Consider the following 57,671-nt stretch of genomic DNA (forward strand, 5'->3'; position numbering starts at 1 on the left):
CACAGGGCGTGCATCTGTGAAAGTGTTATGGAAAGGATGGCTTAAGTTACAAGCCATCCTGGAAGGCTACGATTTAGCAAAATCTCTTGAGTCAGACTTGTGATCAAGAGACAGCTATAAGTGCCTGATCTGGGTGATAGAGAATTCGCCTACTGGCATCGACCACATAAATATATGTTCCACCCTCATAATAATGCTGCTCTAATAAGCTATTTAAAATATTACGCTCCTTTAGATAAAGAGAGCCACCAATATAACCAAGGTAATCTCCACTTTGATCAAACAAAGGATGAGAAATAAAAACAATAAAGTTCCCAGCAGCCGACACATAAGGCGCGCTGATTAATGGTCTTTTTTCTTGTAGCGCTTGTACAGCGCCGGGTGAGTGGATTGATTCACCAATAAGTTGTGGAAATTTAGGAGAGGTTGCGACAACAACACTATGCTTATTAATTACAACCGAGTTAAAGCTATTCGTTTGTAAGTGTAAGCGGGTCGCTTCTTGGTTTAATAAATCTTCATCATCAACTCTTTGCTCTATTTTTTTAGCTGAATAGGCCAGTTGTTGCATTGCGGATTCTAAAAAATTATTTGTTGCGGATGCCAGTTTATTGGCATAAGCATAGTTACTTTTTAGCGTGTAAGCTGTTAACTGCTCTTTTTGTACTTGGTAGGTAGAATAAAAGCTACTTACTAAAGTACTAATAGAAGCCGTAATCGCTAAAAGCAAAATAAGAAATCGAAGATTTAAGGCCGTTAATAATTTTTTTCGCAAACGTATGCCATCCTAAGTACAGGTATTCAGTACCCGAACCTATAATTGTATATAAAGCCCGCAATTATACCCTCTTGAAAATTTATTACCTAATATTAACAAAGCCACAAAAAATATAACTAAATATAACTTTTCGCTAGTTGCAAGATTATGAATTTTCTTTAACTTTTACAATACGTTATTGGTTCCTCTGCAAAAAATCCTTCTTTTGCAGTTACCTCAAAAAGTAGTTAAGCTGCTTACACTTATCTACTTTTTAGCTTTGGAGTGTGTTTTGCTAAATAAGTGTATTGTATCGTCTATCGTTTTTTTATCTGGGTGCTTAATGCCATTACAATCCTCGCTTGCTAAACCCGTGCTTTCTCTTGAACAACAACTTGGGCAAAAGCTAATACTCGACTTTCGTTACTTCTGCCAGCAAGGAGTAAGTAATAAATGCCGAACTCCAATGACCGAGTTACCTAATGAACTCGCTACCGCTATTGCAAAATACGATATTGGTGGGGTAATTTTATTTTCTGAAAACACTCAATCGATAGAGCAAACAATTGCGCTTAATAGCCAATTGCAAACAGCTGCAAGTAAATCCAGTAGTAAGCTGCCGCTATTTATATCAATAGATCAAGAAGGCGGACGTGTAGCACGTTTACCACGCGACGTTGCTACATCATTTACTGGTAATATGTCGATTGGTGCAACGTACAAAAAACACGGTACAAGCTTTGCGACAAAAACAGCAACAGTAATAGCTAAAGAGCTAAGTTCGCTGGGTATAAATGTAAACTACGCGCCCACAGTTGATGTAAACATGAACCCCGACAACCCTGTTATTAACGTACGCTCATTTGGTGAAAACCCAGCATTAGTGAGTAAATTGGGCGCCGCACAGGTTGCAGGATTTGAAAGCAATGGCGTGATTACCTCGTTAAAGCACTTTCCGGGTCACGGCGATACAAACGTAGATAGCCATACAGGCTTGCCTAAAGTAAACCATGCAAAAGAAGTTATTTACGAGCAAGACCTAGCACCGTTTAAACACATTATCGCCAAGCAAAACCCAGGTATGATAATGACGGCGCATATTCAATATCCCGCGCTCGATAGCACAACGTTTATAAGTGTTAATGGCAAAACGATGATAAAACCGGCAACAATGTCGCGCGCAATCATTACTGACATTTTACGTGGCGAGCTTAATTACCAAGGAGTTGTAGTAACTGATGCGCTTGATATGGCTGGTATTAGTAACTTCTTCACGCCAACTCAAGCGGTAATAAATACATTTGCCGCTGGAGCTGACATTGCCCTAATGCCTATTGAAATTAGAACACCAGATGATTTAAATAAACTCGATGATCTTATTAAAGATCTTGTTGCAGCGGTTAAATCAAATCAACTTGATGAGCAAGAAATAGCACAATCGGCACAGCGTATAATTACACTTAAAAATAAATTTAGATTAAGCACTAATTTTGAACCTATTACCGCGCTCATAAATGCAAAGCAAACAATTGGCAGTGCAGCACATCGCGAAATAGAAGCGCAGCTTGCTGTAGAGGCAATAACGCAGGTTAAAAATAATAACAGTACTTTGCCGCTTAATTTAAAAGCAGGAAGTAATATTCATATTATTATGCCCGACACGCGTAAATGTATGGCAATGCAGCAAGCAATTGAAGCTACCAGCCAGCAGAAACTTAACTATAGCTGTAGTAGTTTACAAGGGTTTAATCCAGCACATGCAAAAGCACAAATACAGGCTGCTGATGTAGTTATCGCCGGTAATGCAACGCCTAATCAAAGTGCGGTAGAAATTGGCGGTATGGATGATTTAATAGATGATTCAAATTTTGCACTTAATAATGCAGAGCAGCCAAAAGCACTTGAGTCATTATTAGATATGGCAAAAGATGAAAATAAAAAAACTGTTTTTATAAGCTTAAGAGCCCCTTACGATATTGCTAAATTTGGCGATTATGCAAATGCTATACTTGCATCTTACGCATATAATATTGATGTAGATAAAAACGATATTGTATCTGGGCCTGCTTTTACCGCCCTTGCAAAAGTGTTACTTGGTGAAGCACCTGCTAACGGCGTACTGCCTGTCACAATAAAACCGCAAAAGGCGCACTAATATGAAACTTAATTGTGATTTAGGCGAAAGCTTTGGCGCGTGGAAAATGGGGCTAGACGATGATGTAATGCCACATGTTGATATGGCTAATATTGCCTGTGGGTTCCATGCTGGTGATGCTGATGTAATGGCAAGCACGCTCACTCTTGCCAAGCAACATAACATACAAATTGGTGCTCACCCAAGCTACCCAGACAAGCAGGGCTTTGGTAGACGCTCAATGGTACTTAGCGAAAAAGAGCTTACAAATTGCCTGCACTATCAAATAGCCGCTATTGAGGGGATGGCAAAAGTACAAGGTTTAACACTTAGCTATGTAAAACCCCACGGCGCACTTTATAACGACATGATGGCAAATGATCAAATATTACAAACCGTTATAAATGCAATCGCCAGCTACCCAATAGATTTAAAGCTAATGATTTTAGCGACTAAAAATGCCAATAAGCACATTCAAATAGCTAAAGATTCAGGAGTCGATCTAATACTTGAGGCATTTGCCGATAGGCAGTACACCGACGACGGGCATTTAGTGTCACGAACACTTGAGGGTAGCGTTCACAACAAAGCTGCATTACTAAAACAAGTAACTCAGCTTTTATCCGATGGCAGCGTGACAACACAAACTGGAAAAAAACTAACGCTCAACGCCCATAGCTTATGCGTACATGGCGACAACGCTGATGGCATAGCGCTTATAAAAGACATAAAAGCCCTGTGTAACTCAGCTAACTAAACACTTTTACACAACCACAAATAGAAGCTGTAAACCCCCTTTACAGCTTTAACTCATAGATTTAAATAAGAGCTTCATCGCATCCTACTGTTAATTTAATAATCCCTAACATATAACTACTTAGCAAATTAAAAAAAGTAACAACAGGGATAAAAATGAAAAAGCTTTTAACACTTAGCCTCATTTTAGGCTGTAGCAATTTAGCCTACGCTGAAACAAATACACTACAACTGCAAGAGGTGTTTAATTTAGAATATGCTAATCAAATAGATATAACCGAAGACGGTAAAACTGTTTATTTTGTGCGTAACCGAATGGATATAAAAACAGATCGCAAAGTTGGTAATATTTGGTCTGTTGATTACAAAACCAAACAAATGCAGCCGCTAACCTCTGGCGTACATATGGATTATTCGCCAGTACTCTCTCCTGATGGTCAACGCCTTGCGTTTATATCAACCCGCGATGGCAGCAGCCAAATATATATTAAATGGCTTAAAACAGGTGCTATGGCAAAAATTAGTAACTTAACGAGTAGTCCACGTTCGATTACATGGAGCCCTGATTCTAACCAATTAATATTTAGCATGTTTGTCCCAAGCGCTAATTCATCGCCAGTGAGCTTAATAGGTAAACCAAAAGGCGCAACCTGGGCAAAGCCCGCCAAATTTATTGATGATGTGTATTACCGTTCAGATGGTGGCGGTTACACAAAAAAAGGTTTTAGCCAATTATTTTCCATAGATGCTAACGGAGGTAATGCTAAACAACTCACTGATGATGAATTTGATAACGCGGGCGATGTAAGTTTTAGTAAAGACGGTAAATCACTTTATTTTTCTGCGAACAGGCACACAAACAACCAGCTAAAACCCACAAATAGTGAAATTTATAAACTCGATTTGGCCTCGCAAAATATAACTGAAATTACTGATCGAAATGGTCCTGATGAGCAGCCTAAAGTATCGCCCGATGGTCGTTACTTAGCGTACACAGGTTACGATGATAAACGCACTAACTACGAAAATGCTCAACTTTACATTCGTGATTTAAAAACAGGTAACACAACTAGCTTAACGTCAAATTTAGATAGAAGCGTAGGTCAAATAAAATGGAGTGCCAATTCAAAAGGTGTGTACTTTAGTTACGCCGATAAAGGTCAAACCGCCCTCGCCTATCAACCACGCAGTGGCAAGCGTAAAATAATAACAACCCAAATTGGCAGCGTTGCCTTTGGACGCCCTTATTCTGGTGGCGACTTTGATGTAAGCGAAGATGGCGAAGTAGCCTTTACCCTTGCCGATACTCAGCGCCCTGCTGATATAGCAACAATTAAACGCGGTAAAGCGCAGCGTTTAACTACCCTTAATGCAGATGCACTGGGCGACAAAGCTTTGGCTAAAGTGGAAGAAATTTGGGTTAAATCAAGTCACGATGAGTTACCTATTCAAGGTTGGGTTGCTTACCCACCTGAATTTGATAGCAGTAAAAAATATCCGCTAATACTAGAAATACACGGCGGCCCTGTCGCTAATTATGGCCCACATTTTAGCGCTGAAATTCAACTTTTTGCAGCCAAAGGCAATGTCGTTTTATACATGAACCCACGTGGTAGTGATTCATACGGTAAAGAGTTTGCACAAACTATTCATCACAATTACCCAAGTAACGATTTTGACGACTTAATGACAGGTGTTGATGCGCTAATAGCGAAAGGCTTTATTGACGAGTCTAAATTGTTTGTAACCGGTGGCTCTGGTGGCGGTGTATTAACTGCATGGATTGTGGGTCATACAGATCGCTTTGCTGCGGCTGTAGTTGCCAAACCGGTTATTAATTGGATCAGTTTTGTACTAACTGCCGATTTTTACCCGTTTTTTGCTGATTATTGGTTCCCAGGTAAACCATGGGATCACATTGAGCATTACATGAAACGCTCGCCTATTAGCTATGTTGGAAACGTCAAAACTCCTACTATGTTGCTCACTGGGGAATCTGACTACCGTACACCAATTTCAGAAACTGAACAGTTTTATCAAGCATTAAAACTACAAGGCGTTGATACTGCAATGGTGCGAATTCCTGATGCATCGCATGGTATTACAGCTCGCCCATCAAACTTAATGACCAAAGTTGCTTATATTCAATGGTGGTTTGATAAACACACTAAATAACCTAAAATTAGTATAATATTTATAGCTCAAATAAAAGCCACTTTAAATAAGTGGCTTTTGTATTTATCGCCGTAGTATTCAAACTGTAAACCCCCTTTACACTTCTGTGACAGTTAAATATCGGACTTAGCTAAAACTTCAGTTAGTAAAATTTCGGTTTATAGCATTTTTTGCAACTTGAGTTGGTAAAAAATCGGTTTGAGTCACTGTTTATAGCCTATCAGTTAGTAAAATTTTGTTTTATCGCACGGAGAAGTTAGTAAAAAATCGGTTTATAAAATCGCTAAGTTTGTCTATTAAAGCAAAAATCAGTTACTTACCTGCCTTTTAAAGTTGTTGTAAACGCTTTTTACAGCAAAATCACCCCAAATATGCCCTTTTATGAAAGGTTAGTTAAACTCTGATCTGTAAATTCACTCAGGTAGTTAAATAGTGATCCAACATGATTTGGCAAGGCCGTGTTGAACTTTGGTTGGTGAATTTGCAGCAGTATGTTTGGTTTTTAGGCAAGGCGGAGCTTATGTAGTGTGGTTATTCCCCATGAATAGGCGATAACGTAGTATAAATACCAAACATGCGCTGCCCTTTGGGTTCTTTCTAGGGACGATAAACTCTTTGTTGCTCGGTTTTTACTTAGCCCACTAGGTTACAAACCTCGCGCCGCGATTTAATCGCCCCTAGATTGAACAAATTTCAATCCACAAAGATCAACACGCCCTAGTTAAAGTCTGATCTGTAATTGTGCTTCAATGTTTAAACTTTGTTTAAAACAATAAAAAAGGGCCTATTGGCCCTTGAGTAACACTATCTAGTTAGGAATTAAAACTGGTTCATGGTGTTGTCTTCACCACCGGCTTTTAGCGCGTTATCACCAGAGAAGTATTCTTTGTGTGTATCGCCCATGTTAGACCCTGCTAGGTCTTGGTGCTTAACAGAAGCTTGCTCGCGGCGAATTTCTTGGCGTTGTACATCACGTACATAAGCCAGCATACCCATATCGCCAAAGTAACCTTCTGATAAAATATCAGTGCTTAGCGCAGCTGTATGGTACGTAGGCAGAGTAATTAAGTGATGGAAAATACCTGCTTCACGTGCGCCATCGCGCTGGAAGTTTTGCACTAGTAAATCGGCTGCTTGTGCAAGCTCTGTTGCATCCATTTCTGGTGCCATAAGGCCTTTATTATCGCCAAGGCTTGGGTAAGCACTAAGGTCACGGCCTGCTTCTTCCCACTCTTGATACACTTGCTCACGAAACTTAAGCGTCCAGTTAAATGAAGGCGAGTTGTTGTATACCAGTTTTGCATTTGGCACGTGTTCTTTTACACGATTTACCAGTTCTGCAATTTGCTTAACATGAGGTTTTTCTGTTTCAATCCACAGTAAATCAGCGCCCGACTGCAAGCTCGTAATACAATCTAGTACTACGCGGTCTTTTTCAGTGCCTTCGCGGAATTGAAATAAACCGTTATCTAGGCGAGTTGGTTTACATAACTGGCCATTAATTTTCATTGCTGTGTCGCCTTCATTTAAGTCATCAACACCGTTAATTGGCGTCGTTTCTAAAAATGCATTGTATTGGCTTGCTAAGTCACCTGGTGTTTGCGACACAGGTACTTTTTGAGTAAGGCTTGCACCTAATGAATCTGTACGTGCCACAATAATACCGTTATCAATACCAAGTTCTAAAAAGGCGTAACGTACTGCGTTAATCTTTGCTAAAAAGTCTTCGTGTGGAACGGTCACTTTACCCGCTTGGTGACCACATTGTTTGGCGTCAGATACTTGGTTTTCTATTTGAATGGCACACGCACCGGCTTCAATCATTTTTTTAGCCAGTAAGTAAGTTGCTTCTTCGTTACCAAAACCTGCGTCAATATCAGCAATAATTGGCACAACATGAGTTTCAAAGTTGTCTATTTTATCAATAACAGCTTGAACATCGCCGCCGTTCGCTTTTGCTTCATCTAGGTCGTTAAACAAGTGATCTAGTTCACGTGCATCAGCTTGCTTTAAAAATGTGTAAATTTCTTCAATTAATGCAGGTACCGATGTTTTTTCGTGCATGCTTTGATCTGGCAGCGGACCAAATGCAGAGCGAAGTGCTGCAACCATCCAGCCACTTAAGTATACATAGCTGCGTTTAGTTGTTTTTTGATGGCGCTTAATAGCCATCATCATTTGTTGGGCAGTAAAGCCATGCCAACACCCTAAAGATTGGGTGTACAGGCTTGTGTCGGCGTCATATGCAGCCATATCTTCACGCATAACGTCTGCTGTGTATTGCGCAATTTCAATCCCTGTACGAAAACGGTTTTGTAAACGCATACGGCTTGCGTATTCAGGGTTAATAGCTTTCCATGCGCTGCCTTGTGATTGGCAAAGAGTAGAGAGTGTGTCTGTTTCGCGTTGATATGTTGTCATAATAAAATCCTTCGAACGAGTGTGTAAATTATTTTAATGTTGTGAGAGTGGCTAGGAGTGTGTTCCGTAGCGCTTAATTCAACATTAGGCTCCTTTTCTAGATTTAGTAAATTTATAGTTGTTATTGTGGCTATACATTTTGTGAATGGCTAAAAAGCACTCAACATTGCCTTTTTGAGTTATTGTTGCCTTAACGCACAAGCACACAACAACATCGCGACCGTTTAAAGGAAGGCAACTATGTCCCACACTCTCACACATTCAGGACTCAGCGTAGACACACAACTCGCTGATTTTGTTAAAAATCAATTACTACCAGGCACTCACTTAAGTGAGCATCAATTTTGGCAAAGCTTTGCACATATCGTTCAAACACTTACCCCTATTAATAAGGCACTGCTTGAAAAGCGAGAATTGCTTCAACAGCAAATAGATGACTACCATCTTGCTAATAAAACGTGGGATAGCGTTAAGTACCATGCCTTTTTGCAAGATATTGGCTATTTAGTTAAAGAGCCTACCAACTTTGAAATTGAAACCCAAAATGTAGAACCCGAAGTAGCCCTTACAGCAGGCCCTCAGTTGGTTGTGCCTGTCAGTAACGCACGCTTTGCACTTAATGCCGCTAACGCACGTTGGGGTTCGTTATACGACGCTTTATACGGTACAGATGTGTTAAGCGAAGACGATGGAGCCGAAAAAGGTAATACCTACAACCCTGTTCGTGGTTTTAAGGTAATGGCCTACGCTCGCCAGTTTTTAGATAAAGCATTGCCGCTGACCAATGGCTCCCATATAGAAAGCACGAATTACTCAGTAGTAGATGGCGCACTTTTAATTACCTTGCGTGACAGCTCTCAAACCACATTAGCTAACCCATCTCAGCTTATTGGTTATCAAGGAGAAGCACAAAACCCAACTGTAGTGTTATTAAAAAACAATGACCTACATATAGAGTTACATATCGATCACCACCACATTATTGGCCAAGCAGATAAAGCAGGCTTAAAAGATGTAGTGCTAGAGGCCGCGCTTACCACCATTATGGATTGTGAAGATTCAGTAGCTGCGGTAGATGCAGAAGACAAAGTACAAGTTTATAAAAATTGGCTTGGGTTGATGCAAGGTAACTTAGTTGAATCGTTTAAAAAAGGCGATAAAACTGTTGAGCGTACCCTGCAAAGTGATAAAACATACACCGCACTTGACGGCGGCACCGTTACTTTAAAAGGCCGAAGCATGATGTTTGTAAGAAACGTTGGCCATTTAATGACGAACCCTGCTATTACCGATGTGTTTAATCAACCGGTATTTGAAGGCATTATGGATGCGATGTTTACAGCCACCGCTGCCCTGCACGACCTAAATAAAAAAACAGGTATAAAAAACTCAAGCGCGCAAAGTATTAATATAGTAAAACCAAAAATGCATGGCCCTGAAGAGGTGGCGTTTACTAACACTTTATTTAGCTTAGTAGAGGAAGCGTTAAGCTTACCTAAAAACACCCTTAAAATGGGGATTATGGATGAGGAACGCCGTACTTCTGTAAACCTAAAAGCCTGTATTTATGCAGCTAAAGAGCGTGTTGTATTTATAAATACTGGGTTTTTAGACCGCACAGGCGATGAAATTCATACCTCTATGCAAGCGGGTGTTGTGCTTCCAAAAGCACAGATTAAACAGCAACCGTGGATACAAGCTTATGAGGATCGCAATGTCGATATTGGCCTTGCTTGTGGCTTAAGCCATAAGGCCCAAATAGGTAAAGGCATGTGGCCAATGCCAGATAAAATGGCATTAATGATGGAGCAAAAACAAGCTCACCCTAAATCAGGCGCTAATACAGCATGGGTGCCCTCCCCTACAGCCGCTACCCTGCATGCAATGCATTATCACGATATATACGTATTTACTGAGCAGCAAAGTATTGCCAAACGTACTATTGCTAGCCTTAATGATCTGCTTACACCGCCGCTAATGACAGACCCTAAAACGCTTTCAAAAGAAGATATTCAAAGTGAGCTAGAAAATAACGCACAAGGTATTTTAGGTTACGTTGTACGTTGGATTGATCAAGGCGTAGGCTGCTCAAAAGTACCCGACATTAACCATATCGGTTTAATGGAAGACAGAGCCACACTGCGTATTTCAAGCCAGCATATGGCTAATTGGTTGCTAAATGGCGTGTGCTCACAAGCGCAAATAAAATCAACAATGGCTAAAATGGCCAAAGTGGTTGATGGACAAAACGAGCATGACACTGCGTATACACCCATGGCAACAAGCGAAGAAACCCTTAATAACAGCATTGCCTATCAAGCTGCACTTGCACTGGTTTTAGAGGGCGTAACGCAACCTAGTGGTTACACTGAACCACTACTACATAGCTACCGTATAAAATATAAAGCACAAAAGTCGAATACGCTTTAACCTGCTTAATCAAAGTTAAAATTAAGTACTAAACCAGCTTTTAAGCTGGTTTTTTTATCGCCTAAAATTAGAATAACAGCACTTTTAAGGCATTTTAAAAATATATATTCAAATAAGCATAATACACATGAATATCTAACATTTATTCAAACGTAAAAAAGCGTGTTTTGCATACACAAAACACGCTTTTTAAAGCTTTTAACCGTTTACATTTAATTTTTTACAATGGCATTGTGATAAATATTTTGTACATCGTCACAATCTTCAAGCATATTTATAAACTTATCAAAGTTAGCAATAACTTCTTCGTCTTCAATTTCAATATTAACTTGAGGAATAAACGTAATTTCATCTACTTCAAAGTTAATGCCTTCAAATGCGTCTTCAAGGGCAGTTTTAGCTTTAAAGTATTCTGTTGGCGGTGCAAATACTGATATTTTACCGTCCTCGGCTTCAACATCGCTTACATCAACATCAGCCATCATTAATGCTTCTAATACGACTTCATCGTCATCGCCTGCAAAGCCAAGTACCGCATAATGATCAAACATATGCGCTACACAGCCAGGAGTACCAATTTTTGAGTCTGTTTTAGTAAATGGTAAACGTACATCTTTGATAGTACGGTTTGGATTATCAGTTAAACAGTCAACAATAACCATGCAGTTACCAGGGCCATAGCCTTCATAACGGGCAACAGAGTAATCTTCTCCTGTGCCACCGGCTGCTTTTTCAATTGCTTTTTCGATAACGTGTGCGGGTACTTGGTCTTTTTTAGCTTTTTCGATTAGACGGCGAAGTGTTTGGTTTACTTCGGGATCGGGATCACCACTTTTTGCTGCAACGTAAATCTCTTTGCCGTACTTTGAGTTTACTTTTGTTTTTGCATTGGCTGTTTTGATCATAGAACTTTGACGAACTACAAATGCTCTGCCCATTTTGTGCCCCTAATGAATACGTTACGTTTTGCGGTATTTTACCAATTCAAAACGTATTGGGCTAGCTCCGCAATGGGCAAAACTTGATTAATAAAAACTTTTATAACTACATACTCATTTCAGAATAAATCAAATGGTATGCTATTTAACATAACTCTATTTTTTCAGAATAACTCTCAACTAATGTCACTAAGTCAGCAAAGTCATGTAAAACGTAATCGGCCTGATCGGCGTAAGCTGGCGTTAACTCTGGAGCGTATAAACATGCACGCATATTTGCATTGTGCGCAGCTTGAATGTCGTAAAGGTAATCGCCTACATAAAGTAAATTTCTGGCGTTAATGTTCCAAAGTGTAGCAATGGCATTTAAAGCGCTGGGATCTGGCTTTGCTGGGGCATCGCTTCGCGTTAAAACTGTGCTGATAGGGAGTGGATTATTTTGTAATTTCATTGCCGCTGCTTTATCAAAATTGCGAGTAACAATTGCCATCGGTATATTTTTAGACTTTAAAGCATTAATAGCTTCACTCACCCCAGGTAAAATACTGGCATGTTGTGCGTCTATTAATTCGTGTTGGTGAACTATATTCATTGCCTCTTCACGCATATACGGTGAGGGCAACTGAGCAATGTAATCAAGTAAGTCTTGCTCGCAAGGGCAACCTATTTGGGCTTTAATTAATGTAAAATCTAGTTCGGATGAAACTAATGTTCCATCTAAATCAAAAATTACTCCAAAAATAGCCTCAACCTGAGTAGTCATATCATTCCCTGAATTTAGTTATTACTAAATAAAATTTAAACATAAAATTCTCTACTGCTTATGCCCAAGCCAGTTATAGCTAAAGGGATAAATGAAACTAACTATATTTAAATTATTTATTTGCACTGCTATCAATCTATTGATAATACAGTAAATATAATTGGTAGTTGTAGCATGCGCAAAAAATGGTAAATATACAAATTGAACTACCAATTTTTACGTAAATTTACATATACCAGATCAAAAATGAACGCAGTTTAAACGTATAAAGAAAACGCGCACATTAACTGCAGTGCGCGTTGGTTGGGGAAGTTTTAACTGTTAATTTTGCTCAAAGCGGGCTTCGAGCCAAGTATCATCTTGTGCAAAGTTTAAAGTTTTAATCTTACCTTTGCCCTCAACGTTTACCATATTTACCTGAGATGGCCATAAATCACGAAGCGCGCCATTGCTCATTTTAATTCCTTCAATGTTTTCAGGAATTGGTGCTTCTTGGTAAACCCAAAAAAACTTACCATCAACTTGTGCTCCCACAAAGTTAAGTGGTAAAGGTTCACCACTTAACGTTTGTAGAGCAACATGCGATTCAACATACTTAGCAAAACGTTGCTGATCGGCTTTATTACTAATAATATCGATTTTGCCTTCAAATAATGTTCCTACGGCGTGTTCGGTATCATGTAAATAAAAGCGATGCATTAATTCAACATTATGCGTTCGTTTATTAAAAAGCACGGTTGTAACTGACGATTTTAGTTGATGCGCCATACTCGGCGCAGCAACTAAAAGGCAAACAATAATAAGCAAAAAGCGCATTATTGCGGCTCCTCACCGTTATCTTTTTCGTCTTTCTTCTCATCAGTTTTAAGCTCAGTTTTAATATCTTGCATGATATCGCGACTTACTTTAGCTTTACTCTTTTCCTTTTTAAACACTTCAATACGTGAAGGAATAATGCGACGAGGGTAGTTATTATTTTCAATATCTACATCCGCAGTTTCCCAATTAGGATCTACAGTAACTGATACAAGCGGTTTGTTTTTATCGGTAACAATTAGCTTTTGAACATTTTTATAATTACGACGCCAAATTTCAGCAGGAATATAACGCTCTTCGGTTGTGCCATCTTCATATGTTAGCTCAAGTAATATAGGCATTACCAAACCACCAAGGTTTGAAAATTCCATAACGTAGTAGTTTTTATCTTCTTCTAAAGCACGTTCAAGCGTTTTACGCTCCCACGGCTCTAAGCCTTTTAAAAACTTGTTGTACGAGTTACGTTCTTTATTGGTTACAGTAAAGCGGTCATTTTCGTCATAAAAATCGGTAACATCAGGGTTTTGCTCAACCCATGTTTTTTTACCTTCGGCGCGGTTACGCTCAACAAATAATGACGTAGGCTTGTCTGCTTCAATATCACGTAAACGGCTGTAATCAATATCAGGGTTTTTAGTGTCTAAACGTAGTTGATATACTTTATCTAAAGAGATATCAACATGGTCTGTGGTGTAAAACCAGCCACGCCAAAACCAATCTAAATCAACACCAGAGGCTTCTTCCATTGTACGGAAAAAATCAGCTGGGGTAGGGCGCTTGTATTTCCAGCGCTGAGCATACTCTTTAAATGCAAAGTCGAATAAGTCACGGCCTAAAATTACTTCACGTAAAATATTAAGGGCTGCGGCAGGTTTAGTATAAGCATTAGGGCCTAAACGTAATACACTGTCTGACTGAGTCATAACAGGTACTTGGTTTTCAGACTTCATGTAGCTCACTATATCGCGAGGCTCAACACCCCAAGGAATTGTAGGATCCCATTCACGACCAGCAACACCATCTAAAAAGCTGTTTAAGCCTTCATCCATCCACGTCCATTGGCGCTCATCTGAATTCACAATCATCGGAAAGTAAATATGACCAACTTCATGAATAACTACGCCAAGTAAAAAGCGCTTTTCAGCCTGAGAATAAGTACGAGTACCGTCATCTTGTAACTTAGTACGCGGACCGTTAAAGGTGATCATTGGGTATTCCATACCACCAACGGGGCCATTAACCGACTGTGCAGTTGGGTACGGGTAATCAAAAGAATACTTAGAGTACACTTCCATTGTGTGTACTACCGCTTCAGTTGAGTACTTTTTCCATAAGTCACCACCTTCTTTAGGGAAGAACGACATTGCCATAACTAAAGGTTGAACGTCACCACCTTGTTGATAACCTTTTGCATCCCACATAAACTTACGAGACGACGCCCAAGCAAAGTCACGAACATTCTGCGCTTTAAAGTGCCACGTTTTAGTTTTGTCGGTGCCTTCTTTTTCGTTTTCTAGCGCTTCTTCTGCGTTAACAATAAACACAGGACGCTTAGATGTTTCAGCTTGTTTTAAACGTTTGCGCTGAGTACTTGTAAGTACTTTACTCGCGTTATCAAGCTTACCTGTTGCCGATACAATGTGATCCGCAGGAACAGTAATCTCAACATCGTAATCACCAAACTCAAGCGTAAACTCACCAGAACCTAAAAATGGCTTGTTTGTCCATGCTTCGTAATCGGTATAAGCCGCTAAGCGAGGGAACCACTGAGCAATTAAGAATATGTCGTTGCCATCTTCTTCAAAGTGCTCGTAACCAGAACGTGCACCTACAGCATCTTCTTCAACAATGTTGAAGGCAAAGTTCATGCTAAATTCTACTTCTTTACCTGGTTTTAATGGCTCGTTTAAATCAATGCGCATTAAAGTATCAACTACAGTTACGCGGAGCTCTTTACCATCGTCATCCTTTACGCCACTGATTGTATAACCCAGTTCGTTGTCGCTCATAAATTGCTGACGGCGTAAGTCACCTAAACTTAATTTAGCAGGCTTTTGAGCTGGTAGGCTTTCTAAAGTGCTTTTAAACGTTTTAGTTGTTTCGGCAATAGAATCACTTTTAAAAATATTTTGATCTAACTGTAACCATAAATATTTAAGTGTATGCGGAGAGTTATTTTTATATTCAATGCTTTGGCTACCGGTAATACGGTGCTTTTTTTCATCTAGCTTTACATCAATATCGTAGTTTACACGTTGCTGCCAGTATTTTTCACCTGGTTCGCCAGCGGCACTACGATAAACGTTGGGTGTAGGAAGCGCTTCGTCTAATTGACGAAATTTATCAACAAAAGTACCTTTTGTTTGCTCAACCGAAGACGCCATAACCGCACTAGATATTGCCAAAGGCAATACAAAAGCACTTAGCGTAAGACCTATTTTTTTCATTGTTAGTCCTAATATAATTTTGTGAGCATACTTTGACAAATATACCAGTTAGCTTCAATAAATTAGCGACCAAGTACCGTATTTTTAGGGTGATGTTCACTTAGTTTATTAGATTGAAAAGTACAATTATTTTGTAACAAAATACGAATAAATAAAAACTGTAAAGGGGCTTTACAAAAGTGGGTTTTAATAATGGTTTTGAGCTGTTAAATACAAGTTTTAGAGCTTGAAAAAAGCACATTAATTTTACCTACTTTGCTAAAAAAGTATTGCTTTAACATTATCAGGTAAACCAATAATCCTATGTATAAGTGTCTCAAATTTCCAACAAGTAAAATGAGCTAAAAGCCCACTCTACTGAACAAAAATACAGTGAAAACAGCTGAATTATTGGCTCAAATATTGCCGAACTTCCTTAATGTTCGCTATTTTTACGATAAATGATAAATAGTGCAATTTTAGGTTGATCTTTAGTGCAGTTTATATTTAAAATCGCCAACCTTTTTATTTGAGGCAAATAAATTCGTCACATTTATCCTCAAATTAATATCGATTACTAGCAAGAAATGCGGTGGGCTTATGGATTTTTACATCCTAAAAAAACAACAAGAACTAATTGCGATTCCAGCAAGTGAGAATAACTGTAAGCAGTATCTCGATTCGGGTTATTTTTATATCGATAAAGTAGCAGCGTGCAACGAAACTAATGCATTAAAGGCGCTACACGCAAAACAAACTAAAACGTTAAAAATTCCATTATTAATGGCACTTTTAGCATTACCGGTTGTTTTTTCAGCTTGGTACAGTTTAACCTAAGGTAATACACGGCTTAGGCTTGCATCTTTAACTGCCTTGGGTATATTGGCGCTCTTACGGTTTAATTAAGAGCGCGACATGAAAGTCCTCCACACCTCAGATTGGCACCTTGGCCAACAATTCTACGAACACGACCGCCGTGTTGAGCATCAAGCCTTTTTTACATGGTTATTAGCCACTCTTGTTGAACAACAAATAGACTTACTTTTAGTTGCTGGCGATATTTATCATACCGCGACTCCAAGCGCTAGCGCCGAAAATCAGCTTTACCAATTTATTAAAGACGCCAAAAAGGCATGCCCACAATTACACGTAGTAATTATTGCGGGTAACCACGACTCTGCAAATCGTATTTTGGCAGCTCAGCCATTACTAGCGCAATTTGATACACACGTAGTAGGGCGCTTTGATGTCGCGACACCCGATGAAACTGTTATTACCATAGATACCAATGGTAAACGCGCTGTAATCGTCGCTATGCCATTTTTACGTGCAAGCGATGTAAGTTTACTTAGCCAAACTGAAAACGGCCCTAGTTACGCTCAAGGCGTTGCAAAAGCTTATGAACTTGCACTAGAGCAAGCTACTAATATAAACGAGCAAAACTCACCACTAATAGTTATGGGGCATTTACACGCAAAAGGCGGGGATATCTCAAGTGATTCTGAGCGTAACTTAGTAATAGGTGGTGAAGAGTCTATTTCTGCTAATGTATTTGGTAAACAAGCCAACTACGTTGCCCTTGGGCATTTACACAAAGCGCAACAAGTCGCTAAAAGTAATGTTATTCGCTACAGCGGCACACCTATCCCTATGTCGTTTTCAGAACGTAACTACACGCACCAAGTAAATGTTGTTGAGTTTATTACTGATGAAAAACAACATATTAGTACAACTGTAAACCCCCTTTACATTCCGCGCTCTGCCGATGTAATTATTTTACCAAAAGGGGAGTGTGTACCATTAAGCGAACTATGCGAGCAAATTAAAGCGCTCGACACTGCACAAAATACAATAGCGCCTTATTTACGTGTAAAGCTTAAATCAAGCGATACCGACACCACCTTCAGAGAACAAATAGAACAAGCACTTGAAGGCAAGCATATTAAATTTTGTGGTATTGAACGTGTACGTGAGCAATCAGCGCAAAATGACGACAACACCGTATTTGAAGATTTAAGCGAAGTTGAAATGCTCAACCCGCTTAACTTATTAGAACAAGCATTTGCAAACGATAAAGACATGGCTGGGCAAAGTGTACCCGATGAGCTAAAAGCACTTTTAAGTGACGTGATAAACGAGCTAACGGAGCAAGAACAACTATGAAAATAACCGCAGTTCGTATTCATAATTTAGCTTCAATAGTTGATGCTGAAATAGACTTTACTCAAGCCCCATTAAAAGATGCAGGCTTATTTGCGATAACAGGCGATACCGGCGCTGGTAAAAGTACTTTTTTAGATGCGATATGTTTAGCCCTTTATACAAAAACAGCGAGGCTACGCGGCGATAAAGGTAACTTAATTGAGTTTAATGGCGACAGCATTAAGCTTAATGATGCGCGGAACCTACTTCGCCGAGGTACATGGGAAGGCTACGCCGAGGTTGACTTTTTAGGGCAAGATAAACAGCTTTACCGCGCGCGTTATACAGTTTCACGCACTCATAAAAAGGTAACTGGCAAACTTAAAGTAGCAGAGCACACCTTAGTAACCCTGCCAGACGAAACCTTAATAGCTGACAAAAGCCACACAATAAAAGAAGTTGAGAGTAAAATAGGGCTTAACTTTGAGCAGTTCTCCCGTGCCGTACTTTTAGCGCAACATGAGTTTGCTGCATTTTTAAAAGCCACTGGCGATGAGCGAGCGCAACTTTTGGAGTGCTTAACAGGCACCGATAAATTTAGCCGTATTGGTGTGCGTATTTTTGAGCGCCATAAAGAGCAAGTGGCAAAGCTTGAAGCGCTCAAAGCAGGCCTTCAAAGCTATACCTTATTAACGACCGATGAACTTGAGTTACAACAAACCAAGTTAACCGATTTAAAAGCGCAAACCGAACACACTAAAAAAGAGCTAACCAAAACCGAAAAAGCACTTAACTGGTATCAGCAAGCTACAGTGCTTGAGCAAAGCTTACTGCAGGCACAGCAAACCCAGCAACAAGCAAGCTCAGCGCTTGAAAGTATCGTTGATCAAAGCGAGCAAGCAAAACAAGCCAAGCAGGCGCTTGAAATAAAAGATAACCGCAGCCGTTTTACTCAATTAACCGATCAAAATACGGCGTTAGATCAGCAAATAACATCACTTAAAAGTGTTGATCATTTAGCGGTAATTAACGAGCGTAACACCGCGCTTGCTAAGCATACTGAGCTACTTAATAACGCCAATGAGCAAAAACAAAATGCAGCGCCCGTTATAGCAAAAGCGAGAGAGCTCGACAGCAGCATTGCTTTGCAAACTCAAGCTGTAAAAGGCACAGAGTCGCAAATAACCAAAGAGCAAACTCAACTTGATGAGCTCACACAGCAGCTTAAACAAAGCAATAACGAGCTAGAGCTCGCTAATACCGACTCAACTAAAAGCCAGCAATGGCTTAATGAGCATGCACAGCTGCACGTTTTAGCAAAAGACTGGAGCTACTATCAGCAAAGCTTTAATACTTACTTAAATGCACAGCAGCAATTAACTGCAAACCTTGCACAAAGCCAAACTCTTAATACCGAGCTTGCAGGTCAGAGCGAGCGATTAAATACACAAAATAATAAAGTGCAGCAGTGCGAGGCGTTACTTACGAGCGAGCAGTCAGCTTTGCAGGTTTTAAATACTCAGCTTAATGAATTTAATGCAGAGCACTGCGACGCGCAGCTAAAAAGTATTGATTACTTAAAAGAGCAGCGAGAGCGCTATAAGCAATTTAACGCAGAGCTAAAACAAAGCACTCAACGCCAGCAAGTGCTCAATCAGCAGCTAAATGAAAGCCAGCAAGCCCATGCTTTACTTAATCAGCATTTAATAACCAGCGAGCAAGCACTTAAAGGCAGCGAGTACGCACTTAACCAAGCGCGCTTAAGAGCCAGCGAAAACGTAGAGCATTTACGCACTGAGCTTCGCCCTAATGAGCCTTGTTTAGTGTGCGGCGCAACGGAGCATCCGTATGCGGTAAATCAAAATCAGCAATTAAATAACTTAATTACTGATTTTGAAAATGCTTTTAATACCGCTAAAAAGCAATTTGACCATGCACAAAGCGAGCTGCATAAACATCAAACTCAACATGCTGTATTAACTGCTGAACACGGACAACTTGAGCAAATAATACAAACAGCAAAAGCCAAACAGCTCGACATTAAAAATACCATGCAAGGTGCACGTAGTGAGCTTAACGACTTAACGCCTGATCAGCTTGAAGTAACTTATAAGCAATTAACGCAGCAAAAAGCGCAATACTTTGAGCAACAAAAACGTCAACGTACATTGCAAACCAAAGTAAACGAGCTACAAGCAGCACTTAAAGCAGAGCAGCAAGTACAGCAGCAACTGAGTAATAAACACCTTGAGCTTACACACCAGCAAAACCAGTTAACGAGTAAGCATAGCGAGCTTAGTGCACAAATTAACGAGCTGGGTACAACACTCAATAATCAATTTGAAAACAATGATTTTTGGCAGCAACTACAAGCCAATACGCTTGAACTTACCGAGCTGAACAAGCAGGTTACACAGTATCAGCAAACTCAAACGCAACTTGAGCAAAGCCAAAAGCGCCAAGACACAGCTAATGAGCAAATAAAGCAGCTTACCCCGCTTGTTAGTAAAAGCGAGCAATCGTTAAAAGCACTTAATGAAGAGTTTGTAAAAGCAAAAGAGCTATTAGACGCTGTACAAAGTGAGCGCTCAGCTTTATTTAATAACGAGCAAATAAGCGCAGACGACTACCAAGCAAAACTCACAAGTGAGCAAGAGCAAAAACAATCGCAGGTTCAAGCGAGCCAAAAAGCCTATGACGACGCGATAAAACAACGAGATGAGCACGCTATAACGCTTAAAAATGTGGAGCAACGCTTACTTGAAAACAGCCAAGAACTAGCAACACTTGAGGCACGTTACAACCAGTGGTTTGCTGACTTTAAAGCGCAATACAGCGACGTAACGCACGAACAGATCAAAATTTTACTAACGCTAAGTAGCGAGACTATTAAAGCGCATTTAAATCAACACGAGCAGTTAACTCAAGCGTTAACAGATGCAAATGCCGCATTAAAACAGCAGCAACTTACGCTTGAAAAACACAACAGTAGCGATAAGCCAACACAAAGTGCAGAGGCTTTAAGTACGCAATTAAGCAGCTTAAATGAGCAACAAACGCAGCTGCAAAATTCATTACTAGCAACTAATACCGCTATAGAGCAACACAACCAAAACGCAAAGGCGCTTGAAGGCAAACAAGCTGAGTTAACTACGCTTAAAACACAGGTAGAGCAGTGGCACTTGCTTAATAAAGTATTGGGCGATGCAACGGGTAAAACCATGCGTAACTTAGCACAAACACAAACGTTAAAAATATTACTGCACTATGCCAACAGCCATTTAAAAACACTCAACAAACGCTACGAATTAACCGCCATAGCGCAAACGCTCGACATTGCAATTATCGACCGCGACATGGCCGACGAGCAACGCTCTGTTAATACGCTCTCGGGCGGTGAGTCATTTTTAGTATCGCTAGCGCTTGCACTTGGTTTAGCATCGCTTTCGTCTAACAAAGTACAAATCAATTCTTTGTTTATTGACGAAGGGTTTGGTACGTTAGACAGCGAAACCCTAAGCATTGCAATGGACGCTTTGGATTCTTTGCAAGCACAAGGCAGAAAAGTAGGCGTTATATCGCACGTAACACAAATGAGCGAGCGTGTAGCCACTCAAGTGCATGTAGCCAAAAAGCCAGGTGGATATTCCACAGTTGAAGTTTTATAAGCAACATTACTGAAAACAAGGAGATACAATGCCAACGTTTACAGGCGAGCAAGCAACACAATACGATAGCCGCATAACCCGTTTAGTGCCTGGTTATGAATTATTACATCAGCTCACTAATGCGCAACTACAAGCAACGCTAAGCGACAATGCGCATATTTTGGTAGTAGGGGCAGGCACAGGCAAAGAAGTACTTGCACTGGCTGCACTAAACCCTACATGGCAATTTACTGCGCAAGATACATCAGCCGATATGCTTGCTATCGCACAGCAGCAATTTGATGAACAAGGCATAACAAGCCGCGTAGATGTACATAATGGCCCAGTTGATAAGTTATCGGTTAAAGCCGATGCCGTTTTATGTTTATTAGTAATGCATTTTTTAGAAGATAACGGCGATAAAAAAGAGTTATTAAAAGCAATTAAAGGAAGTCTTAAAAAAGACGCAAACCTTTTTATTGCAGATTTAATGCGCCCCGAAACTTCATTTGAGCGCGAAGCCCAGCTCACAACGTGCGCGCAATTGGGTTTAACCGAAACAGGTAAAACACAAACAGGGCACGACTTAGAAAATGAGTTTTACCCGCTTGATAGAATGCGCTTTAGCGAACTACTAAACGAGTGCAAATTTGGCATTCCGAAGCTGTATTTTAAAGCCCTAGGTTTTAGCGGATATGTAGTTTAAGTTTCACAAGCTAAACAAGCACCCGCTATTTAGCACCAATAAAAACACCGAGTGAACAAACTCGGTGTTTTTATATAACCCTCTCTACACCCCGAAGTTTCTCTAAGCGTAGGTCGGATAAGTGAGGCGCCACCCGACGCTCTAATATCCACATCACTCAGATCATTACTGTGCCAGCAATCCTAACCAATCTCTCCAAGTGCTTTCATTGCAGCTTGTGCTTTGTCTGTTTGTACAAAAATATGGTCGTGATAAAACGCAGCTACCACATTAGCGCTAATGCCATGCTCAGTTAGCTTTGCAGATACCGCAGCTGTTAGCCCAACGGCCTCTAAGCTTGAATGTACATTAAGAGTAATTAAATTATATTTACCCTCGTAAGTAATACCTGCTTTATCGGCGGTTTCAGCTTTTAAAATAAGGGTTAGGCCTTCCTCTTCAACGTAAGTGGCAAGTGGCTCTAAGTGAACATAATCAGCCAATTTCCCTGCCAAACAGCAAAATATGTATTCACCTTGTTTAAGCACAGGCTGCATTGATTTTAATAATTCGTTTAACTCTAAAATTCCGGCCATGGTCGTTCCTTACAATGTGTTATTTAGTGCCTTTTAGCTGCGCGACTAGCTCGCTTAATCTCGCAATTTTTATATTACTTAATTGCCTGTAATCAAAATACGGGCACACAATAATGTTGTTACTGGTGTCTATTGCAAACTCGTCGTCGAGCCAATCAAATTGTGCATGCAACTTACCTTGTTGTAATAAGTTTTTAGCGTGCGTACGCCCAGCAATTATGTGTAGCTGATTTTGATTGCTAGTAGCTTTATCTGCGCAAGTAATAGTAGTGTCAGGCGCGCTAAATAGCAGGGCGGTTTTACTATTTTTTTGCAGTAAATACTCATCGCGATATTGTTGCCAAGTAGGGGCTTGTTTAGCAAATGAATAATGCTCACTTGGCAGGGAAAATAGCACTTTGGCGTAAACGTTAAACACTTTGCGCCAACCATTACCACAGTACTGGTTTATGGTATTTATTTGCTCATTTATAACCGGTTCTAGGTATTCAAGTGTTTCAAAAAACGGCATGGGCGGCGCTTTTGCTACGTATACCGCCACGCTAAATTGCGTATCACCTAAGCCAACTAATTGGGTATTCAAGTTAGTTAGCCTTGTTTTGCGCTAAAATACGGTCGAGGTTATTTGCAAAGTTTTGGCGATCGGTTTGGCTAAGTGGCGGCGGCCCACCACTCATTTCTACGCCGCTTGAGCGCATGGTATCCATAAAGTCGCGCACGTTAAGTATTGAGCGGATATTCTCGGTGGTATAAAGCTCGCCACGTGGGTTGAGTGCTTGCCCGCCGTTATCAATTACTTCACTTGCTAGCGGAATATCGCCTGTAATAACTAAATCGCCTTTTTCAACACGTTTTACTATTTCGTCGTCGGCTACATCAAATCCCGACGATACTTGAACGCGGCTTATGTATTTTGACGGCGGAATACGCATTGCGTGATTCGCTACTAAAATAGTCTCGATTTTCATACGCTCTGCAGCTCTAAAAAGTATTTCTTTTATAACAACAGGACACGCGTCTGCATCTACCCAAATTTTCATGCTATGGTCATTTTTATTGCTTTAGAATTAATATGATCCTATAGCAAATTTTTTTAATCGGCTAGCAAACTTTATATCCATCTATATGTAGATAATACGTACGATTTATGTAATTAAAAAAGGAGCTTACATGAAGGCTATTAAATACGGTTTACTTATTACAGGGTTATTTTTTCTTAGTGCCTGCACCAGCCCTCCTGAGGGAATAACACCCGTTAAAAACTTTGATATACAAAAATATAAAGGCAAATGGTTTGAAATAGCGCGTCTTAATCACTCATTCGAAGAAGGGATGGAGCAAGTTACCGCGACTTATTCAATTAACGACGACGGCACAGTAAAGGTCCTTAACAAAGGGTATTTAACGGATGATAAAAAATGGGATGACGCCGAAGGCTTAGCCAAGTTTGTTGAGGGCACCGACACAGGACATTTTAAAGTCTCGTTTTTTGGTCCATTTTATGGCGCTTACGTGATTTTTGAGCTTGACCAACCCGATTATCAATATGCATTTATAACCAGTTACAACAAAGATTACTTGTGGTTTTTGTCGCGTACACCAACGGTTAGCAAAGAGCTTAAAGAACACTTTTTAACTAAAGCTAAAGAGTTGGGCTTTGCTACCGATGAAATAATTTGGGTAAACCAAGAGACTATGTAAAGGGGGTTTACAGTTAGTTATATACGTTTTTAAAGTAGTAATAAAAGAGTCACCTAACCGTAAAGTAACTTAAATATATTATGGTTATATTGTGTGTACTTGCCGTGAGACAGCAAGTATTGGAAACACTGAATATCCCCTATTGTTGGCAAGCTATATAGCTTGCCATTTTTTTTGCCTAGGGCGTGTTGATCTTTGTGGATTGAAATCTGTTCAATCTAGGGGCGATTAAATCGCGGCGCGAGGTTTGTAACCTTGTGGGCTAAGTAAAAACCGAGCAACAAAGAGTTAATCGTCCCTAGAAAGAACCCAAAGGGCAGCGCATGTTTGGTATTTATGCTGCGTTATCGCCTATTTATGGGGAATAACCACACTACATAGGCTCTGCCTTGCCTAAATACCAAACAGTCTGCTGCAAATTCACCCACCAAAGATCAACACGCCCTAATCTATGAGAAAATAACGGATCACGTTTTTACTAACTAAGGCTAGTTTAATGCTAAAAACAACCCACTTAGTACAACTAACACGCTATTTAAAACACTAAACCACTTCACGTAGCCTAGTAAAAAATTATAAAAAACCATTATAATTAAGACACTTAGGCTCATAAATCCGCAAAATAGTAATGCACCATATCCATCTTGAGTAACTATACAAAGCACCAAGCTTAGTAAAATACTGATCCAAGCAACTAATAGCAGCTTTTTACGTTGGGATTCTGTAGGGCGTTTTTTAAATACATCTTTAAAATGATTATACTTAGCCAGCGCAAAACAGTTAAAACTGAGCAGGCATAGGCTAAACCCAAGTAAATCAATCATGGTTTTTGCCTTTTAAGGTTATTAGATTGACTAGGGCTGATTATTTTTGAGTTGTTTTTAGCAGTACGTAATTTTTCGGTTTGTATAAAAAACAATATACTAAATAACAAAAACAGTGCATCAAAAGTAAATAAAGCCCACTGTTTGTGCATCAAATAGCTAACTAGATTACCGTTAGTTGTAAGGGCATTAATAACCGGTACGCTTAAACATGCAACAGCATTTATAGCTGCCATAACTCGCCATTGCAGTGTGTCGCGCTTTATAAGTGCTAAAAGAGCAACCGCTAGCCATGTTAAAAAGAACGCGAGTATTTCTTTATCGGCGCGCTCTGCGGTAGTTGAGCTAAGTAGTCTGTTAGCAATAAAAAATGCACACGTTGCCAGTGGAAGTCCCATAATAGTGGCTAGGTTTAACCCTTCAACTAATTTTAAACCAAACGAAGGTTTAACGTTATTTTTAGTTCGCTCGCGAATTCGTTTAGCCCACATAATACAGCCAGAGCCAATCATTACACAGCCTGCAATACCGCCTAATACGTATAACCAGCGCAACAACCACGTAGCTAAACGCCCTGTATGCATAGAATTAAGCGATTCGTAAAGCGCTTTGCTGCTAGTTAGCTCGTCATCAGTTTTAGCGACCATTTGCCCTGTAGCACCACTAAATATTAAGCGTGGTGCTTGGTCACGTAGTGTTTTACCTGCGCTTACCAATACGGTAATTGTTGAAGCTGCCATATTTGGTTGGTTAACTTGTACGCGAGTAATATCTGCATGAGGCCACTTAGTATAAACCTGATCTAAAATGCGTTGTATTGGCACCATTGGCAATTCGCCTTGGGCTTTATCGGTCATGGTATTGCGAGGTGTTACATCGTTAAAAAAGCCACGCATGCCGTCATCATAAGAGATTTGCGCAGGGTAGGGAAACAACATAAATATAAGTGTAATTATACCCGTGTAAGTAATCATTAAATGAAAAGGAAGGGCAAGCACAGAGCTTAAGTTATGGGCATCTAACCATGTACGGCTACCTTTGTTACGCCTAAAGCTAAACATATCTTTAAAAATACGCTTATGAATAACCACCCCCGATATAATGGCAATCAGCATAAAAAAGCTAGCAAAGCACACAATCCAGCGTGCGGTTATTGCATCCATGTAATGTAAATCATAGTGCAGCCGATAAAAAAAGTTACCGCCTTTAGTATCTACAAAGGGCTCAAGCTCTTGCATGGTATTAGGGTTTAGCTGTGTGTTTTCAAACCGGCTGCGGCGCTGGCCTGTCTCTTTTGGTTTTGCATAACCATAAATTAAATAAGGAATACGCGGCTCGGGTAATGTAATACGCCAGCTTGATGAGTGAGCTCCATGGCTAGCTAAGTAATCGAACCCTGTAATTATTTGTTGTTTTTGCGCTTCTATACGCTGTGTTTGGGCTTGCACATTATGAATGGCTGGTTGATTCCACAACGTTATTTCGTCTCTAAAAAAGCTAAGAGTCCCTGCAAAAAATATTAAATATAATAACCAACAAACGAGTAACCCTACCCAAGTGTGCAACCAAGTCATCGATCTGAAAAAGCTGTCTTTCATACCCAACCCTTCAGTAATGCAAGCAATCCTATGAACGCTCCTGTACTTAGTAAAATACTGATCCATACTGTTTTTAATGATTTAACGCTAAAAGCATAAATAAATACAACGGCATAAATTAAAATGCTGATTGAAACACTAAACAGCACAGCGTCTTGTTTAGCTATTGGCAATACAAAACTTAATAACGCAGTGCTTGCAGAGGTAAAAGCATAGCCACCAATTATGGCAATAAAAAAACGTAAAAATACCAAAACTCGATAACTGCTTACGCTTTTTACTATAAGCGTAATCACGTTAACCTTATCGAATGGCGCACTGTGCAAAGGTGCCTGCATAGTTAATTAATCCCTTTATTTAAAGCTGAGGATAAAACAAAGGCGCTATTATATATGTTACAAATACAAAAGATAGTTATTCTCATTTGTGATATTTAATTTTTAAGTAAGTTATGCTTACTTAATTACTTAGTAAAATACTGATCTGATATTGTTTAATGATATTGCACAGGCTCTATGTAAAGCTTAAGGTTAATAAACTGAGTAAAAATAAAGAGTGAATAACGATGAGCGATCACGAAAAACTAAATTACGTTGAGTTTCCTGCATGCGACTTACCCGCAACTAAGGCCTTTTTTAGTCGTGTATTTAATTGGCAGTTTACTGACTACGGCCCAGAATACACGGCGTTTAGTGGCCAAGGGCTTGATGGTGGCTTTTTTAATGCGCCGCTTAAATCGCTAACTCAAAACGGTGCTGCGCTATTGGTTTTTTATAGTAACGACATTCACGCTACGTATAAAAAAGTACAACTCCATGGTGGCACAATATTAAAACCTATTTTTGAATTTCCGGGTGGTTGCCGGTTTCATTTTGCAGAGCCGAGCGGCAATGAATTTGCTGTATGGGCAGAGCAACACTAGGTTTTACAAGGCTTGTAGCGCGAATGAGCTTAAAGATCACGATTTTACTAACTAACGCTCGTTTTAATTAAAATAAACCGATTTTTTACCAACTCATTTATCCTAAATGGCCATTTAGGATAAATATTAAGCATTTAAGGCCAAATAAGCATGAATAGTCACCAATTAATAGAGCAAGTTAGTAAATGCGTGATCTGTGAACCTCATTTACCTTTAGGGGCTCGCCCTGTTATACAATTTAACCCAAACGCACGTATTTTAATTGCAGGGCAAGCACCTGGAATCAAAGTTCACGAAACAGGTGTGCCGTTTAACGATGCAAGCGGAAACCGCCTGCGAGAATGGCTTGGGCTAACACGTGATGAATTTTACGATGCCAATAATATAGCAATTTTACCTATGGGCTTTTGCTACCCGGGTAGGGGGAAGTCGGGTGATTTACCACCGAGAAAAGAATGTGCCCCTGCATGGCGCGAGCAATTATTGGCTGCACTACCAAATATTGAGCTGACAATAGTGCTTGGTAAATACGCGCAGGCGTATCATTTACCAGAGACTAAAAAAATGCCACTTACGGAGTTAGTAAAATCGTGGCGTGAGTATTGGCCAAATTATTTAGTGCTTCCACATCCGAGTCCGCGTAATAATATATGGCTTAAAAAGAACCCATGGTTTGAACAAGATGTACTTCCAGAACTAGATAAGCACGTGGCTGCTATTTTAAATAAGTAATACTTCTAGTTATTGTAAAGGGGCGTTACAGTTAACTTAAAAATTAACACTCTAATTAAAAACAATAACAAACGAGGCTGTCTAATTTGAATGCATCTATATTAACTGAAGTAATACTTCCGCTCGCCCTTGCACTTATTATGTTTGGTATGGGTCTTGGGCTCACAACAACCGATTTTACTCGTTTATTTAAAAGCCCGCTTGGCATTGTCATGGGTTTAATAGGCCAACTTGTAGCAATGCCTTTATTAGCATTAGGGCTGTGTTATTTACTAAACCTACCAACGCCTATCGCTATTGGTTTAATGATATTAGCTGCTTGCCCCGGCGGTACTATGTCAAATGTAGTAAGCCAGCTTGCTAAAGCTAATTTAGCGCTTTCGGTAAGTTTAACAGCTGCCTCTACCGCAATTAGTATAATAACCACACCGTTTATTATTGGCTTTGCTATGAGTCAGTTTGCCCCAGCGGACGATGCTACTTTTTCTATTTTAACTACTTCATTAGGGCTATTTTTTATTACCTTAGTGCCAGTTGCTATAGGCATTTGGTTGCGTCACTTTAAAAGTGATTTTGCCATTAAAGCAGAGCCGTTTTTTAGACGCTTCTCGTTGTTTTTTATGCTTATGATGATTGCCGCACTAGTAATAAAAGAGCGCGATTTATTAGTTAGCTCATTTAACAACGTATTTTGGGCGTGCATAGCGCTTAATATTGGTTCAATGGTTGTTGGTTGGTTAATTGCTAAGTGTTCAAAATTAAATTTAACTGATTCGCTGACGCTTTCAATTGAGGTTGGAATTCAAAATGCATCGTTAGCTATTTTAATCGCTATTAGCTTTTTAAATAAACCAGAATACGCAGTTACCGGTGGCGTGTATGGCCTTGCCATGTTTATAGGACCACTGCTATTAATTGGCGGGTTAAAGCTTAAAAATAAACGTACCGCTAGGGCTGTTAACTAGGACTTTTAATTAGGGCATGTTGACCAAGTTACTTTAATTTATGGCTGCGGATAACGTAGCCTTAAACTCAAGTCTAAAAATACCACCAGTTAAATGTATGCTCTGCACTCATCGCGCCAACAAGTTGTAAGCTTATAAAACACTCTCAAGCTTGAATATTGCGCCAGGCGCTGAGCTTGCTCGCGCAAGGAGCGAAGCTTCTAATAACTAAGGCGCATTTTAGGATGGGATAAGAGTATAAGTAATACGGTGAAAATAGCGCCTCAAATATGAGGCGCTACTTTAAAACTTACTATTTGGTTTGCATGTTTTTAGCGCGTTCTTCTGCATCTATTAATGCTTGCGATTTAGGCGCGCGTTTTTTCTCTTCTATTTTGGGCTTTTCAGTTGAGTCAGGATCCCAGCTTGAGTCTAACGATAAGTTAGCAAATGGATTTTTACTGTCTGCTTTTTTAGGCTCACTTACTGGCTCATCAACTTGCGGTGTTGTTTGTGTTTGCTCAGGTGTTGCGCTTTGTTTTTTAGGCATCGGCTTTTCACCAGGTAATGGTGCATCTGGGTTAAATGTACGTACCTCTGGTTCTTTAAAGTCTTGCTCTGTTGTATATGTAGTCGATTGAGCGTCAGCTATTTGCTCTGGTGCGTGTAAATCTACAACCGGCTCACTCGCTGTTACTGGCTCAGGAGTACTAATAACCGGCTCTACAGTGTTATGTTCGGCTTCTATTGGCGCAGGCTCCGTTACTTGCGCTGTATGGGGCTTACGTTGTTTTTTTACAGGCTTTGCATCTGGATCAAAGTCGCGTACTTCTGGCTCATTAAAGCTGCTGGCATTTTTAATACGCTCTAAGGTTGTTTTGGCGGCGGCTTCAAACTCGGCTGTATTAGGCTCAGGTTTTTGCTTTACTTCGTTAAACGTAGCGGTACTTGTTTGCTCTAAAGTATCTGCTGGCTCTATTTGTGCAGGCTCAATTTCTCTTGTTTGCGATGATGTACCTACGTTGTTTTGCTCATCTGCAATTTGCGGTGGTGTATGTTCAATATCTGCATTTTGTGAAGTGTTCGTAGGCTCTAAAGGCTCTTCATTTGCCTCTACGCTGCTCTCAACTGGTTTATTATTTTGTGTTACTTCGTTGATGAAGACAGGCTCAATCTCTGGCTCTTTTGTTGTTTGTACTGGCTTTGTTGCTTTAATTTCAGGTTTCACTGGCGTAGCAATTTTTTCTGATTCAACTTCAGGTGGAGGCGCCATAGTAGGTTCTGCCATCGCTTTACTTTGTTTTGCACGGCGCAGGCGCACGACTATCATAGCGCCAATAAGTACCACTATAACAAGTATTAAAGTGGGTAAAAGTAATGAGCTTGTGCTTTGTGCTGCACTTTGCGGTGCAATAACTGGCGCTGGTTTAGTTAACACAGGTGCTGGTTTTACAGGTACAGGCTTTTCAAGCGTAGGTTGCACGCTTTGCTTTGGCGTCGCTGGTTGTAGTTGCTTTATTGCGGCTTCGCTTTTTTGTTCTGTAACTACTTGCTCGGGTACTGCTGTTGTTGGCTGTGCATCAATTACTATTTCGTTACTATTGGTATTTAGCTGATCGTTAATTTGTTGTTTTTGATCATCAGTTAAATTAAGTGTTTGCTCATTGATGCTATCTTTAACAGCTTCTTCAGTGGGTTCAATTACAGGGGCAGGTTCAACAATTTTAGGTTGTGGCTGAGTAATAATGGCTGGCTCTGGCTCTATTATCTGTGGCTTTGGTTGTGCTTGAATTTCTTTTGGCTTATTACAGTTGTTTTTGTAATCACGCGCTGCCTTACGATATTTTTGACTCGCTTTATTATTACTATTTTGCTGCATTTCTTGTTTAATTAAAATGCACATAGCTTCGTTGTATGCAGCACTTTGCGCACTATAAAATAGGGCAAAGCAAAGGGTAAATCTAATTAGTTTTGATATCATAAAGTTATGCGCGCTTAAATATTAATAGTTTGATTTTAAGCGCAAAATTGAAAATTATCCAGAGTAATACGACTAATCGATAACCATAAGGCTGCGATATTCATCGTAAGCAAATTGGTCTGTCATACCGCTTATATAATCTTGAATTAATCTACAACGATAATAAAATTCATACGCTGCAAAGTGATCGGGCTCTTCTTGCATCGCATCTATTGCGTGTTGGTAACTATTTAAGTGCTTTTTAGAGAGCTTTTTTACAAGTCGCGACTCAATTAATAAACGTGAATCGCCATTTAGTGCACGCTTAAAGTCATCCTTGTTTAGTAGCAGTAATGGTTTATAGCAATCGAGCAAACCATTAATTATGCGATACCCTTGTAGCTCTAATTTTTCGACTTCTTTGTTTGAAAATACATGCTCAAGTGCCACTTGCTTTAGCATTTTGGTTACAGCGTGTAGATGGCTCCTATCTTCTAAAAGTGCTTGGTTAAAATCGCCATGATAAATAGGTTCTATGTTCTCAATAAAGCGTTTTGCAGCATGTCCAACTAGCGGATGTAAAAGTGCTACGCGCAGGTATATAAAAAATTCGCTGTTAAAGTTATACGGTTGTGCTTTGGCGCGCTCATGTGCGTAGTCAACTGCTTTATCTACAAAAGTTTGGTGATCTGTGTCGTCTATTGTTAGGTTTATGAGTGCTTTTTTATAATGACTTTTAAGCTGTGTACATAAGAATTCGGTGCTTATGATCCCTTTTTCAACAGCATCCTCTATATCGGCTAGGCAATACGAAATGTCGTCGGCGGCTTCCATTATATAACTTGCTGGATGGCGGCAGTAAGGCTCAATAGTGAGCTCTTTTTGTAGTGCTTCAACAAAGTTTTTTTCGCTGTAGTAGTAACCTACTTTTTTCATTAGGTAGTTTTTATTTTGCGGTATATCTTTTGTATCAAGCCCTGCAGGTCGAGTGTATTTTAAAATACCAGCACTTTGGCTATAAGTTAAATTAAGCGTTTGCAACGAATGAATTATACGTATGCCTTGAGCGTTGCCTTCAAAGTTACAAATATCAAGCGCAAGGTGTTTAAAAACAACACCTATACCGGTATTGGGCTCTTTGCAGCGCTCGGGTGTTACGCTTGCTAGGTTGTTATTAAACCAGTGGTTTATTGCAGCTTCGCCAAAATGTCCAAACGGTGGGTTGCCTATATCGTGCATTAGGCAGGCCATTTCTACTAAGCTTTCTAGGGGGCGTTCTAGCTCGGTTAAGCCGTAATCTTTTTGTTGTTGGTAGCTTAAATTTGCAAAAATACGTTGCACTATAAAACGACCAACCTGTTGTACCTCAAGCGAGTGAGTTAAGCGCGAACGAACAGCTGCGTTACGCTCAAGCGGAAACACTTGTGTTTTTTGCTGAAGCCTGCGAATAGCGGCACTGTTAATAATACGGCCACGGTCGCTTTCTAGCGCCATTTGTAAGTTGGAGGTTGTGCGATACATTCGTGCTGGCGTTATTTTTTTACTAAAATCTATGGTCATCTTTATACTTATCCTTTTTACAATTGATGACTGGCATAGTTTTTAGCACATAGTCATTTGTCTTTAATATACAGGGTTTAATCTATCAGTTTGTATCATAAAGTAACAACTTGCTTTAAAATAATTTTTTGAGTAATTGTTGTGCATTTATAGGTGTTTATAATGAAACAGTGGATTTTAAAGGCAGTATCAATTTGCCTAATGTTAGGAATGAACAGCGCATTTGCTGCAAAAGAGCAAACTGTGGTGCTTGTATCAATTGATGGCCTGCGTTGGGATTATATTGAAAAACACGGCGCGCCAAATTTAAAAGCAATGGCCGAGCGCGGTGTTCGCGCACAAAAACTAATACCTGTTTATCCAACTAAAACGTTTCCTAACCATATTTCTATTATTACGGGCTTACTGCCGGTAAACCATGGCATTGTTGATAATAGCTTTTGTGATAAAGCGCGTAAAAACGACTGTTACAGCATGGGCAAAGCATTGGGCGATAGCACTTGGGTGAAGGGGATTCCGCTTTGGAATTTAGCAAAAATGCAGGGGCTTAAATCGGCTACTTATTTTTGGCCTGAGTCAGATGCATTATTTAACGGCATGACACCAGATTACTTTTATCACTATTCTAAATACAGCGATTACCAAAGCCGTGTTGATCAAATTATTCAGTGGTTAAGTTTACCAAAAGCACAGCGCCCACGTTTTATTGCGAGTTACTTTTCGCTAGTTGATAGCATGGGTCATGAGTTTGGACCAGACGCACCACAAACGCGAGATGCAGTTAAACAGCTTGATGAATTAATGGGGCAATTACAAACTCGCTTAAGTAAATTAGAGCAAGAGGTAAACTTAGTTATTGTCTCGGATCACGGTATGGCGAGTATAGATCCAGATAAAAGCATTGATGTAACCACACTGCCTCAAGATGAAAACTTTTTAGTTAAAAACACCGGTCCACGTTTACTCATATACACTCAACCCGATGCAATAAATGCGGATATAGCCGGCTATAAAGCTCGTTTACAAAAAGCAGCAAACGGTCGTTATACAGTATTAACTGACGAGCAGTTAGCAGCGTATCATTACAATAAAGGCACTCGCGTAGGCGATATTGTGGTGCAAACTACAGCGCCAGCGGTATTTACCAATGGTAAAAAACCAACCTATTTAGGGACTCACGGTTATGCATATACCGAGGATATGGCAGCATCATTTATTGCTGTAGGCCCTGCATTTAAACAAGGTATAAGCCTTAAAGAAGTGAGTAACCTTGATATTTACCCAGTACTTGCAAAAGTGATGGGGCTTAAATTGTTAAACAAAGTAGATGGCAATGGTAAAACATTAATGCCAGCAATTAAGCAAAAAGTGGTTGTGCATTAGCTTAATTTATAAGAGCGCGTAAGCGCTCTGCAGGGAAGAACATGTTAAAACTTTAAAGTGGGCTATTTAGCCCACTTTTTTACTGCGCTACTTATTTAAAGTTAGCAATACTTGTTTTTGTAGCAGTAACCGTGCGAATTGCATACGCTTGGTTTGTAATACCAAATGCAATACCGTTTACGCTCCAGTTAGGGTTAGAGAAGTAATCGTACTGAGTTGCGCTACCGTAAACGTGCGGGTAAGCCATTATACTTGCAAACTCATTTTGTACGCCATGACCCATGCCATCTACATATACACCGCCAGATGTGTCACCTTGTTTGCGTGAATGCGCTAAACCTTGGTTATGACCAAGTTCGTGTACAAATGTAGTTGCACCACAATCAATTGCAGTGATTGAGTACATACGGCTGCTCATTGAGCTATATAGATTGCCATTAGTGCCTTGGCCAACCCACGCTAAACCACATGAAATAAGCCCATTGCCAGCACTTTGGCCAGTACCTAATACGGCAATCATGTCGGCTTTCCAATCGCTGCGTAAACCATCTACGTAGCTGCTATTTGTAACCGAATCTAACCAATCCTCAGACGGCGTTACTGCGTAGTCACCTAAGTTTTGTTTGCCAGCTAAGCGTAGTGTTATATCAACGCCATTTTGGCTATATACCTGATTACTAAAAGCAATTAGTTGATTTATTTTAGTGTCAATATTGCTAGTTGCAGCAGCTGATTGGTCGGTATATAAAATACCGATATCGATTGTTTCTGCTTGTGCAACACTTGCTGCACATAATGCCGCAGCCAGTGCGGTTGTTGTGATTACTTTTTTCATTATTGTATTTCCTTACTCTTGTTGTGGTTGGAACTTGTTTTTAACTTGGTTGAGCTCATAAAAAGCAGACACACTAAAGCTGCTTTATAGTGCGGCTTTAGTTGTTTTTTATATTTTGATTATTGGTTAGCCATCAATTTTTGGTGCAAATATATCGATGCTTTTATCTGATTTGGGCTTTGGTGCGGTTACTTCATGCTCTATGTGGCTTTTATATAAATCGCGTTTTGCTGCAATCCATCCGTACTTACCTTTACTTTCGAATACATAGTTGCCAGAAGGTGCAGTAAATTGGCCATATACGGCATCTTTACCTACCGTTAAAACGGTATTATGCATGCGGCCATCAACACCCACTATTTTGCCAAATATGCTCTTATCGCCATTTTCAGACTCAACCACATTAGTCACTTCTGCGGTGAATGTTTCGGCTGTTTGCGGAATAGCTAAATCAAAATTTTCGCCAGTTTCTAAAGCCTGTAAAGAATTTAAATCAAACTCAATGTAGGCTTCGTTATGTAAGTCGGTAGGTAAAACTTTTGCGTTTATAAGCACTTGCTTTGCTTTGTCGGATAGGCGATTTACGGCATCAAATTCTTCAAACGGTAAATTGTTGTCAGGGGCAACAATGGGTTTAACGGTAATTGGATCTTTACTCATATCAATAGGTGCAGGGGGATGTGTATTGCGCGTTTTTTGTAAATCAATAGGAACAAAATCAATAGCAACAGGCGCGATAGGTTCGCCCGTTTCATCTGCATTAAAAAATAGCCCATAAACTGCAAATGCCGATAATGGTATAGCAATTAGTAAGACGACAGATCTCTTCATTTGTTTCTCTTTTAGTGTTTTTAGTTAACTGTTTGTTACGTTTTATATTATTAAATGGATTAGATCAAGATAATAAATGTAACCGAAAAGAATTAATTCTAAATTTCATAATTCCTTATAAAATATAAGGATATTTATTTTTGGTGTGTTTTTTGCTCTTTTTAGTATTGGTTTTTAGTAGTGTTTACGCGGGCTTTGGCGCAGTTACAGGTACTTGTTTGTTTAGTTAAATACAATGGTTAAAAGTGACTTTTTGACGTTAATTACAATGAAAAATAAAAAGTGAATTTATTTCACCTTTTGTAAACCAATCGCTAATTGCAATGTAATTATTGGGCACGTATGTTGTGTGCTGCATAAATGCATTACGAGGAATTTATGAAGGTGTCTGATCAGTTGCTTAACCGAATTACAGCAGGACTTGTGGCTGTAATTATTGGTTTTTCGAGTTCTATTGCATTAATTTATCAGGTAGTGATAACCCTTGGTGGTACGCCCGATTTAGTAGCTAGTTGGATTTTAATGCTCGGTTTAGTGATGGGCACAACGTCAATTGGTTTATCGTACTATTACAAAGTACCTGTTTTAATTGCGTGGTCTACCACGGGAGCTGCATTACTTATTTCAAGTGCCCAAGGGTATAACTTAAATGAGGCTATTGGCGCGTTTATGCTCAGTGCATTGCTCGTGTTTTTGTCGGGGGTTACGGGCTGGTTTGAAAAAATAATGAACCGTATTCCAAGTGAGCTTGCATGCGCCATGTTGGCCGGCGTGCTTGTTACCTTTGGTATCGATGTGTTTAATTTTATGAACGACATGCCTTTAGTAATTGGCTTAATGGTCGTTATGTACTTTATTGGTAAACGCTTTTTTGCCCGCTTTGCTATGTTAAGCGTGCTTATTATAGGTGTATTACTCGCTTGGCAAATGGGCCATATTGATACCAGCGCGCTGCACTGGAAAATGAGCGAATTTGCTTATATTGAACCCGCTTTCCACTTGCAAGCATGTATTAGTATAGGTTTACCACTTTATATAGTTACCATGACTTCGCAAAATTTACCGGGTATTGCGGTTTTAAAAGCACATAAATATAAAGCGCCTATATCTGCATCTCTTAATGTTACTGGCTTTGTAAATATGCTTAGCGCTCCTTTTGGAGCCTACTCTATTAATTTAGCCGCGATTACCGCAGCTATATGTATGAGTGATGAGGCGGATAAAAATCATGATAAACGTTATTGGGCGAGTATAGCGGCTGGCGTATTTTATATTTTAATGGCGTTGTGCGCAGCTACATTAGTTGGCTTGGTAGCAAGTTTACCACAGGCACTTATTTTAGCTTTGGCGGGCATTGCGCTATTTGGCACCATTGCTAATAGTTTGCAGCAAGCCCTTAGTAGTACTGAATATACTGAGGCCGCAATAGTCACTTTTTTAGTAACTGCATCTAACTTAACATTGCTCTCAGTAGGGTCTGCTTTTTGGGGGGTTATAGCGGGTGTGCTAACGCTTATTATCACCAGGAAAGACTAAAAACTGTGAATATGTAAAGCGAAATTATTGCTCATATAGATGATTAAAATAGTTTAACCACGCTTATTAAAAAGGCTGCAATTGCAGCCTTTAGTTTTACAAACAGAGTTTACCTAATCATAAGTATGATGGCGAGTTACGCTAAACCGATTAAGTATATGGTGCATAACATACACAACACATAAGCTTAAGATTATAGCCACAGATACCGAACTAAACCGGTACATTGCACTATAAACAAGATCTTGGCCTGGCCCGAGTGAATTTCCAAACAAAATACCAAATGTAGTCAATACACCAAAACCAATACCAGGTATGCCTCCGCCTAAAATATGAAAGCGCGCAAAAACAAACGAAAGTATCCATAAAATAGCCATCGGAAAAAGTAAAAAATCAGAGTGACTATACAAAAATAGTTGCGATAGTAACGCTGCATTACAGCCTATAAGCGTTCCAATTGCTCGCTGCCAACCGGCCATACCTGCGGCTTTCCAGCACAACGAAAATAAAATAAGCACAGAAGCTGCCTGCGCAGATATTGAGTCTTGTAAATCAAGAACCTGAAAAACAACAAAAGAGAGCGTAGCCACGGTTGAGCATAACAATACCTCATGGCGAATACTTTCTTTTGCTTTAGCTGGCATTACTCGCCCGGGCCTTGCGGTTACATCAGGGAATAGGCCATGCATTAATGCTCCAATAATAACGGTTAAAAATATAGCCAAACCATTAGTCAAGATTAACGGATAAATACTGCTTCCTTGAGCAACATAGCTGGAAAAATGTAGCTGAATAGAAAGGCTGATCACGCCTAAAGCGCCAAATAAAAAGGCACTACCGCTACTCATTTTATGAAATAAAAAGCAGAAAACACCAAACACTAACAATGTCATAACGACTGGCAAGTGAGAAAACAATCCCTGCATTATCAGCACTATAAGTGCGCTAAATGCAGCAGATGCTATAAATTGATTTATCAGCCCACGACTTAACGTAGGTACCATGCCCAATATCAACATAGGATAAACGGTAAAAAATATACCATTGGGCCAGTTCATTAATTTACTAATAGTAAAGCCAAGGGTACACCCACCTGCAATGCGCAGTGCTTGGCGAAGGCCATTGGAGTCTAATTGTGGGCCTTGGCTAACAATTTGAGTCATAAAGCCTCCATTAATAAATGTAGTGTAACCAGCTAATAAACCTGATTTGTGCAGAGCCAAACCATTGCCCAATTGTTGATTCTGGTAATAATTGTACTGTTGCACGTGAGCCACTAGGCATGTTTGCTATTAAGTCTTGATGATTTATCAGCTTTAAGTGAATGCGTTGACGCTGTGCATCACGCACCCAGCGATTACTGGTTTCTGTTGTACTTAGTAAACCATTAGCACTAAGTTGACCACTGCTAACGCCTGCTTCAAATGTTTCAAGTATTGCGTCGTAAACTTCACCTGGGCGGCTATCAAATACTACGCGCGCTTGTGTGCCTTGCTTCATATTTGAGAGTGACTTTTCTCTAAAGTCGGCAACTAAATCTGCCTTTTTAGCGACAATAGCTAATAACGGGCTGCCTGCAACTGCGTATGCGCCGTTTAATAACTGTAAGTTAGCAACTACGCCGTCACTTAATGCGCGCACTTTTGTGTAGGATAAATTTAGCTCAGCTTGCGCTAACTGGTTTGCAGCGTGGCGCATGGCTAAGTTTTTGTTACCTGAGTCACCTCTAGCTAAAACCGCTTCAGCTAACTGCGCTTCAAGGGCTGCAACATTTGCTTTACTCGCTTCAAAATTAGCACGAATGCTTTCAAGTTCTTGCTCCGATATAGACTTTTGCTTATAGAGCTTTTCGCCTCTGCTTTTTAATAGTTTTTGCTCATGCTGTTTAGCGTTTGCAGCACTTATTTGTGCCTCAAGCGCTTTAACATTGGTATCAAGGCGTTTATTTTGTAATTTGGCATCATCAAGGGCGAGTTGAGCTTGTTCTTTAGCTAAATTATATGGGCCTTCATCGATACTAAATAATATATCGCCTGCTTTAACTGATTGGTTATTACTAACTTGCACACTAGTGACTCGGCCACTAATTTGCGGTGATATTTGCACAACAGGGTGATAAACACGTGCTTGTGGTGTCACAGGCAAAACCATATCGGCCACTAAATAGTAAATAAATACTAAGATAAACCCTATGAGAGAAAACCTTACATAGCGTGCAAACTTTTGATCCGGTGTCATTTTTAGCCTTACTTATTAACTTGAATACATTTAAGGGCGTTTTGCTCCATTTTGATCAAACCAAATGCAATCGCATCTAGTTGCTCAACAGATAAACCGCTGTATAACTGATTTTTTATATCGGAAATAGTCTCTTGCAATGAATGTAAAATGGCATCACCTTGCTCAGTAAAATAGAGTCTTTTACTGCGCTTATCATGTTTGTCTACACGGCGAACGATTAACGATTGTTCCTCTAATTGCTTAAGCGTACGAGTCAATGAAGGCATTTCTATCCCTAAGCTATTAGCAAGTTCAAGTTGTGTTAGTCCCTCACCACGCATACTAATATGCATTAGTGCAGTCCAGCGCGATTGAGTAAGCCCTAAAGGCTCAACCGCAATGGTTACCGCTTCGCGGCATAAACGATGAACTCGGCCCATATTACCGATAACTGTTAAATCGAGTGTTTCGTGAAAAGGTTTGTGTGTAGGCATAGCCACCCCAACATAGTTAGCAAGCTAACTATTTTATCATTACTTAGCTTGCTAAGTAAATATGTGTAAGTGCGGGAAGTAGCAAAATATTTGCTAAACCTCACTTGTAAAAATGGTGAGGTTTAGCAGGAGTTTAAAAGTTAAGTAAATTAGCTGGGGAGTATTGATCGGTAAGTACTTTTGTATCTGCGGGCCAATCTTGATCGTTTTTAGTAAATTGCATAAATTGGCTAATCGCTTTTATGTCTATACCGTATTTTACTAATTTAGGGGCGAGAGCATTTACACGCGTGTTAATTTGCGCTTCGCTCGGCATTGATTTAAGTCCCGCTAAAATAATACGATTACTACGATTTTCGCGACTTACATTTATAAAGTCGCCAAATACAGCGTGGTAAGTTGCCGACTCATGTTCATAAAGTTTACTACTTGAAAACGTATTTGCAGCTATAACGCCGCCTTCGGCTAATACGCTTTGTACTTCTTCAAAAAACTCTTTAGTAAGCAAATGCTCCGGAATATAGTCGCCGTTAAATGCATCCAAAATAATCCAATCGTACTTTTGTTTTTTAATTGCGGCACGTTTTATAAAAATACGGCCATCTTGCACGCTTGATGTCACTAAATCGTTTTCTATAAAGTTAAAGTAATCGCGTGCAACTTTAGTTACTGCAGGATCTATTTCAACATTATGAATTTTTGCAGTGGGGTATAGCTCATGAATAACGTTAGAAAGCGTACCGCCTCCTAATCCTATAATAAGTACATTTTTAGGATTATCGGCTACTAAAAGGCTCGCAAAAGTAAGTTTAGTGTAATTAAAAACAAGTTTGTCGGGATTGTTTTTATACATACAGCTTTGGCTTGTTTGGCTACTTTTAGTATTAAATTTAAGGCAACGTAAGTCGCTCGTTTCTTCAACAATAATATTGCGATAAAGCGAGCGCTCTTCGTGGATAACTTTACTGCACGCAAAACCCGAAAATGCAATTAACGGCAGTAGTAAATATTTAAGCATGAGCAAGCTCCTTATTATTAGCCAAGGTATTAATTACAATCGCGACTAAACCCAGTGACCCAAGCGTTAGAGCAAAGGCGCTAATAATAGTATTTACGTCAAACGCGAGTACAAAATAAAACGAGGTAATTATAGTACCCAGTGCACTGCCAAGCGTACTTACAAAGTATAAACGCCCAGCCACTTGGCCGCTTTTATCGCTATCTGTTACCAGTAAGCGCACAGAGTAGGGCGAGATCATGCCTAAAATAACGGTAGGTATAAAAAATAGTGCGGTTGACGCCAAGAGTGAGCCGTAGCGGCTATCTTCAATATGGGTAAATATAAATTCCATTATTGGCTGCGAAAATAATGTAATAGGCACCACCATAATGCTGGCTATTAAAAATATTAAACCATATTTGGTAAGTGATGCATTTTTAGTGCTGAGTTTACCGCCAAGTAAATACCCAAAAGATAAACTAAGCATAAATACTGTAATTATACTGCCCCAAATATGTACGCTACTACCAAAAAAAGGGGCGAGAATTCTCCCTCCTAAAAGTTCAATCCCCATAATGCAAAAACCGCTGCAAAAAGCTAAAAAGTAAATTAACGCGTTTGTTTTTATGCTCATGTAATTATCGTTATGTAACTTAAGTAGAACACTATACTAACGTGATGACACGGCAGTCGCTAGTGCATTAATTAATCGCTCAGTGATTTTTTAAAAAGAAGTTTTGTTATAAAGTAACACATGCTACAATTTTGTTATACTATAACACTTGCTTAGTTAATCAATCACATGAAGTACTCTTTAATTTATTTAGCCTGCCTAGGAATTAGTGCGCCCAGTATTGCGCAAGATCAAAAAGAAGAAATCGAAAAAATATCTGTCACTTATAAACAAGCTTATCGCGGTGATATTCCTCAAAAGCAAATGCCACAATCTATAGTTAGTATTAATAGTGCTGAGCTTAATAAAAAAGGAATTACTCAACTACAAGATGCGCTTGATTTTTCAGCTAGTATTTCACGTAAAAACAATAGCGGTGCATTGTGGGATAGCTTTTCTATTCGTGGCCTTTCGGGTAACGAAAACATGCCATCGGGCTATTTAGTTAATGGCTTTAGCGGTGGGCGTGGTTTTAGCGGCCCGCGTGATGTATCTAACATTGATTACATTGAAGTACTAAAGGGCCCAGGTTCAGCACTTTATGGGCGATCAGAGCCAGGCGGGACTGTAAATATTGTAACTAAAAAGCCACAGTTTGATTCACAGGGTGAGCTAAAACTAAGCTTAGGTAGCGACAGTTTTAATCGCGTTGAAGGCGATTACACCAGCGGCATTAACGATACCACCGCGTTTAGAATAAATGGCGCATGGCAAGATAGTGACAGCTACCGCGATGAGGTGTACACCAATAAAAAGGTGATTACGCCGTCTATTTATCATCAAATAAACGCATCGACCAGTGTAACATATGAGTTTGAGTATGTTGATTTAGCTCAGCTATTCGACCGTGGTGTTGTCGTACTCGATAACGATTTTGACACCCTACCAAGCTCGCGCTATTTAGGTAACCCAAACGATGGAGACACGCAGGTTTACTCTCGAGGCCATCAAATTACGTTAAATCACGATATTAACGAGGAATGGTCACTCGTTGTAGGTGCAAATTATCGAGACTCTAGCTTAACGGGTTTTTCGTCAGATGCAGAACTTGCACCGTCACGCCAATCGTTATTTGACGATGGCCGCACACTTACCCGCCAGCAGCGCTATCGCGACTACGAAGTAGAAGATTTAAGCGTAAAGTTTGAAGTTAGTGGAAGTTTAGATACAGCCGGCATTTCGCATCATTTATTAATAGGTATTGATGCATATAAATACGATTTGCGCACAGCGCTTTCTCGTTATCGTGGCGGTAATGGCACTTATACTATTGATATTTTTGAGCCTGATTATTCTGGTGAACGTCCTGCTGTCTCGCTACTTTATGAAAATGATGAAGAGCAAAACGCTTACGGTATTTACATTCAAGATCAAATGGATATCACTGATAAGTTTAAACTTTTACTTGGTCTTAGATTTGATAGCGTAGACCAAGATATTTTAGAAACCAACAGCGGTGTGTTTTCAACCAGTTCTGAGAGCCAAATAAGCCCACGCGTTGGCGTAGTGTACGAACTAAATAATACAATAACCTTTTACAGCAGTTACTCTGAAGGCTTTTTACCACTGAGCGGTACTGATGCAAACGGCGACCCGTTTGGCTTTGAATACAGTGACTCGTTTGAAGTTGGCGCTAAGTTTGAGTACTTAGGCATAAACGGTACTGTGGCATTTTTTGATGCTTCTAAAAGTAATATGTTAGTGGCAGACCCTGTAAACGTTGGTTTTTCGGCTCCCATTGGTAAAGCTGATAGCAAAGGGTTTGAGCTTGATTTAAATACCTATATTACCGATGCAACAGCATTTAACTTATCGTACGCCTATATAGATGCCACCACAGCAAACGACATTATTAATGCCGATTGGGGCGTGCCAATAGAAAAAGGCAGCCCACTGGTAAATGTACCAAAAAACAATCTAAACCTTACACTTAGCCATCAAACAGCATTAATGGGTAAAGAGCTTGAATTTGGTGCAAGTTACCAATATACCAGCAGCCGCCTAGGTGATGCCGCAGATTTGAGCTTTAGACTACCAAGTTACCAATTGGTCGGCCTGTTTGGTCAATTAAATCTAACAGATAAAACAGAGCTAAATGTGAGTATTAATAACATTTTTAATGAAGACTACGCTCAAAGTAGTTACAACGCTTTGTGGGTTTATCCGGGGGCGCCTACGCAATTTAAAATGTCGATAGCTTATAATTTTTAATAGCTTAGCTTATTAAGCTTTTAAACAGTTTTCATCCTGAAGCGTCTTAATTTAATAATTAAGGCGCTTTTTTATTTAAATTAAGGTTTCTTAAGTTTTCTTTAAGTTTCGCTCGCTAAGTTACAAGCATACACTTTATATGAGCGATGTTTATGCAATTAGCACACCTACCTTCATCACCCGTTTATATTCAAAATAACTCACGCTTTGTGAGTGCTCGCGTTAATGATGAGCATAGAAGTGCGTTAGAAAACACAGTTAAAGAAGGTTTTTTAGTCGCTTATAACGCCACGCTTACCTCTTTTATGCCATTACTTTGCCAATACACGACAAACGAAGGGCAATGCACTTTGGGTTTAAGGCAAGCAACAGCTCCTCTATTTATAGAGCAATACTTAGCACAGCCCATTGAGCATTTTTTACCTGAGAACACACAGCGTAATAAAGTATTTGAGCTTGGCAACCTATGCTCTACACATCGCAAAGCAACGCTTGGGCATTTTATTGTTGTTAATGAAGCCCTGCAAAGTGTAGGAGCAAAACATTTAGTATTTTGCGCCACTAAAAAAGTACGTGCACTGCTGCGCTTATTAGGCGTTAACTGCACTGAAATTGCTGTGGCAAACAGTTTTGTTGTGGAGCATCCGCTAAGTTGGGGAAGTTACTACGCTAATCAGCCTACCGTATGCGTTGTGAGTTTAGAGCAAGCTCACCAACAGGTATTAAATACCCCAATGCTTTATAGTTTGATGCAGCAAAATCACTCAAATATCAATTCTTTGGTAAATGCGTTGGTGAATGTATGAATTACTATAATACCCATGCAATATCGCCATTAATTATTGCCCACAATAAAGAGCAAACACTTGAAATTAACGTGGATGAGTTTAATCAGCAAATACAAAAAGTAGTAAAAATACTACAAAGTTTTAACGGCAAATGTATCGCTTATAAGCTCGATAATACGCCAGCTTGGCTTGTTATTGATGCCGCTACTGCAGTTTCTAGTAAAGTGGCTGTGCCAATTGCTCACTTTTTTAGTGAACAACAAACTCAATATGTACTAGGGCAATGCGGCGCTAATGTATTTATGAGCGACACGCTAACCCCTGTATTTGGGGAGCCGACTGCATCAATTACTTTATTTGAGTGTTACACATTATATATTTACGAAATCGTTGTAGCTAAACCCGTCAGTTATTTTCCAGATACTCAAAAAGTAACATTTACGTCAGGATCGACTGGGCAACCAAAAGGCGTGTGTTTATCTGCAAAGAGTCAAATGCAGGTAGCTCAATCTCTGTGCGATAAAATTAATATTAAAAAGCCTGTGCATTTATGTTTATTGCCGCTTGCTGTATTGCTTGAAAATATAGCCGGTGTGTATGCCCCTTTAAAAAGTGGCGGTACAGTGCATTTAATGCCGTTAAATGAATTAGGCTTTGTTGGTACTGCATTAAAACAGCCCGCACAGCTTATAGCTGCGATTGATAAAGTTAAGCCAAATACGCTTATTTTAGTGCCTGAACTATTAGCATGCTTAGTTACTTTTGCAGAAGATGGGTGGCAACCGCCTAGTTCGTTACAGTTTATTGCCGTAGGTGGTGCGCTTGTCAGCGAAATGCTAATAGTAAAAGCACGTAGCTTAAACTTACCGGTGTACCAAGGTTATGGGCTGTCTGAGGCGGCATCTGTCGTTAGTTTAAATACACCCACAAACGATAACATCCATAGTGCCGGCTCTGTGTTACCTCATATTCAAACCAAAATTGAAAATGGCCAGCTTTTTATAAAAGGCGATTTGTTTTTAGGTTACTTAAACCATCAACCTCACAACAAAGACCAGTGGTATGCAACCGGTGATCTAGTAGAGCAGCGTCAAAATACTTTATTTATTAAAGGCCGATTAAAAAACCTAATTATTACCAGCATGGGTCGTAACATCAGTGCCGAGTGGCCTGAATCACTATTACTCAGTCAAAGCGGTATTTTACAAGCCGTTGTGTTTGGTGAGGGGCGACCTTTTCTCAGTGCCATTATTTACGCCGATACAAAGCTAAGTAACCCAGTGTTAGCGCAGTACATTAAGACAATTAATAAACAACTACCCGACTATGCACGAATTCAAAAGTGGCATCGTTTAGCTGCCCCATTAAGTGTGCAACAAGGATTATTAACCACAAATAATCGCCCAAAACGAGATGCCATAAGTAAGCAGTACCATGCTGTGTTTGATCAATTTTACCGACTTGGAGAAGTAATTAATGAGTGATTTTTTTAACACCCTTAAAGAGCAAACTAAACAAGAGCAAAACTATCTGCTTGCAGCGCCTATTATTCAGCGTGTTTTTAAAGGCGAAGCATCACTTGAAGAATACGCCTCGTTTTTAGCGCAAGCGTATCATCATGTTAAGCATACTGTGCCATTAATGATGTCGGTTGGTGCACGATTAACCGACGATCAAGAATGGCTGCGCGAAGCCGTCGCAGAATATATTGAAGAAGAGATTGGTCATCAAGAGTGGGTACTTAATGACATTGCAGCCTGTGGTTTTGACAAAGAAACAGTACGGTGTAGTCAGCCGCAATTTGCTACCGAAATGATGGTGTCGTATGCGTACGACTCCATTGCACGTAAAAATCCGTTGAGCTTTTTTGGCATGGTGCATGTGCTTGAAGGCACTTCTATAGCGCTTGCGGATGGCGCCGCTTCAAACATTGCAAATGCTGTGGGCTTACCTAAAAAAGCATTTAGTTATTTAACCTCTCACGGCGCACTTGATATAGAGCATGTAAAGTTTTTTGAAAACCTAATGAACCAAATAACAGACGAGGCGGATCAGCAAGCCATACTTCATGGTGCAAAGCGCTTTTATCGTTTATACGGCGATATATTTCGTGGACTCGATGACGAACCATTTTTTAAAGCACGTGTACAAGGCAAATTGGCATGAGTAGTTCTTTGTGTGTGCTCACTGGTGCAACAGGCGGAATAGGGCAAGCGATTGCTAAAGCCCTATATGCAAAAGGGTGGAAGTTACTACTTGTAGGGCGAAATACCCAAGCCCTTGAAAAACTGAGCCGTGCATGCCCAGACAGTGAAATATTTACGGGCGATTTAACCGACGATACAGCACGTATTAACCTAGCAATAAAAGCCAAGCAACTCGGCGGCGTTAAATTACTTATTAATAACGCCGGTATAAATACAATGCAAAGCCTTGAGCACACAAGTAATGAGCAAATAGATAATATGCTCATTACTAATCTGTCGGTGCCTATTAAATTATGCCAGCTATTTTTAGGGCAGTTAGCGTATACCAAAGGCACCATTGTTAACGTGGGATCATCGTTTGGCAGTATTGGCTACCCGTTTCAAACGCTTTATTGCGCCAGTAAATTTGGCTTACGTGGCTTTACAGAAGCGTTATCACGTGAGTTGAATGGTTCAGGCGTTAAAGTGACCTATTTAGCACCAAGAGCAACAGATACATCCATTAATAGCAGTAAAGCGCGGGCAATGAATAAAGAGCTCGGCAATAAAATGGACTCGCCAGAATTAGTTGCTCAAGAGTTATTAGCTCTTATAAGTTCAAACCAAACAAGGCGCTTTATTGGTTTTCCTGAAAAATTATTTGCACGCATAAATGGCGTATTCCCAAGCGTTGTTGATAACGCTATTGCAAAGCAACTTCCTAAAATTAAACGTTTTTTAAGTTAACAAACACACAAAGGCAAAATTATGTATAAATTTACACTCGCATTTTATTTAATACTAACCTCTGTATTTGCAACTGCAGTACACGCAGATGAAGCGCAAGACTTAACCGATATTCAACAAAAGTGGGCAATTGCTAATTACGAACTTGAAGACGATGCGCAAATAGACGCGTTTACGCAACTGAGTGAGCAAAGCGCATTATTTGTTAAAAACTATCCAAGCTCAGCGCAAACACATATTTGGAATGGCATTGTGTTAGCTAGTTTTGCTGGCGCAAAAGGGGGCTTGGGCGCACTTGGTTTAGCAAAAGAAGCAAAAGCGTCACTCGAAAATGCACTCTCGATTGATGGCACTGCACTCAATGGCTCCGCTTACGCAAGCCTTGCAACGCTTTATAGCAAAGTACCTGGCTGGCCAATTGGTTTTGGTGATGATGACAAAGCTGAAAAATTATTTAAACAAGCGCTCGCTTTTAATCTCGAAGGCATTGATACTAATTACTTATACGGTGAATACTTGTATGATGAAGGCGATTATAAACAAGCTAAAGCGCGACTACTTGTAGCACAAGCTGCTGGGATTCGTGATACTCGGGCAAAAGCAGATAAATATCGTCAACAAGCAATAAGTCAGTTATTGGCAAAAGTAGATAAAAAATTAAAAAGATAAACACATAATGCATTTATTACTCGTTGAGGACGATCATTTAGTGGCGCAAGGGCTTATTCGCTCTTTGCGCCAAGAGGGCTACAGCGTAGAGCACAGTGGCACTGTAAAACATGCCTTAGAGTGCCTTTCTAGTGGTGATATTGAGCTTGTTATTCTCGATTTAGGATTGCCTGATGGCGACGGCTCGCAAGTTTTAAAGCATATTAAAGCACAAAAAAAAGTAATACCGGTGGTTATTTTAACTGCTCGCGGCAGTATTGACGACAAAGTCCAAGGGCTCGATATGGGGGCAGATGATTACCTTGCAAAGCCGTTTGACCCCGCTGAGCTATTTGCCCGTTTACGTGTAGCAAGCCGGCGCATTAATCAAACACAATCAAGCTTATTACGCTGTGGTGATGTAGTAATGGATACCTCTGCTCATACAGTTAAGCTAAGTGGGCAGTCACTTGCACTACCTCGAAAAGAATACATGCTTTTAAAAGCGCTGATGGAAAATCAGGGAAGGGTACAATCAAAACAACAACTCGAAAACAAACTTTACCAATGGGGTGAAGAAGTCGGCTCTAATGCCATAGAGGTGCATATTCATCATCTTCGTAAAAAATTCCCTAGTGATTTTATTAAAACCTTACGTGGCATTGGCTACGTGGTTGGTAAACGTTAGAGTGTATTTGTTTTTCGAGGTTGAAAATGTCAATTCGTAAACGTCTGACCTTAATTTTACTTTCAATGATGGTGCTAACTTGCTTTTTAGCATTAGTAAAAGGCTATCAAAAAAGTATGCACCACGGCGAAAGTTTGCTTGATGATGAACTTAAAATAGTGGCTGGCGTTTTAATTGAGCAACCATTGGCACTAAGCACAGATGCAGTACAAGTAAGTAATAATAGCGCTCAGTTGTTGTATCAAATTTGGCAAAATAATAATTTACTTAGTGGCTCATCGAGTTTAACGAATAACCAAATTAGTTTTAGCGAGGGCTTTCAAACGGCCAATGTAGCAGGGCAGCGTATGCGGGTATTTGTGATGAGTAAAAACACCCGTAAAGTCATTGTTGCTGAACCTATGGCAAAGCGGTTTGAATTAGCTGAAGCCGTTATTTTATCTGCAATGTTACCAATGCTATGGGCAGTCCCTCTGCTTGCTATTTTTATTAGCTTTTTTGTTAAATACGCATTAGCCCCTCTTACCCGATTATCTAAGCAGTTGGCGTCTCGCCAAGCGAACGACTTTACGCCAATTAACTGGCAAGTAACCGACGAGGAAATTAAACCGGTTATTAATCGTTTAAACGACTTATTTAAACGCGTAGAAACGGCCTACTTACGAGAACGCTTTTTTGCCTCAGATGCAGCTCACGAATTACGTACCCCACTTAGTAGTTTAAAAATTAATGTACATAATTTGGCTAATAAACAAAGTAATCTGCAAGACCATCAAGAATTACAAGCTATGTCGCAGGGCATTAATCGCTTAAGTAATATTGTTGAGCAAATGCTAATTTTAGGACGCACTCAGCCTGAACAATGGCAGAGGCAATTTAGCGAACAATCATTGCTAACGATTACTCAGCAAGTCGTATCGGAGCAATACGACAAAATAGATGAAAAAAACCAAACCATTAGCCTTGAAGGCGATGATTTTGTTATTAATGGTGATGAGTTTACATTAACCACACTCATCGCTAATTTACTTAGCAACGCCATAAAGTACACACCCAAAAATGGTCAAATTATAATTAAATTAGTATCAAGTAATAACGGCTTTAGTTGGCAAATTGATGATTCTGGTGCGGGTATGACTGAAGAGCAAAAAGAGCGAATATTCAATCGTTTTTATCGCGTAGGTGGCGATCAGCATCCATCAGGCGAGCAAGGTGCCGGTTTAGGTATGGCGATCGTTCAACACATAATTGCTATTTATGGCGCAACTATTCATTTAGCGAATAGCCCTTTAGGCGGACTAACCGTTAAGGTTACTTTTACAGGAGTGAAAAGTGACTAAACGTTTATTTAATCGGTGCCTTTGTTGTTTGCTATTTTTGTCGTTCAATGCGGCGAGTAAAGAGTACCTTATTATTTTAAAAGATCATTTGTTTTATCCCTCGCAAATTACCATTCCCGCGAATAAAAAAGTAAAACTATTGATAGAAAACCAAGATAGCACACCAGAAGAGTTTGATAGCTTTGATCTAAACAGAGAAAAAGTACTCTACCCAAACCGTAAAAGCATTATTTATATAGGGCCGCTTAGTAAAGGGTATTACGAATTTTTTGGTGAGTTTTCGCCCAATACAGCAAGGGGCGTTGTAATAGTTGGTGATGAGGAAGCGCAGCATGCTAATAACTAGTTTAGTTATGAGTCTTAATCAATTACTACCTGTGGCTATTTTATTAGTGCTACTACAAGTGGTTAAAAAACAAAGCGCTTTAAAAATAGGATCTGCTTTACTAATTGGCGCGCTCATGTCGTTTATGTACATGCAAAGTGCATCATGGGTGAGCCAGTGGTTTGAACACCAAGGGCTAGAGTACTCACAAATAGGGCTATGTATTACTATATTTATAGCCGTATTAGTATTTGCAATAAAACAAAAATCAGCGGCTTTTTATATTGCTGTTATAAGCACAATAACATTGTATTTAAGCCACTATATTATTTACCTCACCAGTTTTTGGCAAAGTAATGATGCAGGGCAAAGCTTATTTATTGGCACTTTATTAGGTGTTGGAATTTGTTTAAGTTTTAGCGTATTGCTGTACTTTTTAATGAATGCAATTAAGCACCGCTTTGGTATGTATCCGCTTTTTACTTTGCTTGCTTTTAACAGCGCGGCTAAGTTATTAGTTGCACTGGATTTTGCAAGCCAAATAGACTTAATTACCAACACCGCAACCGTGTGGGATTTACGCGATGTATTAAGCGAAAACTCTGAACTCGGGCGCGTACTGCGCGCCCTGGTTGGTTACGAGGCTACCCCGGATCTAATGAGTGTACTTATATATAGTACAAGTAGCGTGATATTTTTATCACTTTGTTATGTTATTTCGGCTTCAATTTCTAAGGAACGTGTATGAAAGCACTCAACCTATATTTAGCGCTTAGCTTTACCGTTTTTTGTTTGTTGGTACTTTCAACCCCAGCAAAGGCCGATGGAATTGTTGTTGATAAGGTATATCACCCCTATGTTTTACCTTTTGAGCGAGAGTTTGAATGGCGGTTAGTGTCGCACCAAACAGATAGTGGCAACATACTAGCGCAGCGTTTGGGTGGTGGCGGTGCTATTAACGATACAATGGCACTAGAAGGCTATTTAGTTGGTGAGCGAGATGACAACGGCGACTTTGGTTTAGAAGCTTATGAGCTTGAACTACGCTGGCAATTGATTGAGCAAGGTAAATTATGGGCCGATTGGGGGGCATTATTTGAGCTTGAAAAAAAACATAATGAAGATGTGTATGAAGCAACTACGGGTTTTGTGATAGAAAAAGAGTTTGGTAAAACAAGCTTAACTATGAATGCCTTTTTAGTGTACGAGTGGGGGCAGGATATTCAAAATGAATGGGAAAGTGAGTTTAGAGCGCAATATCGCTATCGATATCGTTCTGCTTTTCAGCCATCTATTGAGGTGTACGTAGGAGAAGACTTTGTTGGCATAGGGCCTGGGTTTATAGGTTTGCAGCGTTTTGATGGACAAAAGCAGTTAAAATGGGAAGCGGGTTTTATCACTGAGATAAGCCAATCAGAAAAAAATCATAGTTTTAGGCTCGCATTAGAATTTGAATTTTAATAACCAAGGAAAGCGGTTTTGGTTGTTTATCACTCTGATTATAGATAGGTACTTGACATATTTTAAAAAATCTATATAGTGGGCTGCAGCTAGAAAGAAAGCATGTAAGCTATAAATCTCCATTTCGATGTTGTATAAGTAATACTTGTAGTACCGTCCTGAAGTTTTTAAAGTACCATCTCATTTTTTGCTACACCCGCTCTTATGAGCATATTTTTTATTTTATATCAGGATATTACAATGTCTAACATCGTATCAGGTACAGTTAAGTGGTTCAACGAGTCTAAAGGTTTTGGTTTCATCGAGCAAGAAAATGGCCCAGACGTTTTCGCACATTTCTCAGCAATCAAAAGCGAAGGTTTCAAAACTTTAGCTGAAGGCCAACGTGTAGAGTTCACTCTTTCACAAGGTCAAAAAGGTCCACAAGCTGATAACATCACAGCTGTATAATTTTACTTTTTAAGTAAAATGAAAAAAAGCGCTTAAGGCGCTTTTTTTGTGTCTGAAATTTGACATAAACCAAGCAACGCCTGTTATTAGCCCCTCCTAGTATTTGTTTTTCTATTCTTCTAAGCCATTCTTTTAAGCAATTGTGTTAATGCAAGTGAGTTTAAGCTTGTGATTAATACCGCCCATTTCTCTTCTTATAATTTTTTAAAAAGAAAATAGATCTAATTTTTGGCTCATATTTACAGTAATGCATCAGCTGGAACCTTTGACTATAAAGTGGGAAAGGTGCTGTAAGGCTGCAAAAATTACCTATTTGTGCGCATGCTAAATTGCATCGAATTTAATAAGTAAGTAGTTGTGTGTCATAAAGCGATTTAACAAAGAATATAAAAAGTTAAAAATGAAAGATGATTTTGTCGCCCATAAGCATACTTACCTTCAATGATTTATCTTTCATAAGGGAGCCCTTTTTTTTGCTTTATTTTTAAAAAAGCAGCTTGCAGTGCTTCTATTAAATGCATATCTGTTTTTTTATTCGCAGCTAAATAAGCATCAATTGTTAGCTCATCTATTTTATAAATAAACTTTAAGTGTGCCGGTTTGAGCTTTAGGTAGTCGCTCATCTGCTTCATATATAAAGGATCATCTACAATTAAATCTACTTTTTTAGCGAGTAGTAAAGAGTATGACTTTTGAATATCAGAGGTTAAAACAACTTCAAACCCCAGTTTTGCGAGGGTTTGTGTTGAAAAGTCATTACGCTGCATAGCAATTTTGTACACTTTGGCTTGTTCAGTAGTGTTTATAATAAGATCATCTCGCTCTGATAGGCCAATAAAGCCTAGTTCAAAACGTCCGACAGGTCCTATCCAATAAAATTTGTCTTCTCGCTCTACAGTGCGTGCAAGGCTGTATATAAAGGTATTTTTAAGCTCATCTGCAATTCTATAAGCACGTGCCCAAGGGTACATTTGAATGTTAGGTGTTAGATCAGCCTCAGCAAATATATCTCTAATAAATTGAGTGCCTTCACCTGCTACCTCACCATCAATCAACACTTGGTTTGGCGGTGCTAACTCTGTAACAACAAGGATGGGTTCTTTTGCTTGAACATACACAGAACAAATTAAAAAAAGAGAATAAAGAATATATTTCACAATAGCGGATCGTTAGTCGGTTAGCTTAAGTAATATAAGTGTGGCTGAAAATACGAAAAACACAAAAAATATTTATGTGACTTTGTTACTAAGATATTGGTTTATTTGAGTTATGTATAACCATAAATAAGGTTAAATAGCTTGAAGGTTGGGGAGTGTATAAATGTGGAAGGCCTAAAACGATAAAAGGGCCTTGCGGCCCTTGGTGAAGTATCGTTCAAGTCAGATAGAGCTTTAACCCCTTAAAGCGCTATCCTCTTGTTTTGCAACACCGGTGTTCATCTCAATAAGTTTCTAAGCTAGCGAGAGGAAAAACCCAGCAATTGCTGCGCTCATAAGGTTAGCCATAGATCCTGCTAACACTGCTCTGAGCCCTAAGCGTGCGATATCCTTCCGCCGACTAGGCGCCATACCGCCTAACCCACCTAGTAAAATGGCTATCGATGATAGGTTAGCAAAGCCACATAGAGCAAAAGTAACAATTGCTTGTGTGTGTGCGCTTAACGTATCGCGATAATTTATAAAGTCTAAGTAAGCAACAAACTCGTTCACTACTATCTTTTGACCAATAAAGCTGCCGGCTATAATTGCTTCATCCCATGGCACACCTAGTAACCATGCAACAGGAGCAAATACATAACCTAATATTTCTTGAAGCGTTAATGTTGGGTAATCAAACCACCCACCAATACCGCCTAATAAACCGTTTAATAGTGCAATTAGCGCTACAAAAGCAAGTAACATTGCACCTACATTAAGTGCTAAATGCATACCGTTTGCTGCACCTGATGCAGCTGCATCAATTACATTTACAGGCTTATCTTCGTCATCTAAATCTAAATCAGCTAAGTTATCTTTAGGCGTTTCAGTTTCTGGCACAATCATCTTGGCCATTAAAAAACCACCTGGAGCAGCCATAAAGCTCGCTGCTATTAAATACTTAAGATCTACGCCAATAATAACGTAACCAGCCATTACAGAGCCTGCCACAGTGGCTAAGCCACCTACCATCACTGCAAACAATTCCGATTTAGTCATTGTTGCTATAAATGGCTTAACTATCAGCGGTGCTTCAGTTTGGCCAACAAAAATATTTGCCGTTGCTGAAAGCGATTCTGTGCGAGAGGTTTTCAATAATTTTTGTAAACCGCCGCCTAAAATCCTAATTATCCAATCCATAATGCCAAGGTGATACAACACAGCAACAAGTGCTGAGAAAAACACGATAACGGGCAAAACTTGGATCGCAAAAATAAAACCTAATGTGTCTTGTGAGGCAAGTGGGCCAAACAAAAACCCAATACCGTCGTTTGCATAACCAATAACCGACGATACGGCTGCTGACATGCTCGTTAACACATTTTTTCCTGCTTCAAAAAACAGGACAAAACCGCCAATAACTACTTGCATCGCAAATGCTATACCAACGGTTCTTAAATTAATTGCCTTGCGATTAGTTGATGCCGCAAAGGCAATGCTTAGTAGCACACACATGCCCACTAAGCTCATAAATGTTGTCATACAAATGTTTCCCGTTGTTATTCTTGTAGTAAATATTTTATCTTACTTTTTATTATATCAATCGCAACGCGGTTCATACCGCCTCGAGTCACAACTAAATCTGCGTTATGCTTAGAAGGCTCAATAAATTGATAAAACATCGGTCTAACAGTTGCTTGATACTGCTCAACAACAGATTGTAATGTTCTGCCTCGTTGCTCCATATCACGTTGCATACGACGCATTAAGCAAATATCTAAAGGCGTATCTATAAACACCTTAATATCAAATTCTTTATTAAGCGCTTTGTCACTCAATAATAAAATACCTTCAACAATGAGTATTTTAGCAGCAGGCACACGGCGAGTTTTCTCGCTACGTGTATGCTGTGCATAATCATACGTTGGTACTTCAACTGAATTTCCACTACGAAGCTGTGTTAAATGCTCAAGCATTAACGCATGTTCAAATGCATCAGGATGGTCGTAATTCGTTTGCGTACGATGCGCCATCGGTAAATGCGACTGATCCTTGTAGTAAGCATCTTCTTCAATAATGGCGATAGCGCCTGGTTCAAGCTCATTAACCAATTCATTGTATATAGTTTGGCTAAAAAGAGATTTGCCCGACGCAGACGCGCCTGCAATAGCTATAATAGTAGTTCGTGTCACTAAAGTTCTCACCCACACAGAAGGATATATTGTTGGTAGATCACAATAGCAAAAAAGACACGATTAATCTCTTTTGCTTCGCTTAAGAATGCAAATTTATAATGTTTAGGTTTTATGAAACAGGACTTTTGTCCTGTACGGAAAAATCGATCAGCGGATAAAGTAACCACCTAGAATCAAAGTGAGGTCAAAATGGCAAGAGCAATTATCTTAATGGCAGATAGCCTAGGAATCGGTGCAGCACCAGATGCAGATAAATTCGGCGATCTTGGGGCTAATACATTCGCTCACTTACTAAAAGCATATTACGACGAAACAGGCGCTGCATTATCGCTTCCTAACCTATCAAAACTTGGGTTAGTGGATGCATGTGAAGCTGCCGGTGGAGAACCGTGTTTAATTTCAGACCGCCAAGCTTCTCAAGGAGCATGGGGTTACGCTAAAGAATTATCTAGCGGAAAAGACACGCCATCAGGTCATTGGGAAATGGCAGGAGTACCTGTGTTATTTGATTGGGGATATTTCCCAAAAACACAGCCAAGTTTCCCACAAGAATTTATAGACGAGTTTATAGCTCGTACTGGTATTCCTGGCATTTTAGGCAACTGCCATGCATCGGGAACAACCATTTTAGAACAGCTAGGTGAAGAGCACGTAAAAACAGGTAAACCAATCTGTTACACCTCAGCTGATAGCGTGTTTCAAATAGCCGCGCATGAAGAGTCATTCGGCCTAGAGAAGCTTTATCAAGTTTGCGAAATCGCACGGGCGCTACTTGATGAAATGAATATAGGACGAGTGATTGCGCGGCCATTTTTGGGTTCAAATAGCCAAGACTTTGCTCGAACGGGTAATCGTCGCGACTATTCAGTGCTTCCGCCAGCACCAACATTGCTAGATGTGTTAGCAAAAGACGGCGGCGAAGTAATTAGTATTGGTAAAATTTCAGATATTTACGCGCATCAGGGCATAACCCAAAAGCATAAAGCACCTGGGCTTATGAACTTGCTAGAAAAAACCAGCGAAGTAATGAAAAGCGCACCGGAACATAGCTTAATCTTTACTAACCTAGTTGATTTTGATGAAAAATTTGGTCATCGCCGTAACCCAGTAGGTTATGCAAAAGCATTAAAAGAATTTGATGACTATTTACCAACTATACTAAAACAGTTAAACGCAGATGATATATTAATGATCACTGCAGATCACGGTTGTGACCCAACCTTTCCAGGTTCTGAGCACACTCGCGAATACGTACCGGTTATTGCATATAAACCAGGTATGAGTGACACACCACTAGGTGAACGCAACAGCTTTGCAGATATCGGTCAAACACTGGCACAGTGGTTTAACTTATCTGCGCTTGATTACGGCGACAGCTTTTTAAATGAGCTAACAACGCCAAATAAAAAGGAAAACAATTAATGAGTACTCCGCATATCAGTGCAAACGTTGGTGATTTCGCCGAAACAGTATTAATGCCAGGCGATCCGCTACGTGCGCAATATATTGCTGAAAACTTTTTAGATGATGCAGTACAAGTTACAGGTGTTCGTAACATGTACGGTTTCACTGGTACTTACAAAGGTAAGCCAGTAAG

At 39.7% G+C, this 57,671-nt stretch carries 52 protein-coding genes (1 of these 52 running past the window's edge); 28 read left to right on the forward strand and 24 right to left on the reverse strand.

Annotated features, from left to right (window positions below; translation table 11 throughout):
* Positions 1–103 precede the first annotated feature (103 nt).
* A complete protein-coding gene (locus I6F10_RS11140) occupies positions 104–775 on the reverse strand; it encodes a cache domain-containing protein (RefSeq protein ID WP_442960862.1) in 672 nt (223 codons plus the stop codon).
* A 325-nt stretch (positions 776–1,100) separates the two neighbouring features.
* On the opposite strand from I6F10_RS11140, the gene I6F10_RS11145 reads away from it, so the two are divergent.
* The 3 genes from I6F10_RS11145 to I6F10_RS11155 all read left to right on the forward strand — a co-directional run bounded on the left by I6F10_RS11145 (position 1,101) and on the right by I6F10_RS11155 (position 5,822).
* Positions 1,101–2,912 (forward strand): glycoside hydrolase family 3 protein, encoded by a 1,812-nt coding sequence (locus tag I6F10_RS11145; RefSeq protein WP_197098842.1) that lies wholly within the window; start codon positions 1,101–1,103, stop codon positions 2,910–2,912.
* Between the two features lies 1 nt (position 2,913).
* Positions 2,914–3,648, forward strand: a complete 735-nt coding sequence (locus I6F10_RS11150) for a 5-oxoprolinase subunit PxpA (RefSeq protein ID WP_197098843.1) — start codon at positions 2,914–2,916, stop codon at positions 3,646–3,648.
* 155 nt (positions 3,649–3,803) lie between these two features.
* A complete protein-coding gene (locus I6F10_RS11155) occupies positions 3,804–5,822 on the forward strand; it encodes a S9 family peptidase (protein ID WP_197098844.1) in 2,019 nt (672 codons plus the stop codon).
* A gap of 819 nt (positions 5,823–6,641) precedes the next feature.
* Here I6F10_RS11155 and I6F10_RS11160 read toward each other — a convergent pair.
* Positions 6,642–8,243, reverse strand: a complete 1,602-nt coding sequence (locus I6F10_RS11160; RefSeq protein WP_197098845.1) for an isocitrate lyase — start codon at positions 8,241–8,243, stop codon at positions 6,642–6,644.
* 240 nt (positions 8,244–8,483) lie between these two features.
* Between I6F10_RS11160 and I6F10_RS11165 the strand changes: the two genes are divergently transcribed.
* Complete coding sequence (locus tag I6F10_RS11165) at positions 8,484–10,673, forward strand: malate synthase G (RefSeq protein WP_197098846.1); 2,190 nt, start codon at positions 8,484–8,486, stop codon at positions 10,671–10,673.
* A 212-nt stretch (positions 10,674–10,885) separates the two neighbouring features.
* On the opposite strand, the gene I6F10_RS11170 is transcribed toward I6F10_RS11165, so the two are convergent.
* The 4 genes from I6F10_RS11170 to I6F10_RS11185 form a co-directional block, all read right to left on the reverse strand.
* The gene (locus I6F10_RS11170) at positions 10,886–11,611 is read right to left on the reverse strand and encodes a YebC/PmpR family DNA-binding transcriptional regulator (RefSeq protein ID WP_165744008.1); all 726 of its coding nucleotides are present in this window, start codon (positions 11,609–11,611) and stop codon (positions 10,886–10,888) included.
* 145 nt (positions 11,612–11,756) lie between these two features.
* A complete protein-coding gene (locus I6F10_RS11175; protein WP_165723788.1) occupies positions 11,757–12,374 on the reverse strand; it encodes an HAD family hydrolase in 618 nt (205 codons plus the stop codon).
* A gap of 321 nt (positions 12,375–12,695) precedes the next feature.
* Complete coding sequence (locus tag I6F10_RS11180) at positions 12,696–13,190, reverse strand: DUF6702 family protein (protein WP_165723789.1); 495 nt, start codon at positions 13,188–13,190, stop codon at positions 12,696–12,698.
* A complete protein-coding gene (locus I6F10_RS11185) occupies positions 13,190–15,637 on the reverse strand; it encodes a M1 family metallopeptidase (protein WP_165723790.1) in 2,448 nt (815 codons plus the stop codon). Before I6F10_RS11185 ends, I6F10_RS11180 begins: the two co-directional genes overlap by 1 nt.
* A gap of 579 nt (positions 15,638–16,216) precedes the next feature.
* Between I6F10_RS11185 and I6F10_RS11190 the strand changes: the two genes are divergently transcribed.
* The 4 genes from I6F10_RS11190 to I6F10_RS11205 all read left to right on the forward strand — a co-directional run bounded on the left by I6F10_RS11190 (position 16,217) and on the right by I6F10_RS11205 (position 22,111).
* On the forward strand, positions 16,217–16,453 hold the full coding sequence (locus I6F10_RS11190) for a hypothetical protein (protein ID WP_002959190.1): 237 nt from the start codon (positions 16,217–16,219) through the stop codon (positions 16,451–16,453).
* 78 nt (positions 16,454–16,531) lie between these two features.
* Entirely contained in the window at positions 16,532–17,779 is a 1,248-nt protein-coding gene (locus I6F10_RS11195; protein ID WP_165723791.1) for an exonuclease SbcCD subunit D C-terminal domain-containing protein, read from the forward strand.
* Positions 17,776–21,426, forward strand: coding sequence for an AAA family ATPase (locus tag I6F10_RS11200; RefSeq protein WP_165723792.1), 3,651 nt, complete (start codon positions 17,776–17,778; stop codon positions 21,424–21,426). Before I6F10_RS11195 ends, I6F10_RS11200 begins: the two co-directional genes overlap by 4 nt.
* A gap of 28 nt (positions 21,427–21,454) precedes the next feature.
* Positions 21,455–22,111: a class I SAM-dependent methyltransferase gene (locus I6F10_RS11205; RefSeq protein WP_024596051.1), complete on the forward strand. Its 657-nt coding sequence runs from the start codon at positions 21,455–21,457 to the stop codon at positions 22,109–22,111.
* A gap of 182 nt (positions 22,112–22,293) precedes the next feature.
* Here I6F10_RS11205 and I6F10_RS11210 read toward each other — a convergent pair whose 3' ends face one another.
* The 3 genes from I6F10_RS11210 to I6F10_RS11220 are packed head-to-tail and all read right to left on the reverse strand — an operon-like array spanning position 22,294 to position 23,726.
* Positions 22,294–22,686, reverse strand: a complete 393-nt coding sequence (locus I6F10_RS11210; RefSeq protein WP_024596052.1) for an ACT domain-containing protein — start codon at positions 22,684–22,686, stop codon at positions 22,294–22,296.
* A 19-nt stretch (positions 22,687–22,705) separates the two neighbouring features.
* Positions 22,706–23,269 carry a DUF6942 family protein gene (locus I6F10_RS11215; RefSeq protein WP_024596053.1) on the reverse strand — a complete coding sequence of 188 codons (564 nt, stop codon included), beginning with the start codon at positions 23,267–23,269 and terminating at the stop codon, positions 22,706–22,708.
* A gap of 1 nt (position 23,270) precedes the next feature.
* Positions 23,271–23,726: a YaiI/YqxD family protein gene (locus I6F10_RS11220; RefSeq protein ID WP_002959175.1), complete on the reverse strand. Its 456-nt coding sequence runs from the start codon at positions 23,724–23,726 to the stop codon at positions 23,271–23,273.
* Positions 23,727–23,856: 130 nt separating this feature from the next.
* Between I6F10_RS11220 and I6F10_RS11225 the strand changes: the two genes are divergently transcribed.
* On the forward strand, positions 23,857–24,387 hold the full coding sequence (locus I6F10_RS11225) for a lipocalin family protein (RefSeq protein ID WP_024605217.1): 531 nt from the start codon (positions 23,857–23,859) through the stop codon (positions 24,385–24,387).
* A gap of 488 nt (positions 24,388–24,875) precedes the next feature.
* Here the strand turns inward: I6F10_RS11225 and I6F10_RS11230 are convergent, their stop codons facing one another.
* From I6F10_RS11230 to I6F10_RS11240, 3 genes are read right to left on the reverse strand one after another with little or no spacing between them, the layout of a single operon-like run.
* Entirely contained in the window at positions 24,876–25,211 is a 336-nt protein-coding gene (locus tag I6F10_RS11230) for a DUF3325 domain-containing protein (RefSeq protein WP_165723793.1), read from the reverse strand.
* Positions 25,208–26,809, reverse strand: a complete 1,602-nt coding sequence (locus I6F10_RS11235; RefSeq protein ID WP_165723794.1) for a PepSY-associated TM helix domain-containing protein — start codon at positions 26,807–26,809, stop codon at positions 25,208–25,210. Before I6F10_RS11235 ends, I6F10_RS11230 begins: the two co-directional genes overlap by 4 nt.
* Positions 26,806–27,147, reverse strand: a complete 342-nt coding sequence (locus I6F10_RS11240) for a hypothetical protein (protein ID WP_165723795.1) — start codon at positions 27,145–27,147, stop codon at positions 26,806–26,808. Before I6F10_RS11240 ends, I6F10_RS11235 begins: the two co-directional genes overlap by 4 nt.
* 227 nt (positions 27,148–27,374) lie before the next feature.
* On the opposite strand from I6F10_RS11240, the gene I6F10_RS11245 reads away from it, so the two are divergent.
* The 3 genes from I6F10_RS11245 (at position 27,375) to I6F10_RS11255 (ending at position 29,428) form a co-directional block, all read left to right on the forward strand.
* Positions 27,375–27,731: a VOC family protein gene (locus I6F10_RS11245; RefSeq protein ID WP_039488837.1), complete on the forward strand. Its 357-nt coding sequence runs from the start codon at positions 27,375–27,377 to the stop codon at positions 27,729–27,731.
* A gap of 150 nt (positions 27,732–27,881) precedes the next feature.
* Positions 27,882–28,463: a uracil-DNA glycosylase family protein gene (locus tag I6F10_RS11250; RefSeq protein WP_138490136.1), complete on the forward strand. Its 582-nt coding sequence runs from the start codon at positions 27,882–27,884 to the stop codon at positions 28,461–28,463.
* 86 nt (positions 28,464–28,549) lie between these two features.
* Positions 28,550–29,428 carry a bile acid:sodium symporter family protein gene (locus tag I6F10_RS11255; RefSeq protein ID WP_165723796.1) on the forward strand — a complete coding sequence of 293 codons (879 nt, stop codon included), beginning with the start codon at positions 28,550–28,552 and terminating at the stop codon, positions 29,426–29,428.
* A gap of 292 nt (positions 29,429–29,720) precedes the next feature.
* Here I6F10_RS11255 and I6F10_RS11260 read toward each other — a convergent pair whose 3' ends face one another.
* Positions 29,721–31,388, reverse strand: a complete 1,668-nt coding sequence (locus tag I6F10_RS11260) for a cell surface protein (protein WP_197098847.1) — start codon at positions 31,386–31,388, stop codon at positions 29,721–29,723.
* A 72-nt stretch (positions 31,389–31,460) separates the two neighbouring features.
* A complete protein-coding gene (gene dgt / locus I6F10_RS11265; RefSeq protein WP_197098848.1) occupies positions 31,461–32,927 on the reverse strand; it encodes a dGTPase in 1,467 nt (488 codons plus the stop codon).
* A gap of 162 nt (positions 32,928–33,089) precedes the next feature.
* Between dgt and I6F10_RS11270 the strand changes: the two genes are divergently transcribed.
* A complete protein-coding gene (locus tag I6F10_RS11270) occupies positions 33,090–34,310 on the forward strand; it encodes an alkaline phosphatase family protein (protein WP_039488828.1) in 1,221 nt (406 codons plus the stop codon).
* 91 nt (positions 34,311–34,401) lie between these two features.
* On the opposite strand, the gene I6F10_RS11275 is transcribed toward I6F10_RS11270, so the two are convergent.
* Positions 34,402–35,145: a zinc-dependent metalloprotease family protein gene (locus I6F10_RS11275; protein ID WP_002959157.1), complete on the reverse strand. Its 744-nt coding sequence runs from the start codon at positions 35,143–35,145 to the stop codon at positions 34,402–34,404.
* Between the two features lie 126 nt (positions 35,146–35,271).
* Positions 35,272–35,976 (reverse strand): hypothetical protein, encoded by a 705-nt coding sequence (locus I6F10_RS11280; protein WP_182692382.1) that lies wholly within the window; start codon positions 35,974–35,976, stop codon positions 35,272–35,274.
* 378 nt (positions 35,977–36,354) lie between these two features.
* Here I6F10_RS11280 and I6F10_RS11285 point away from each other — a divergent pair, with 378 nt between their 5' ends.
* Positions 36,355–37,512: a benzoate/H(+) symporter BenE family transporter gene (locus tag I6F10_RS11285; protein ID WP_197098849.1), complete on the forward strand. Its 1,158-nt coding sequence runs from the start codon at positions 36,355–36,357 to the stop codon at positions 37,510–37,512.
* A 113-nt stretch (positions 37,513–37,625) separates the two neighbouring features.
* Here the strand turns inward: I6F10_RS11285 and I6F10_RS11290 are convergent, their stop codons facing one another.
* From I6F10_RS11290 to I6F10_RS11310, 5 genes are all read right to left on the reverse strand, one after another.
* The gene (locus I6F10_RS11290) at positions 37,626–38,675 is read right to left on the reverse strand and encodes a DUF2955 domain-containing protein (RefSeq protein ID WP_197098850.1); all 1,050 of its coding nucleotides are present in this window, start codon (positions 38,673–38,675) and stop codon (positions 37,626–37,628) included.
* Positions 38,676–38,685: 10 nt separating this feature from the next.
* Entirely contained in the window at positions 38,686–39,750 is a 1,065-nt protein-coding gene (locus I6F10_RS11295; RefSeq protein ID WP_002959152.1) for an HlyD family secretion protein, read from the reverse strand.
* 8 nt (positions 39,751–39,758) lie between these two features.
* On the reverse strand, positions 39,759–40,226 hold the full coding sequence (locus I6F10_RS11300) for a MarR family transcriptional regulator (protein WP_197098851.1): 468 nt from the start codon (positions 40,224–40,226) through the stop codon (positions 39,759–39,761).
* Positions 40,227–40,359: 133 nt separating this feature from the next.
* Positions 40,360–41,244 carry a spermidine synthase gene (locus I6F10_RS11305; protein ID WP_002959148.1) on the reverse strand — a complete coding sequence of 295 codons (885 nt, stop codon included), beginning with the start codon at positions 41,242–41,244 and terminating at the stop codon, positions 40,360–40,362.
* Positions 41,237–41,860 (reverse strand): fused MFS/spermidine synthase, encoded by a 624-nt coding sequence (locus I6F10_RS11310; protein ID WP_039488814.1) that lies wholly within the window; start codon positions 41,858–41,860, stop codon positions 41,237–41,239. Before I6F10_RS11310 ends, I6F10_RS11305 begins: the two co-directional genes overlap by 8 nt.
* A 168-nt stretch (positions 41,861–42,028) precedes the next feature.
* Here I6F10_RS11310 and I6F10_RS11315 point away from each other — a divergent pair, with 168 nt between their 5' ends.
* The 12 genes from I6F10_RS11315 to I6F10_RS11370 all read left to right on the forward strand — a co-directional run bounded on the left by I6F10_RS11315 (position 42,029) and on the right by I6F10_RS11370 (position 52,743).
* Positions 42,029–44,110, forward strand: coding sequence for a TonB-dependent siderophore receptor (locus I6F10_RS11315; RefSeq protein WP_197098852.1), 2,082 nt, complete (start codon positions 42,029–42,031; stop codon positions 44,108–44,110).
* A gap of 152 nt (positions 44,111–44,262) precedes the next feature.
* Entirely contained in the window at positions 44,263–44,916 is a 654-nt protein-coding gene (locus I6F10_RS11320) for a thermostable hemolysin (protein WP_002959142.1), read from the forward strand.
* The gene (locus I6F10_RS11325) at positions 44,913–46,382 is read left to right on the forward strand and encodes an AMP-binding protein (protein WP_149603411.1); all 1,470 of its coding nucleotides are present in this window, start codon (positions 44,913–44,915) and stop codon (positions 46,380–46,382) included. The genes I6F10_RS11320 and I6F10_RS11325 overlap by 4 nt, the downstream gene beginning before the upstream one ends.
* A complete protein-coding gene (locus tag I6F10_RS11330; RefSeq protein ID WP_197098853.1) occupies positions 46,375–47,064 on the forward strand; it encodes a TenA family transcriptional regulator in 690 nt (229 codons plus the stop codon). The genes I6F10_RS11325 and I6F10_RS11330 overlap by 8 nt, the downstream gene beginning before the upstream one ends.
* A complete protein-coding gene (locus I6F10_RS11335) occupies positions 47,061–47,831 on the forward strand; it encodes an SDR family oxidoreductase (RefSeq protein WP_197098854.1) in 771 nt (256 codons plus the stop codon). The genes I6F10_RS11330 and I6F10_RS11335 overlap by 4 nt, the downstream gene beginning before the upstream one ends.
* A 21-nt stretch (positions 47,832–47,852) precedes the next feature.
* Positions 47,853–48,500, forward strand: a complete 648-nt coding sequence (locus I6F10_RS11340; protein WP_039488809.1) for a hypothetical protein — start codon at positions 47,853–47,855, stop codon at positions 48,498–48,500.
* A 7-nt stretch (positions 48,501–48,507) separates the two neighbouring features.
* The gene (locus I6F10_RS11345; RefSeq protein ID WP_149603412.1) at positions 48,508–49,167 is read left to right on the forward strand and encodes a response regulator; all 660 of its coding nucleotides are present in this window, start codon (positions 48,508–48,510) and stop codon (positions 49,165–49,167) included.
* A gap of 26 nt (positions 49,168–49,193) precedes the next feature.
* The gene (locus I6F10_RS11350) at positions 49,194–50,507 is read left to right on the forward strand and encodes an ATP-binding protein (RefSeq protein ID WP_197098855.1); all 1,314 of its coding nucleotides are present in this window, start codon (positions 49,194–49,196) and stop codon (positions 50,505–50,507) included.
* On the forward strand, positions 50,500–50,853 hold the full coding sequence (locus tag I6F10_RS11355) for a cupredoxin domain-containing protein (protein ID WP_138490154.1): 354 nt from the start codon (positions 50,500–50,502) through the stop codon (positions 50,851–50,853). Before I6F10_RS11350 ends, I6F10_RS11355 begins: the two co-directional genes overlap by 8 nt.
* Positions 50,840–51,580 carry an iron transporter gene (locus I6F10_RS11360; RefSeq protein WP_197098856.1) on the forward strand — a complete coding sequence of 247 codons (741 nt, stop codon included), beginning with the start codon at positions 50,840–50,842 and terminating at the stop codon, positions 51,578–51,580. Before I6F10_RS11355 ends, I6F10_RS11360 begins: the two co-directional genes overlap by 14 nt.
* Positions 51,577–52,293 (forward strand): hypothetical protein, encoded by a 717-nt coding sequence (locus I6F10_RS11365; RefSeq protein ID WP_149603416.1) that lies wholly within the window; start codon positions 51,577–51,579, stop codon positions 52,291–52,293. The genes I6F10_RS11360 and I6F10_RS11365 overlap by 4 nt, the downstream gene beginning before the upstream one ends.
* Before the next feature lie 240 nt (positions 52,294–52,533).
* Entirely contained in the window at positions 52,534–52,743 is a 210-nt protein-coding gene (locus tag I6F10_RS11370) for a cold-shock protein (RefSeq protein ID WP_002959120.1), read from the forward strand.
* A 446-nt stretch (positions 52,744–53,189) separates the two neighbouring features.
* Here I6F10_RS11370 and I6F10_RS11375 read toward each other — a convergent pair whose 3' ends face one another.
* The 3 genes from I6F10_RS11375 to udk form a co-directional block, all read right to left on the reverse strand.
* On the reverse strand, positions 53,190–53,900 hold the full coding sequence (locus I6F10_RS11375) for a substrate-binding periplasmic protein (RefSeq protein WP_197098857.1): 711 nt from the start codon (positions 53,898–53,900) through the stop codon (positions 53,190–53,192).
* A 294-nt stretch (positions 53,901–54,194) separates the two neighbouring features.
* The gene (locus tag I6F10_RS11380; RefSeq protein ID WP_039488805.1) at positions 54,195–55,421 is read right to left on the reverse strand and encodes a NupC/NupG family nucleoside CNT transporter; all 1,227 of its coding nucleotides are present in this window, start codon (positions 55,419–55,421) and stop codon (positions 54,195–54,197) included.
* A gap of 17 nt (positions 55,422–55,438) precedes the next feature.
* Positions 55,439–56,071 (reverse strand): uridine kinase, encoded by a 633-nt coding sequence (gene udk, locus I6F10_RS11385; RefSeq protein WP_024596281.1) that lies wholly within the window; start codon positions 56,069–56,071, stop codon positions 55,439–55,441.
* Positions 56,072–56,263: 192 nt separating this feature from the next.
* On the opposite strand from udk, the gene I6F10_RS11390 reads away from it, so the two are divergent.
* Together I6F10_RS11390 and deoD are read left to right on the forward strand one after the other, a co-directional pair.
* The gene (locus tag I6F10_RS11390; protein WP_197098858.1) at positions 56,264–57,496 is read left to right on the forward strand and encodes a phosphopentomutase; all 1,233 of its coding nucleotides are present in this window, start codon (positions 56,264–56,266) and stop codon (positions 57,494–57,496) included.
* Positions 57,496–57,671: the start of a purine-nucleoside phosphorylase gene (gene deoD / locus I6F10_RS11395; RefSeq protein ID WP_024596283.1), read on the forward strand. The gene runs 529 nt beyond the window's last position; 176 of the gene's 705 nt are visible here — the first part of the coding sequence; the start codon lies at positions 57,496–57,498; its stop codon lies beyond the right edge, outside the window. Before I6F10_RS11390 ends, deoD begins: the two co-directional genes overlap by 1 nt.

It is taken from the genome of Pseudoalteromonas sp. SWYJZ98 (assembly GCF_015864495.1).
Classification (GTDB): Bacteria; Pseudomonadota; Gammaproteobacteria; order Enterobacterales; family Alteromonadaceae; genus Pseudoalteromonas; species Pseudoalteromonas distincta.

What these genes read in the sequence shown, in the direction of transcription:
- I6F10_RS11360 (WP_197098856.1), top strand. Translation starts at nt 50,840, where the DNA reads ATGCTAATAACTAGTTTAGTTATGAGTCTTAATCAATTACTACCTGTG.
- I6F10_RS11185 (WP_165723790.1), bottom strand. Translation starts at nt 15,637, where the DNA reads ATGAAAAAAATAGGTCTTACGCTAAGTGCTTTTGTATTGCCTTTGGCA.
- I6F10_RS11275 (WP_002959157.1), bottom strand. Translation starts at nt 35,145, where the DNA reads ATGAAAAAAGTAATCACAACAACCGCACTGGCTGCGGCATTATGTGCA.
- I6F10_RS11180 (WP_165723789.1), bottom strand. Translation starts at nt 13,190, where the DNA reads ATGCGCTTTTTGCTTATTATTGTTTGCCTTTTAGTTGCTGCGCCGAGT.
- I6F10_RS11350 (WP_197098855.1), top strand. Translation starts at nt 49,194, where the DNA reads ATGTCAATTCGTAAACGTCTGACCTTAATTTTACTTTCAATGATGGTG.
- I6F10_RS11225 (WP_024605217.1), top strand. Translation starts at nt 23,857, where the DNA reads ATGAAGGCTATTAAATACGGTTTACTTATTACAGGGTTATTTTTTCTT.
- I6F10_RS11295 (WP_002959152.1), bottom strand. Translation starts at nt 39,750, where the DNA reads ATGACACCGGATCAAAAGTTTGCACGCTATGTAAGGTTTTCTCTCATA.
- I6F10_RS11145 (WP_197098842.1), top strand. Translation starts at nt 1,101, where the DNA reads ATGCCATTACAATCCTCGCTTGCTAAACCCGTGCTTTCTCTTGAACAA.
- I6F10_RS11235 (WP_165723794.1), bottom strand. Translation starts at nt 26,809, where the DNA reads ATGAAAGACAGCTTTTTCAGATCGATGACTTGGTTGCACACTTGGGTA.
- I6F10_RS11285 (WP_197098849.1), top strand. Translation starts at nt 36,355, where the DNA reads ATGAAGGTGTCTGATCAGTTGCTTAACCGAATTACAGCAGGACTTGTG.
- I6F10_RS11230 (WP_165723793.1), bottom strand. Translation starts at nt 25,211, where the DNA reads ATGATTGATTTACTTGGGTTTAGCCTATGCCTGCTCAGTTTTAACTGT.
- I6F10_RS11170 (WP_165744008.1), bottom strand. Translation starts at nt 11,611, where the DNA reads ATGGGCAGAGCATTTGTAGTTCGTCAAAGTTCTATGATCAAAACAGCC.
- I6F10_RS11210 (WP_024596052.1), bottom strand. Translation starts at nt 22,686, where the DNA reads ATGGCCGGAATTTTAGAGTTAAACGAATTATTAAAATCAATGCAGCCT.
- dgt (WP_197098848.1), bottom strand. Translation starts at nt 32,927, where the DNA reads ATGACCATAGATTTTAGTAAAAAAATAACGCCAGCACGAATGTATCGC.
- I6F10_RS11300 (WP_197098851.1), bottom strand. Translation starts at nt 40,226, where the DNA reads ATGCCTACACACAAACCTTTTCACGAAACACTCGATTTAACAGTTATC.
- I6F10_RS11195 (WP_165723791.1), top strand. Translation starts at nt 16,532, where the DNA reads ATGAAAGTCCTCCACACCTCAGATTGGCACCTTGGCCAACAATTCTAC.
- I6F10_RS11335 (WP_197098854.1), top strand. Translation starts at nt 47,061, where the DNA reads ATGAGTAGTTCTTTGTGTGTGCTCACTGGTGCAACAGGCGGAATAGGG.
- I6F10_RS11240 (WP_165723795.1), bottom strand. Translation starts at nt 27,147, where the DNA reads ATGCAGGCACCTTTGCACAGTGCGCCATTCGATAAGGTTAACGTGATT.
- I6F10_RS11290 (WP_197098850.1), bottom strand. Translation starts at nt 38,675, where the DNA reads ATGACTCAAATTGTTAGCCAAGGCCCACAATTAGACTCCAATGGCCTT.
- I6F10_RS11150 (WP_197098843.1), top strand. Translation starts at nt 2,914, where the DNA reads ATGAAACTTAATTGTGATTTAGGCGAAAGCTTTGGCGCGTGGAAAATG.
- I6F10_RS11260 (WP_197098847.1), bottom strand. Translation starts at nt 31,388, where the DNA reads ATGATATCAAAACTAATTAGATTTACCCTTTGCTTTGCCCTATTTTAT.
- I6F10_RS11345 (WP_149603412.1), top strand. Translation starts at nt 48,508, where the DNA reads ATGCATTTATTACTCGTTGAGGACGATCATTTAGTGGCGCAAGGGCTT.
- I6F10_RS11155 (WP_197098844.1), top strand. Translation starts at nt 3,804, where the DNA reads ATGAAAAAGCTTTTAACACTTAGCCTCATTTTAGGCTGTAGCAATTTA.
- I6F10_RS11160 (WP_197098845.1), bottom strand. Translation starts at nt 8,243, where the DNA reads ATGACAACATATCAACGCGAAACAGACACACTCTCTACTCTTTGCCAA.
- I6F10_RS11315 (WP_197098852.1), top strand. Translation starts at nt 42,029, where the DNA reads ATGAAGTACTCTTTAATTTATTTAGCCTGCCTAGGAATTAGTGCGCCC.
- I6F10_RS11220 (WP_002959175.1), bottom strand. Translation starts at nt 23,726, where the DNA reads ATGAAAATTTGGGTAGATGCAGACGCGTGTCCTGTTGTTATAAAAGAA.
- I6F10_RS11370 (WP_002959120.1), top strand. Translation starts at nt 52,534, where the DNA reads ATGTCTAACATCGTATCAGGTACAGTTAAGTGGTTCAACGAGTCTAAA.
- I6F10_RS11205 (WP_024596051.1), top strand. Translation starts at nt 21,455, where the DNA reads ATGCCAACGTTTACAGGCGAGCAAGCAACACAATACGATAGCCGCATA.
- I6F10_RS11245 (WP_039488837.1), top strand. Translation starts at nt 27,375, where the DNA reads ATGAGCGATCACGAAAAACTAAATTACGTTGAGTTTCCTGCATGCGAC.
- I6F10_RS11250 (WP_138490136.1), top strand. Translation starts at nt 27,882, where the DNA reads ATGAATAGTCACCAATTAATAGAGCAAGTTAGTAAATGCGTGATCTGT.
- I6F10_RS11325 (WP_149603411.1), top strand. Translation starts at nt 44,913, where the DNA reads ATGAATTACTATAATACCCATGCAATATCGCCATTAATTATTGCCCAC.
- I6F10_RS11390 (WP_197098858.1), top strand. Translation starts at nt 56,264, where the DNA reads ATGGCAAGAGCAATTATCTTAATGGCAGATAGCCTAGGAATCGGTGCA.
- I6F10_RS11365 (WP_149603416.1), top strand. Translation starts at nt 51,577, where the DNA reads ATGAAAGCACTCAACCTATATTTAGCGCTTAGCTTTACCGTTTTTTGT.
- I6F10_RS11340 (WP_039488809.1), top strand. Translation starts at nt 47,853, where the DNA reads ATGTATAAATTTACACTCGCATTTTATTTAATACTAACCTCTGTATTT.
- I6F10_RS11270 (WP_039488828.1), top strand. Translation starts at nt 33,090, where the DNA reads ATGAAACAGTGGATTTTAAAGGCAGTATCAATTTGCCTAATGTTAGGA.
- I6F10_RS11330 (WP_197098853.1), top strand. Translation starts at nt 46,375, where the DNA reads ATGAGTGATTTTTTTAACACCCTTAAAGAGCAAACTAAACAAGAGCAA.
- I6F10_RS11165 (WP_197098846.1), top strand. Translation starts at nt 8,484, where the DNA reads ATGTCCCACACTCTCACACATTCAGGACTCAGCGTAGACACACAACTC.
- I6F10_RS11320 (WP_002959142.1), top strand. Translation starts at nt 44,263, where the DNA reads ATGCAATTAGCACACCTACCTTCATCACCCGTTTATATTCAAAATAAC.
- I6F10_RS11175 (WP_165723788.1), bottom strand. Translation starts at nt 12,374, where the DNA reads ATGACTACTCAGGTTGAGGCTATTTTTGGAGTAATTTTTGATTTAGAT.
- I6F10_RS11190 (WP_002959190.1), top strand. Translation starts at nt 16,217, where the DNA reads ATGGATTTTTACATCCTAAAAAAACAACAAGAACTAATTGCGATTCCA.
- I6F10_RS11310 (WP_039488814.1), bottom strand. Translation starts at nt 41,860, where the DNA reads ATGAGCATAAAAACAAACGCGTTAATTTACTTTTTAGCTTTTTGCAGC.
- I6F10_RS11200 (WP_165723792.1), top strand. Translation starts at nt 17,776, where the DNA reads ATGAAAATAACCGCAGTTCGTATTCATAATTTAGCTTCAATAGTTGAT.
- I6F10_RS11380 (WP_039488805.1), bottom strand. Translation starts at nt 55,421, where the DNA reads ATGACAACATTTATGAGCTTAGTGGGCATGTGTGTGCTACTAAGCATT.
- I6F10_RS11305 (WP_002959148.1), bottom strand. Translation starts at nt 41,244, where the DNA reads ATGCTTAAATATTTACTACTGCCGTTAATTGCATTTTCGGGTTTTGCG.
- I6F10_RS11280 (WP_182692382.1), bottom strand. Translation starts at nt 35,976, where the DNA reads ATGAAGAGATCTGTCGTCTTACTAATTGCTATACCATTATCGGCATTT.